General features: G+C 42.7%; 44 protein-coding genes and 1 pseudogene (1 of these 45 running past the window's edge). 26 read left to right on the plus strand and 19 right to left on the minus strand.

The window, feature by feature from the left end; genetic code table 11:
- The 16 genes from DK846_RS17495 to DK846_RS00485 form a co-directional block, all read left to right on the plus strand.
- Positions 1–982: hypothetical protein (locus DK846_RS17495; protein WP_181391553.1), on the plus strand; the 982-nt coding region annotated here is incomplete at its 5' end.
- Positions 979–1,359 carry a hypothetical protein gene (locus DK846_RS00415; RefSeq protein WP_109966952.1) on the plus strand — a complete coding sequence of 127 codons (381 nt, stop codon included), beginning with the start codon at positions 979–981 and terminating at the stop codon, positions 1,357–1,359. The genes DK846_RS17495 and DK846_RS00415, both read left to right, overlap by 4 nt.
- 371 nt (positions 1,360–1,730) lie before the next feature.
- Positions 1,731–2,045 (plus strand): nucleotidyltransferase family protein, encoded by a 315-nt coding sequence (locus DK846_RS00425; RefSeq protein WP_109966953.1) that lies wholly within the window; start codon positions 1,731–1,733, stop codon positions 2,043–2,045.
- Positions 2,042–2,389: a HepT-like ribonuclease domain-containing protein gene (locus DK846_RS18240; protein WP_109966954.1), complete on the plus strand. Its 348-nt coding sequence runs from the start codon at positions 2,042–2,044 to the stop codon at positions 2,387–2,389. The genes DK846_RS00425 and DK846_RS18240 overlap by 4 nt, the downstream gene beginning before the upstream one ends.
- A gap of 330 nt (positions 2,390–2,719) precedes the next feature.
- The gene (locus tag DK846_RS00435; RefSeq protein ID WP_109966955.1) at positions 2,720–5,467 is read left to right on the plus strand and encodes a type I restriction endonuclease subunit R; all 2,748 of its coding nucleotides are present in this window, start codon (positions 2,720–2,722) and stop codon (positions 5,465–5,467) included.
- Positions 5,468–5,545: 78 nt separating this feature from the next.
- Positions 5,546–5,764, plus strand: coding sequence for a type II toxin-antitoxin system HicB family antitoxin (locus DK846_RS00440; protein WP_109966956.1), 219 nt, complete (start codon positions 5,546–5,548; stop codon positions 5,762–5,764).
- Entirely contained in the window at positions 5,748–5,975 is a 228-nt protein-coding gene (locus DK846_RS00445) for a type II toxin-antitoxin system HicA family toxin (RefSeq protein WP_109966957.1), read from the plus strand. Before DK846_RS00440 ends, DK846_RS00445 begins: the two co-directional genes overlap by 17 nt.
- Positions 5,976–6,036: 61 nt before the next feature.
- Entirely contained in the window at positions 6,037–6,369 is a 333-nt protein-coding gene (locus DK846_RS00450; protein ID WP_109966958.1) for a nucleotidyltransferase domain-containing protein, read from the plus strand.
- 64 nt (positions 6,370–6,433) lie between these two features.
- On the plus strand, positions 6,434–6,640 hold the full coding sequence (locus DK846_RS00455; protein WP_109966959.1) for a hypothetical protein: 207 nt from the start codon (positions 6,434–6,436) through the stop codon (positions 6,638–6,640).
- 177 nt (positions 6,641–6,817) lie between these two features.
- Positions 6,818–8,350, plus strand: a complete 1,533-nt coding sequence (locus DK846_RS00460; protein ID WP_109966960.1) for a restriction endonuclease subunit S — start codon at positions 6,818–6,820, stop codon at positions 8,348–8,350.
- Entirely contained in the window at positions 8,337–8,549 is a 213-nt protein-coding gene (locus tag DK846_RS18245) for a HEPN domain-containing protein (RefSeq protein WP_109967754.1), read from the plus strand. Before DK846_RS00460 ends, DK846_RS18245 begins: the two co-directional genes overlap by 14 nt.
- A 40-nt stretch (positions 8,550–8,589) precedes the next feature.
- Entirely contained in the window at positions 8,590–8,712 is a 123-nt protein-coding gene (locus tag DK846_RS18085) for a hypothetical protein (protein WP_281269799.1), read from the plus strand.
- Positions 8,688–9,020: a nucleotidyltransferase domain-containing protein gene (locus DK846_RS00470; protein WP_109966961.1), complete on the plus strand. Its 333-nt coding sequence runs from the start codon at positions 8,688–8,690 to the stop codon at positions 9,018–9,020. The genes DK846_RS18085 and DK846_RS00470 overlap by 25 nt, the downstream gene beginning before the upstream one ends.
- Positions 9,021–9,032: 12 nt before the next feature.
- A complete protein-coding gene (locus tag DK846_RS00475; RefSeq protein ID WP_109966962.1) occupies positions 9,033–9,386 on the plus strand; it encodes a nucleotidyltransferase domain-containing protein in 354 nt (117 codons plus the stop codon).
- Positions 9,379–9,768: a HEPN domain-containing protein gene (locus DK846_RS00480; protein ID WP_181391554.1), complete on the plus strand. Its 390-nt coding sequence runs from the start codon at positions 9,379–9,381 to the stop codon at positions 9,766–9,768. The genes DK846_RS00475 and DK846_RS00480 overlap by 8 nt, the downstream gene beginning before the upstream one ends.
- Positions 9,768–11,228, plus strand: coding sequence for a type I restriction-modification system subunit M (locus DK846_RS00485; protein WP_109966964.1), 1,461 nt, complete (start codon positions 9,768–9,770; stop codon positions 11,226–11,228). Before DK846_RS00480 ends, DK846_RS00485 begins: the two co-directional genes overlap by 1 nt.
- An 83-nt stretch (positions 11,229–11,311) precedes the next feature.
- Here the strand turns inward: DK846_RS00485 and DK846_RS00490 are convergent, their stop codons facing one another.
- The 4 genes and pseudogenes from DK846_RS00490 to DK846_RS18250 all read right to left on the minus strand — a co-directional run.
- The gene (locus DK846_RS00490; RefSeq protein WP_146201082.1) at positions 11,312–11,527 is read right to left on the minus strand and encodes a hypothetical protein; all 216 of its coding nucleotides are present in this window, start codon (positions 11,525–11,527) and stop codon (positions 11,312–11,314) included.
- Between the two features lie 71 nt (positions 11,528–11,598).
- Positions 11,599–13,467, minus strand: coding sequence for a PKD domain-containing protein (locus DK846_RS00495; RefSeq protein WP_181391555.1), 1,869 nt, complete (start codon positions 13,465–13,467; stop codon positions 11,599–11,601).
- Between the two features lie 325 nt (positions 13,468–13,792).
- Complete coding sequence (locus DK846_RS00500) at positions 13,793–14,122, minus strand: HepT-like ribonuclease domain-containing protein (protein ID WP_109966967.1); 330 nt, start codon at positions 14,120–14,122, stop codon at positions 13,793–13,795.
- A 192-nt stretch (positions 14,123–14,314) separates the two neighbouring features.
- Positions 14,315–14,416 (minus strand): annotated as a pseudogene (locus tag DK846_RS18250) (hypothetical protein); the annotation flags it as partial.
- 289 nt (positions 14,417–14,705) lie between these two features.
- Between DK846_RS18250 and DK846_RS00510 the strand changes: the two are divergent.
- A complete protein-coding gene (locus DK846_RS00510; RefSeq protein WP_181391556.1) occupies positions 14,706–18,590 on the plus strand; it encodes an MASE3 domain-containing protein in 3,885 nt (1,294 codons plus the stop codon).
- 468 nt (positions 18,591–19,058) lie between these two features.
- On the opposite strand, the gene DK846_RS00515 is transcribed toward DK846_RS00510, so the two are convergent.
- On the minus strand, positions 19,059–20,090 hold the full coding sequence (locus DK846_RS00515) for a hypothetical protein (RefSeq protein WP_109966970.1): 1,032 nt from the start codon (positions 20,088–20,090) through the stop codon (positions 19,059–19,061).
- 140 nt (positions 20,091–20,230) lie between these two features.
- Here DK846_RS00515 and DK846_RS00520 point away from each other — a divergent pair, with 140 nt between their 5' ends.
- Entirely contained in the window at positions 20,231–21,184 is a 954-nt protein-coding gene (locus DK846_RS00520; protein ID WP_146201083.1) for a PhzF family phenazine biosynthesis protein, read from the plus strand.
- Positions 21,185–21,191: 7 nt separating this feature from the next.
- Here the strand turns inward: DK846_RS00520 and DK846_RS00525 are convergent, their stop codons facing one another.
- The 3 genes from DK846_RS00525 to DK846_RS00535 all read right to left on the minus strand — a co-directional run bounded on the left by DK846_RS00525 (position 21,192) and on the right by DK846_RS00535 (position 23,578).
- A complete protein-coding gene (locus DK846_RS00525) occupies positions 21,192–21,656 on the minus strand; it encodes a GyrI-like domain-containing protein (RefSeq protein WP_109966972.1) in 465 nt (154 codons plus the stop codon).
- Between the two features lie 370 nt (positions 21,657–22,026).
- Positions 22,027–22,950, minus strand: a complete 924-nt coding sequence (locus DK846_RS00530; RefSeq protein WP_109966973.1) for a haloalkane dehalogenase — start codon at positions 22,948–22,950, stop codon at positions 22,027–22,029.
- Between the two features lie 208 nt (positions 22,951–23,158).
- Positions 23,159–23,578, minus strand: coding sequence for a hypothetical protein (locus DK846_RS00535; RefSeq protein ID WP_109966974.1), 420 nt, complete (start codon positions 23,576–23,578; stop codon positions 23,159–23,161).
- A gap of 404 nt (positions 23,579–23,982) precedes the next feature.
- Here DK846_RS00535 and DK846_RS00540 point away from each other — a divergent pair, with 404 nt between their 5' ends.
- Positions 23,983–24,843 (plus strand): UbiA family prenyltransferase, encoded by an 861-nt coding sequence (locus tag DK846_RS00540; protein WP_109966975.1) that lies wholly within the window; start codon positions 23,983–23,985, stop codon positions 24,841–24,843.
- A 345-nt stretch (positions 24,844–25,188) separates the two neighbouring features.
- Here the strand turns inward: DK846_RS00540 and DK846_RS00545 are convergent, their stop codons facing one another.
- The 8 genes from DK846_RS00545 to DK846_RS00580 all read right to left on the minus strand — a co-directional run bounded on the left by DK846_RS00545 (position 25,189) and on the right by DK846_RS00580 (position 34,041).
- The gene (locus DK846_RS00545; RefSeq protein ID WP_181391558.1) at positions 25,189–25,875 is read right to left on the minus strand and encodes a winged helix-turn-helix transcriptional regulator; all 687 of its coding nucleotides are present in this window, start codon (positions 25,873–25,875) and stop codon (positions 25,189–25,191) included.
- Between the two features lie 2 nt (positions 25,876–25,877).
- Positions 25,878–26,483, minus strand: a complete 606-nt coding sequence (locus tag DK846_RS00550) for a hypothetical protein (RefSeq protein ID WP_109966977.1) — start codon at positions 26,481–26,483, stop codon at positions 25,878–25,880.
- A gap of 89 nt (positions 26,484–26,572) precedes the next feature.
- Complete coding sequence (locus DK846_RS00555) at positions 26,573–26,926, minus strand: hypothetical protein (protein ID WP_109966978.1); 354 nt, start codon at positions 26,924–26,926, stop codon at positions 26,573–26,575.
- Positions 26,927–27,278: 352 nt separating this feature from the next.
- Positions 27,279–27,890, minus strand: a complete 612-nt coding sequence (locus DK846_RS00560) for a hypothetical protein (RefSeq protein WP_109966979.1) — start codon at positions 27,888–27,890, stop codon at positions 27,279–27,281.
- 480 nt (positions 27,891–28,370) lie between these two features.
- Positions 28,371–28,895 (minus strand): GyrI-like domain-containing protein, encoded by a 525-nt coding sequence (locus DK846_RS00565; protein ID WP_109966980.1) that lies wholly within the window; start codon positions 28,893–28,895, stop codon positions 28,371–28,373.
- A 207-nt stretch (positions 28,896–29,102) separates the two neighbouring features.
- On the minus strand, positions 29,103–29,606 hold the full coding sequence (locus DK846_RS00570) for a hypothetical protein (RefSeq protein WP_109966981.1): 504 nt from the start codon (positions 29,604–29,606) through the stop codon (positions 29,103–29,105).
- Positions 29,607–29,690: 84 nt separating this feature from the next.
- Positions 29,691–31,670: a transporter substrate-binding domain-containing protein gene (locus DK846_RS00575; protein ID WP_109966982.1), complete on the minus strand. Its 1,980-nt coding sequence runs from the start codon at positions 31,668–31,670 to the stop codon at positions 29,691–29,693.
- A 334-nt stretch (positions 31,671–32,004) separates the two neighbouring features.
- On the minus strand, positions 32,005–34,041 hold the full coding sequence (locus tag DK846_RS00580; protein ID WP_146201084.1) for a HAMP domain-containing methyl-accepting chemotaxis protein: 2,037 nt from the start codon (positions 34,039–34,041) through the stop codon (positions 32,005–32,007).
- 168 nt (positions 34,042–34,209) lie between these two features.
- Between DK846_RS00580 and DK846_RS00585 the strand changes: the two genes are divergently transcribed.
- Positions 34,210–35,508, plus strand: coding sequence for a PAS domain S-box protein (locus DK846_RS00585; RefSeq protein ID WP_109966984.1), 1,299 nt, complete (start codon positions 34,210–34,212; stop codon positions 35,506–35,508).
- 307 nt (positions 35,509–35,815) lie between these two features.
- Here DK846_RS00585 and DK846_RS00590 read toward each other — a convergent pair whose 3' ends face one another.
- Positions 35,816–36,649, minus strand: coding sequence for a phosphoribosylformylglycinamidine synthase subunit PurQ (locus DK846_RS00590; RefSeq protein WP_219970595.1), 834 nt, complete (start codon positions 36,647–36,649; stop codon positions 35,816–35,818).
- A 1-nt stretch (position 36,650) separates the two neighbouring features.
- On the minus strand, positions 36,651–39,599 hold the full coding sequence (locus DK846_RS00595) for a phosphoribosylformylglycinamidine synthase subunit PurL (RefSeq protein WP_109966985.1): 2,949 nt from the start codon (positions 39,597–39,599) through the stop codon (positions 36,651–36,653).
- Positions 39,600–40,524: 925 nt separating this feature from the next.
- Between DK846_RS00595 and DK846_RS00600 the strand changes: the two genes are divergently transcribed.
- The 6 genes from DK846_RS00600 (at position 40,525) to DK846_RS00625 (ending at position 54,688) form a co-directional block, all read left to right on the plus strand.
- Entirely contained in the window at positions 40,525–41,439 is a 915-nt protein-coding gene (locus DK846_RS00600; RefSeq protein WP_109966986.1) for a polyphosphate kinase 2 family protein, read from the plus strand.
- Between the two features lie 191 nt (positions 41,440–41,630).
- Positions 41,631–41,798 (plus strand): hypothetical protein, encoded by a 168-nt coding sequence (locus tag DK846_RS17500; protein WP_181391559.1) that lies wholly within the window; start codon positions 41,631–41,633, stop codon positions 41,796–41,798.
- 258 nt (positions 41,799–42,056) lie between these two features.
- On the plus strand, positions 42,057–43,688 hold the full coding sequence (gene thsA / locus DK846_RS00605; RefSeq protein ID WP_109966987.1) for a thermosome subunit alpha: 1,632 nt from the start codon (positions 42,057–42,059) through the stop codon (positions 43,686–43,688).
- A 193-nt stretch (positions 43,689–43,881) separates the two neighbouring features.
- Positions 43,882–52,668 (plus strand): GH36-type glycosyl hydrolase domain-containing protein, encoded by an 8,787-nt coding sequence (locus tag DK846_RS00610; RefSeq protein ID WP_109966988.1) that lies wholly within the window; start codon positions 43,882–43,884, stop codon positions 52,666–52,668.
- Positions 52,669–53,366: 698 nt separating this feature from the next.
- Complete coding sequence (locus DK846_RS00620) at positions 53,367–53,852, plus strand: phosphate-starvation-inducible PsiE family protein (protein WP_109966990.1); 486 nt, start codon at positions 53,367–53,369, stop codon at positions 53,850–53,852.
- 344 nt (positions 53,853–54,196) lie between these two features.
- Positions 54,197–54,688, plus strand: a complete 492-nt coding sequence (locus DK846_RS00625) for a hypothetical protein (RefSeq protein WP_109966991.1) — start codon at positions 54,197–54,199, stop codon at positions 54,686–54,688.
- A gap of 322 nt (positions 54,689–55,010) precedes the next feature.
- Here DK846_RS00625 and DK846_RS00630 read toward each other — a convergent pair whose 3' ends face one another.
- Positions 55,011–57,671 carry the 3' portion of a chemotaxis protein CheB gene (locus DK846_RS00630; protein WP_109966992.1) on the minus strand. It continues 969 nt past the right edge of the window, so the window shows 2,661 of its 3,630 coding nt (coding positions 970–3,630); the start codon falls outside the window, past its right edge; the stop codon is at positions 55,011–55,013.

Below are 57,671 nucleotides of genomic sequence, written 5' to 3' on the forward strand. Positions count from 1 at the left end.
GCTCCAGGGGTCATCAAGCAGAGGACATCACTATGAGGGTCTTCTCACGAAATGTCCTGCTGTATCGGTCTGTGACCGGACGCTCGTTGTGGATGAGAGCGGAACGACTTCTGCTCACCGGAGAGCTAAAGCCTATTCCTGGGATGATCAGGTGTACCAAGCCTGGAAGTATGGGGGAGGATGCTGGCTTGACAGAGATGACCCGCCTTCTGATGATAAAACCGGTCATGATGGGAATGATCTGAAGATTGTTCATGAAGAATTCGGAACTGCTGATGGTTGCGGGCTGACTGCAGAATGTTCTGCAACGAATTCGGTTTCAGATTGCACATCAGATCAGGAATTAAATAATAATAATAATTTTTTATGTACTTATTACGGAATAAGAGAAGATACAGAGAGCAGGAAAGATGATCATGAATGTGATTGTGTCTCTTCATCTGAAAATTGCAGTTCCGTAATTAGGGATCAGGATCATCATTCTGATGAATTATTAACGCCTGATTGTAAAAATACTGAATATAATAATTGCACTGATTTCAGCAACTCATTTGCAACTCCTCAAAATGAGCCCGGTTTGTCAGAACGTTCGGCAGCGTTCTGCAATGGCTCGTCAGGATCTATGAAGGTGAGAACGAATGAGTTCTGTGAGATTGACCAGGGTTTTGGTCAGGGTCCGTGCGACTGCTGTGGGTCAGATTGGGTTCACTACCAGGAGAGGATGACCCGGGAACGGCTGGCTGCTCCTCCCCGGATGAACAGGAAGATCTGCAGATCATGTTTTGAGAAGGCGAAACGTGATGAGGCAGCATCGTTCAGGGCTCTTCCCGGTGTGATTGATCCTCTTTCACTAATCAGGCTGAATTCTGATATCGGGAGATGCCAGGTCTGTAACACGTTCAAGGCAACATGGCACGATTCAGAGTCCGGGGTTGCTGTGTGTGATTCATGCCGGTCCAGGATTCTCCGGGAGGGGTCATGATTTCGCCGGTGTTTCGGTTTCACCTGCCTCATCTCTTCTGGTTTCTGTTCGGGTGCTCTGTGCTCTGGAAGGTTGGGAGGCTGAAGCCGGATCCTGTTCATGAGCAGATCAGGGTGATAATCGACGGTCCGGGTGAAATCGGGAGGATATCCCGGAATGATGCCCGGGCGGTGATAAACCGGGAAGAGGGGATATCGATAGACCCCGGGGGAACGGTAGAGTTATCGACGTCCGGTCACGGGGTAGTGATCGAGGTTCCGGGAGAAGGTGGAGGTAGGTTTGTGGCTATAACTATGCAGGTCTGGAATATGCTGGAGTACTGGCCGAAGAAGAAGGCAGCGTTGTTTGAGGAAGTAGGGAAAACGGATAGTGGCTGATTGATGAGGTATCTGATAATATTCGTTGGATGGCTTCCATCAACCTCGGGTTTTTCAATAAATAAACCTATGAACAACCTTTTGATAGTCTAAACCAAAACAAAATCATGTGTAACAAATATAAATAATCGCTGAACATCATCCCGATGGATTTTCGCTTATCCCATGGGTCTGAATGACGTTGTCATTGGTGAAGGTAACACATATCAGGAAGCATTAACTGATGTAATATTTACTATTTATTTTCACCTTAAAACTTATGGGAATACGATAGTTCAGGAATATATGGCATTGTTTGCTTTGTAATATAAATAGATACAAAACAAACTTACCACATCTACTCATAGGATACTCATAAAGAGAGGTTCCATATGTCCACCGATAATGAAAAAACACAAACGGTTATGGAAATCCTAAAAACAAAGAGATCAGAACTGATTGCTCTTGCTCAAAAACATGGTGCATCAAATATCAGAGTATTTGGTTCAGTATCCAGAAAAGAAGAGAATAGTAATTCAGATATTGATATCCTGGTAGATATGGCTGAGGGTGCAAGTCTCCTCGATCTAGCCCGTCTGAAAAACGATCTTGAAGACCTGCTTGGAAGACCAATTGATATCACAACGAAACCAGCTCTCCACCCAATGCTCGCCGGTACCATTTTGAAGGAGGCAATTCCACTGTGAAGAATCAGGATATTTTCCTCATAGATATCCTTGATTCATTAGAAAAAATTGAATTCTATGCTGAAAAAGGAAAAGACTCCTTTTTTCAATCCTCTTTGATTCAGGATGGAATTATAAGAAACCTTGAAATTATTGGAGAGGCCACTAACCGACTTGACCCTTCTTTTCATTCCTTATATCCGGAGATTGATTGGAGAGGACTTATTTCACTTCGTAATATTCTCATCCACCAATATCATCGTGTAGATCTCAATCTTATATGGTCATTCGTGTTAAAGGACATTCCCGAATTAAAAGAAAAAATTCAGGTTATTCATGACAAACAAAGGTCATCGATGCACTGAAATATTCCTTTCATATTGTCTTCCTGATGCAAGGAGATAGTCGTCTGGAACCCGGGATATCATGCCTGGGTTACATAATAGAACCGGGCTGGTCACGGAGTTATGATAGAGATTCAATTAGAGGAGAAGGTGATAAAGAGATCCGGAGGGAGGTTATCTTCTCAACCGAATGAATAAGAAATTTAATCGTGTATTTTTTTCATTAATACTTTTGAGGCTCCCTGTTGAGACTTCATGAGTGTTCTCATGGATTAATATGATAAAATCAATACATTTAATGTTTTTTGGTTCAAACAATGTGCGAGATAGAGTCATTATTTCTCAACAATCATGAAACCAGAAGAGAAGGCCCGTCAGCAGATAGATCAGATGCTTGAAGCAGCGGGTTGGAAAGTTCAGGATTATCGTGATATTAATCTGGGCGCCTCTTTTGGGGTTGCAGTTCGTGAGTATCCGGTTGGAGCTGGTTTTGCTGATTACCTCCTATTTGTCGACCGGAAAGCCGTTGGTGTCATAGAAGCCAAGCACGAAGGGGTTACGCTCTCCGGAGTTTCTGAACAGACCCAGGCTTATCTGACCAGTATGCCTGCAGCGGTTCCCACTCTCTTTCGTCCCCTCCCATTTGCATATGAAAGTTCTGGGGTGGAGACCTTTTTCCGGTCTGAACAGGATCCAGAGCCCCGGTCCCGCCGGGTGTTTGGATTTCACCGGCCAGAGACACTCCGTTCCTGGGCAAAGGAAGAATCCCCACTGCGTCGCCGACTCCAGCAGATGCCTCCCCTGATTGTCAAAGGGCTTCGGGACTGCCAGGTGGAAGCGATCACCAATCTTGAGGTCTCATTTGCCAGTGATCACCCTCGATCACTTATCCAGATGGCAACCGGATCAGGCAAGACCTTCACTTCAGTCAGTTTTGCATACCGGTTGATCAAGCATGCTCATGCGAGGCGTGTGCTCTTTCTTGTAGACCGGAGCAATCTCGGTCGTCAGACACTCAAGGAGTTTCAGCAGTATGTTACGCCTGATGATGGACGTAAGTTCACTGATCTTTATAATGTTCAGCATTTGACCAAAAATACAATAGATCCGGTCAGCCGTGTTTGCATCACCACAATTCAGCGACTCTTTTCGATGCTGAAAGGAGATGAGGTATTTGAGGAGGAGAATGAAGAACGGTCACTCTTTGATATGCCTGGTGATCAGCAACCAATTCCGATCTCATACAATCCGAAAATACCTATTGAAATGTTTGATTTCGTGATTACCGATGAGTGTCATCGTTCTATCTATAATCTCTGGCGACAGGTGCTTGAGTACTTTGATGCCTCATTGGTTGGTCTTACAGCCACCCCTTCAAAGCAGACTATTGGGTTTTTCCATAACAATCTGGTGATGGAGTACAGTCATGAGCGGGCAGTGGCTGACGGGGTAAATGTCGGGTATGAGGTGTACCGGATCAAGACAAAGATCACTGATGAAGGCTCGGAGATAGAGAAAGGGTTCTGGGTAGGGAAACGTGACAAGCTCTCCCGCAAGGAGAGATGGGAGATGCTAGATGAGGATTTTACCTACACGCCCACCCAGATAGACCGGGCTGTGGTTGTTCCTGATCAGATAAGGACCGTCATCCGGACTTTGCGGGATGCTCTGTTTACCGAGATATTTCAGGGCAGGACCGAGGTTCCCAAAACGCTTATTTTTGCCAAGGATGATGCCCATGCCGAAGAGATCGTTCATATAATCAGAGAAGAGTTTGGGAAAGGGAATGAGTTCTGTAAGAAGATCACATACCGAACTACAGGGGAGAAGCCGGAGAACCTGATCAAGAGTTTCTGCAACAGTTATCATCCCCGGATAGCGGTAACGGTGGATATGATCGCTACCGGGACTGACATCAAGCCGCTTGAGTGTGTGATGTTTATGCGGGATGTGCGGTCCCGGACGTATTTTGATCAGATGAAAGGCCGGGGTACCCGGACGATTAATGATACTGATCTCCAGAGTGTGACACCTGATGCAGATCATAAGACTCATTTCATCCTGATTGATGCAGTCGGGGTCTGTGAAAGTCCGAAGCTTGAGATCAGGCCTCTTGAGCGAAAGAGGACAGTATCATTTGAGAAATTGCTTCAGCAGGTAGCTACCGGTATCAGAGATGATGATACGCTCACCTCGCTTGCCGGACGGATTGCCAGAATTGACCGGGAGATGACTTCTCCGGACAGGGCTGATCTTGAGAAGGTAACCAAGGTGCCGATCCGGAGGATCATCAACCAATTGATGGATGCAACCGATCCTGATATCCAGGATCAGAAGGCTCGTGAGATCTTTGCGGTTGCTTCTCCCACATCCCAGCAGGTTGTTGAAGCGACAGAAGTTTTAACAACCGAGGCATGCAGGACGTTTGATGATCCTGTTATCCGCCGGATGCTTGAGGATATCAGGCGTAAGAATGAACAGGTTATCGACCGGGTGAGTATCGATGAGGTGGTCTTTTCCGGTTTTGATATTCATGCGAAAGAGAAGGCACAGGCTGTTGTATCTACCTTTACCACCTTCATCGAGACCAATAAAGATGAACTGGAAGCCCTCCGGATTCTGTACAGCCAGCCGTATGGAAGGCGTCATCTGACGTATGAGGCGATCAAAGAACTTGCAAACCGTATTGAGCAGCCTCCCTATCTGCTGAGTACTGATATCCTCTGGAAAGCATATGCCCAGCTTGAGGCATCAAAAGTTCACGGTGCCGGACCACAGAAACTTTTGACCAATATCGTGTCACTTATCAGGTTTGCGATGGGTGAAGAACCGGTTCTGGAGCCGTTCGATACCCATGTTCATGATGAGTTTAGACGATGGATTTCTGAGCAGGAGAAATTAGGAAATACCTTTACGCACGAGCAATGCCGGTGGCTGGTGATGATCAGGGACCATATCGCGGCATCACTCTCGATTGAGATGGATGATCTTGATAATCACCCGTTTTCTGACCGGGGGGGAAGGATGAAGGCATGGGAGGTTTTCGGGGAACGGCTTGAGCCGTTGATGATTGAGTTATCAGAGGTTCTGGCAGGGTAAACGACAATTCACTCCTTATATGGTATGATACAGAAGATGGATAGGAGAGAAACGTGAATACTATTTCTACGAGGAGTTATGCAATTCAATATCATTATTGAAAAGGATGAAGATGGGTGGTTTGTTGCATCCGTACCCGCTCTCCCCGGATGTCATACCCAGGCACAGGGTATGGATGATCTTCTTGAACGGATTCATGAAGCCATAGAGTTGTACATCGATGTGCAGGGCGTCCCCTCTTCAGATATGGTACGATCCTTTGTCGGGGTTCAGATCATTGATGTTGAGACCAGCTGATCCAAGAAAGGTTGTCAGAGTTCTCTCGGATCTAGGATTTAGTTGTACACGCAAGCGGGGAAGTCATCTCATCATGCAGCATCCGGATGGAAGAACCACGGTTATCCCATTCCATAGCGGAGAAGAGATTCAACGGGGTCTTCTTCGATCTATCATCAATGATGTTGGTATCGACAAAGATGTGTTTGTATCACTGTTGCAAGGTGAGTAACTACTAGGCATATCGGGATATTTACCTGATACTGTATACCAACATCGGATGATCTGGTTTTATGGTGCAGGATTCAATCATCAATACGTTTTATCGGGAAATTCTTCCAAAATTGACAGAGTTGTTTACGCCTGATAAGGTTATTCTGTTCGGTTCCCGGATGAGTGGGTCAGCTCATGAGGAGTCGGATCTGGATGTGATCCTGGTTTCAGAGAGGTTCCGGGGTGTTCCTCAACATGAGCGGTTTCCGTTGGTCAGAAAAAGTATCAGGTCAGGGTATTCGATCGATTATCTTTGTTATACGATTGATGAGTTTGAGAGGATGAAGACCCGGTCCAGTGTTCTGGGGAGTGCGTTAATCGGGCCCCATCAGATAGTTTTGGGAACGTTATGAAATATCCTTTCCGTCCGGTTCGCAAAGCCTATTGCTGACTTTGACATATTAAAAGGTAATTTGTATGTCAGTAATTAATCTTCTTTTGGAAGAGATTGATGAACTTGATACTGATGACCAGGAGTATCTGATCGATATTCTCCAAAACCGGTTGAGAGATAAGAGACGATCTGACCTTGCATCCCGGGGAAAAGAGGCCCTGTTACATGCACAGTCCGGGTGTGCAAAAACGGGATCGTTTCACGGTTTATGGGCAGACCTCAATGGTTGAAGTAATTGGGGATGAAAGGTCATTAAAAATATTCAGGATGTGGAGCAAAAAGCATCAGGATCTTCTGGATAGATCATGCACCCGGGTGTTTCTTATTTCTACTGGAACCCATGAAGAAGTGTATTAGTTCTTTTAAAACCTCCTTTCTCCGTAGGTAATGATAAAAATTAGGATATTATGACCGATAAAATAAAAATTGATACCATCCGGGGAGGAAATTTGCTGAGGGAGTTGAGGGCCGATGATGTGGGTATTATCGAAGATTCTAGTCGGATGAATGGAGAGTTGCCGAAAGGGTGGATAGTAACCACAATTGGTGATATTCTCGATATATCAGTAGAAAAAACCAATCCACCTTTTACCAATATTTACACATATATTGGATTAGAACATATTGAGAGAAATTCTGGAAAAATTATTGACATTGGTCGTCCAGAAGAAATTAAAAGTACTAAAACAGTTTTTCATTCTGGAGATTTATTATACGGCAAGTTAAGGCCTAATTTAAACAAAGTATGGGTTGCAGATAGAAATGGTATATGTTCGACTGATATTCTTGTATTTGTGAAAAATAGTAATATTAGCAATAAATTTTTTCTCTATCGCCTATTATCTTACGATTACGTATCTTATGCTTCACATATAACAAGTGGTGTAGAATTACCACGAATTGATCAAAAAAAGATCAATCAATTTTCGATTTTTTTGCCTCCCCTTAACGAGCAGCACCGCATCGTCGCCAAAATCGAAGAGTTATTCACCCAGCTCGACGCCGGCATCGCCAGCCTCCAGGCAGCTCAGGTTAAACTCAACCAATACCGCAAAGCCGTCCTGAAACATGCCTTCGAAGGAAAGCTGACCGAGGCATGGCGAGAGGCTTACAAGGATGAGATCGAGCCGGTATCGGTGTTGCTTGAGCGGATCCGGGAAGAACGGCGGAAGGATAAGAAATACAAGGAACTGCCGCCGGTTGATGCGGAGGGACTGCCAGAACTTCCGGAGGGGTGGGTGTGGACAACTATTGAAACTCTCCATCCAGCACAACGAACGTGTGCATATGGAGTGTTACAACCAGGTGATGAGGTAGAGGGTGGGATTCCTCTTGTTCGTGTAGGAGATATTGGAGAAGGTGGATTTTACAATACAAATCTAAAAAAAATTGATCCAAAAATTTCAGAAAAATATAAGCGAACGATCCTTCAAGGAGGAGAAGTATTAGTCTCATTGGTTGGGGCGATTGGAAGAACAGCAGTTGTACCAGATTGTCTTAAAGGAGCTAATACTGCGAGAGCTGTAGGCGTTATTCCATTAAGCGAACACATTAATTCCCATTATCTAGAGATGTGGATCCGTCATCCAACTAATAATGCAGAATTAGAGAGTAAAGCTCACGAAGTAGCAAGAAAGACTCTAAATTTAGAGGATGTTCGTGTATTCAAAGTTGCTCTAGCTCCAAAAAAGGAACAAGATAAAATTGTATCCGAAATTCGACAAAAAATTTCAATTATTGATTCAATTGATAAAATTGTCTTCCAATCAATCCTTCAATCAGACTTAATCCGTCAATCAATCCTGAAAAAAGCATTCGAAGGTCGCCTCGTCCCCCAGGATCCCAGCGACGAGCCTGCCTCGGTCCTCCTTGAGAAGATCCGTCAGGAGAAGATAACAAGGGAACCGAAGAAACGAGGGAGAAAGAATAAGGGAACCTGAAGTATCTGAATGGGTCCGTCAGGCTGAGTACGATTACGAGGATACCGAATATTTATTCCTGGGAAAAAGATATCCTAAAGCCATTTTCTGTTGTCATCTGGCTCTTGAAAAAGGATTAAAGGCTCATTATATTCAGGTACAACCTCCCGGATACCTCTCTAATATTTCTCATCCAGATAATACCGGGAGGAGTTCCTGAAAGGTTTGAAAACCTGATGGATATTCTGGGAGATATGAGTGTGAAGATCAGATATTCACCGATACTTGATATTCTTCTGATTGATATTACTAAAGAGAAAGACCACACGATCATAGAAGATACCGGAGGATTCCTCACATGGATTCGCAAATTGAAACTTTGATTGCCGACTTCTTACAAGAAATCAAAAACCTTGGTGTCGATATCGCCATGATCGTGCTATTCGGCTCCCAATCTGATGGATCAGCAACGAACGAGAGTGATATTGATCTCGCTCTCATTTCTCCATCATTCGAGGGTATTACCTCACTTGAGCGACGAAAACGGGTAAAGTCTGCATTATTTCACATCATCGACCGGTATCACATCCAGGTAGACCTCATCCTCCTGACCCTGACAGAGTATGAGACTGAACACTCCCTCCGGATGTCTTTCATCAGACAAGGAACAGCCATTTCAATCCCTGCATAAACGGAGTGTACAATGAATCAGACCTTTTCCACTATCCCTCAATCCCTCCCTTCTATCATACAAGAAGCAATCAACAGGTTTACTGAGAAAATCCAGGCCCTATTTCCCGGAAAAATTACTCATATCATCTTATTTGGATCCTATGCCCGGGGAGATTATCATAAAGACTCCGATGTTGATCTTCTTGTTCTGACAAATGATGATTCCTGGGAACTGAAAAAAAGCATAATGGATGCTGGATTTTATTTTTATCCAGAGATTGGAGTGATGATTTCGGCAAAAGTGATGACCGAGGAACAATATCAGAAGCGATCCGGTTTTTTGTTCATTCAAGAAGTTACACGTGAGGGGATACCAGTTGTCTGATTCGAATGAGGGAAAAATTCTCTTTCAAAAAGCGTATGAACGCCTTTCAGTCGCTGAAGAACTTCATCAGAATGGTCATTATGAGGATGCAGTATCCCGGAGTTATTATGCCATGTATTATGCAGCAAAGGCATTGCTTTCAACAAAGGGAATTATTACAAAAACACATCGCGGATTAATCGCACAGATCAGCGATCAATATGTGAAGTCAGGACTTCTGGATTATGAAACCTGGTCTACACTGGCTCACACAGAACCATTACGTGAATCTGCAGATTATGGCAGTGGGGAAGAGATCACCGAAATAATATCTAAAAATGTTCTTATTGATAGCAGACATTTTATTGAGACCTGCGAATCCCTCTTTTCACGGAACCTCTAATGGCAAACGAATCAGCAACTATTGTACAGCGACTCTGGAATTACTGTAATGTCCTCCGGGATGACGGGGTTTCGTATGGTGATTATGTAGAACAACTCACCTACCTTGTCTTCCTGAAGATGGCAGATGAGCAGACACAACCTCCTTTCAACAAACCATCAACCATCCCTGTCGGGCTGGACTGGGAAAGTCTGGTCGAAAAAGATGGAGATGAACTCGAAGTTCACTATCGGCATATCCTCGAATCTCTAGGAAAAATGCAAGGTATGCTCGGGGTCATCTTCCGGAAATCCCAGAATAGGATCAACGATCCTGCAAAACTCAAACGACTCATCTCTCTTATCCATGATGAAAACTGGATCAGCATGGATATCGATATTAAAGGGGATATTTACGAAGGTTTGCTCCAGAAGAATGCAGAAGATACCAAGTCCGGTGCCGGGCAGTACTTCACCCCGAGAGCCCTCATCAGGGCGATGGTTGAGGTCACCAATATCCAGCCAGGAATGACGATCTGCGACCCTGCCTGCGGAACCGGGGGTTTTCTCCTTGCAGCCCAGGAGTATCTCCTAAGGGAATTCAACCTCAACAAAGAGCAGATGAAACAGCTCAAATCAGAAATATTCAGGGGATACGATATTGTAGATAATGTCGCCCGACTCTGTGCCATGAATCTGTTTCTTCACGGGATTGGAGGTGATGAAAGTCCAATCACGGTCGCTGATGCCCTGGCTGCAGACCCGGGAGATCGATATGATATCGTCCTCACCAATCCTCCCTTTGGAAAGAAGAGTAGTATCACCATCGTAAATGATGAAGGGAAGGCTGATAAAGAAGGGCTCACCATTGAACGGGGAGATTTCTGGGCAACCACCTCGAACAAACAGCTCAATTTCCTTCAGCATGTCAGGACGATTCTCACGATTAATGGAAAGTGTGCGATCGTTGTGCCTGATAACGTCCTCTTCGAAGGAGGAGCCGGGGAGATTGTGCGAAAAAAACTTCTCCATGAATGCGACCTTCATACGATTCTCCGGCTCCCTACCGGTATCTTTTATGCTCAAGGGGTTAAGGCAAACGTCCTCTTCTTTGAGAAGAAACAGGCGTCAGAGACTCCCTGGACAGAAAAAGTCTGGTTCTATGACCTCCGGACCAATATGCACTTCACCCTGAAGACGAATCCTCTCAAGTATGCAGATCTTGAGGATTTTATCAGATGTTATCACCCGGAAAAAAGGCATCACCGGGAAGAATCAGAACGGTTTAAATCGGTTACGTATGAGGAAATCCTGGGCCGGGACAAGGTAAGCCTTGACATCTTCTGGCTCCGGGATGAGAGCCTGGAAGATGCGGATAATCTACCGGAGCCGGATATTATCGCAGCGGAGATTGTGGATAACCTTGAAGCAGCATTGGAACAGTTCAGGGAAGTATTGGACGGGCTCGGAGAGAGTCAGTAATCCAAATGTATGTCAATTTCCGAATGCATAAAACCGGCGGCACCTATTCGAGAAACTTGCTGAACTCTCCTCATTTCTTTGTTTTAACCAATCTCCCTTTTCACTCCCTTCCTTAACCCCTCGGTCCTGGGTTTTAGAACATCCCCGGGATTTGAGACCAAGTATACATTCTGCTCATTCTTTGTCCCGTTTTTTCCAAATGTTTCCCAGGGACCGTACTGGGTCACGTCCTCATGAAATAACATGATCTTCCCGGGATCATCCCGTTTTCCATAATTCCAGTAAAAAATACGATCCATGGTGCATAGTTTTGATCTAGAGAGGGTGAGTTCGGCTTGGGAGAATGATAACGGGGAGGTGATTACCGAACTCACTCCCACGATTCAGGAATTTCACCTTCAACCTGATTTTCATCTGTTGACGCAAACATCTTCTGAAGTCTTACTACTCCGAAATATTGATGTTGCGGCCAGGTGAGGGCATACACAACCTTCCATTGCTGATACCCGTTCTTTTTAAGAGTAATGGTATGTCTCCCCGAGGGCACCAGGTATGGTATCGCCGAGGTGATCGTACGCCCTATCTTATCCCGGTCATCGAGCCAGATATCTGCCCCTCCTGGGAGAGAACCGATTGAGATATAACTCTTTTTCCCAATCGTTGGCGGGATGGTGTAGGTATATGTACATGACCTGACCTGCGTACCATCTGATATCGTCAGTGTGATAGGATATGTTCCGGAATTCTGGTAATGATGGGTAATATTCTGTCGGTAATACTCAGGTTTCTGATCCCCGTCTACATCCCAACTCCATGAGATAATTCCCGGACCAGTACTCGTATCTGTGCATACCACGGTCATGTTACTTTCGCTGATATCGGCACTAAAATTCGCAGAGAGAACGAGTGATGATGGTCCAATAAAATAGGATTCGGACACGGCATCCGGATACAACTCATTCATCATATGGGTATGATCTGATGCAGAATACATGGAACCTGGCTGGGTTGTGCTTTTGCCATGATTCTCCCAATTAGCATCAGGAAACATGAAATTTTTTGTCACAAGTTGCTGATTTACATTATTTTCCCCTTTAACCACGTTAAACCAGATAATTCCTTTGACATTCGGATATTTTTTCAGGTTATTCTCATTATACAGGTATTTGACCTGGTTATTTTTCAGAGATAACTCGTCTGCAGGTATTCCATCCCCATCGGCACTCGTCTCCATGAAGATCATCGGGTGTTTGCGGTCTCTGGCATAATAGTTATAGAAATCAGAGAGATCATCCAGGGTTTTTGGTCCATCATTCCAGGGATACCATGTCATTCCAACCCAGTCAACGTAATCCTCACTCAACTGGTTTCCTGAATCATCCGTCCCGGGCCAGTAATAGATTCTATCACCTTTCGTCCTGGCAACATTGCCTGCCCATACCATCTGCACCGATGGATTGGCATTAGCATGCACTATCTGATAAGCATCCCTGAACATCTGTCTCCAGGCCCGTTTGTTTGCGTTGTCAGTAAGGTCATTTTTCCCTGGATTTACAATATCCTGGGTATTATACTCAAGTCCGAAGCATATGAGGACAGTGGCGGGTTTCCCCTGAGAATCTGCGTATTTTTGACTGAGTGCATCACATCTTTGGGCAATCTCTTTTATTATGCTATTACCATCCATATTATGGCTGTTTTTCGCTGAAATATCCAGGACTCCGTTTTTTTGCAGAGCCCAGGGGTAGAGGACAAGTACAGGAATGCCGCCTTGTTGCAGAACTTTTTCAGCCCAGACATCAGGGGGAGGGGACTCGGTATACTTAATTTTGCCATAATCGTTATCAGGGTAATAATACAGGTTAAAATATCGGGAAAAGAGTAACTGCTTCTTTCCTGCTCCATTCTTTATTGATTCAATCCCGGATCTGAAGGAATCGATTCCGGTGTCTATACTTTTCAGCATTTCGGAGTAATTATCAGATTTAATCTCTCCATATTGCTGAGGATGGTCAAGGATTTGGGTTTCATAGGGATTATCGCTTGCACTCTTGTAGTAATTGAGGCACATGTTATTGTTTGCCCCCTGGTTTCCTCCCAGATATGCCCCTATATAACATCCAATCTCATCCAGTAATCCTTCTTTCACTGTCGGTATATGATATCCGGCTCCAGAAACATCCTGAAATAAGATCGCGACGCCAAAGAGAAGTATGATTATCAGAAATTTATGTGACATGACCATCCCGGTTCCCTTTTTTAGAACGGTAATTGAAGATGCGATACTTCTCCATATAAAATGACCGTTTTTTCAGAGACAATAATAATCGCCCTGTTCGGATAATTCGTACAATTTTTCCCTGATAAACAAATATCAGTGGGATATGTCATTAATTCTCTTAATATCTATTTTACGCAGGTCCATGTAATTTTACGGCTTTTTGCAGTGGTCTGGGTTTTGAGATTCAATGACACAGACAATGGTCAGGTATTGGGTTTTTCAACTGTTGTTCGGTGAGATGATTCTCTCCCGAATGCGGTGCCCCAAATAACCGATTTATTATTCAATGAATGAACCCTGTTAACCTATCTTTATACCAGGAAGGTGAATTACCATAAGAATAATTGATATTACCCAACTGGTGTCGATGAATAGGAAAATTCCTAAATGAGATGATTTGAGACGAATTACTAATCTGGGAGCCAAGTTCTGGATCTATTTTGACTTCCTGGTTGAGTATCTCACCGATTATTTTAAATTGCCGTTCAACAGCGGATTGTAACAGGACATCACTTGTATACTGATCAAACGCTTTTCCTGATATAAACGAAAAGATCCTCTCACCTGCTTCAATACTATCAAAGATCAAATTCTGGGTGTTATGCCCGGGCATAGATCAACTCCTTAAATGCCTGCATTGACCTCCGAAAGTATGGATTTCTGATTGCCGATGGTTCAATGACATCAACCGGTATATGGAGCAGTTTTTCCATATCTTCAATAAAGCTGAAGAACTGTTTTGCATGATCACCTTCATCTTATCGAATTCTACCAGGAAATCAAGGTCGCTTTTTGTAGGGTTGAACAGGTCTCCTGTTACAGAGCCAAACAGGGTAAGTGAGATGATATTACGTTTTAAACAAATATCATCAATTTTATCACGATTGTTTAAGATGAGGGTTTTCATTGGTATTCCTCGTGATTTTTATGTTTATGTTCGCTGGCATATTCAGTAGTATGGGAATTTAGATCCTGATAACAGGTATATGGAATGAAGCAATTTAATAACCGGTATATCCGGAAACAGTTTCAGTCATACCCATTCTAATGTCGGCAGATACTCAACTTGATCTTTCCTCGTTCAATTGATGATCCACACAGTATTCCTTTGTGTAAAAAAGTATAATCACATATAAGTTCATTTGAAACATAACGGGAACAGACCGGTGTCATCAATGGGTTATCAAACTTCCATCATGCAGAAGATTCTCCCACTCCCTATTCACCTGGCAAATCTTATTGAGATTTTATTCATCTTTATCATGCTTGGTGCCCTTTATCTCATCAGCACCATTAATTATCTTCTCTTCCACACAATCGTAGAAGGTGCGGGTCTCGCCGTTGTTTTATCAATCTTTATCATCGTCTGGAATACCAGAAGACAGATATCAGGGGCTTTTTTCTTAATTATTGGTATATCATTCATTTTCTTCGGTAGTTTCGATCTCCTCCATACAATAGCATACAAAGGGATGAATATCATCCCAGGGAATGGTGCTGATATACCCACACAACTCTGGATCGCAGCACGTTACTTTCAGAGTATCACCTTCCTTGTCGCAACTCTGTTTATCGGGAGATCTATTACTAGGGATCGAAAATATGATGCTAGTATAATTATTGCGGTATGTGCCATTGCATCTGCCTTCCTCTATGCCAGTATTTTTTCCTGGCATACATTTCCATCCTGTTACATTGATGGTATTGGGCTGACACCGTTCAAAATTGTAAGCGAGTTCATCATCTCGTTTATCCTTATTCTTACGATTATTATTCTGTTCCTGAGACGGGAGCACTTCGATCCAGTCGTCTTGAAACTTCTCATTTTAGCGCAGACATTTCTCATTCTCGGAGAACTGGCTTTCACCTCTTATGTGAGTGTGTACGGGTTCATGAACCTGCTTGGTCACTTCTTTCGATTCATCTCTGTCTATCTGTTTTGCCGGGTATTTATTGTCATCAGCCTGACCCGGCCATATAACCTGATATTTCATGAATTGAAAGAAAAAGAGAATGCCTTGCAGGAGAGTATAGAAGAATTCAGGGCCGTTTTTGACCAGACGTATCATCTGATGGGAGTACTTGATTCTCAGGGAATCCTCAGGGAAATGAACGCGATAGCGGTAAAATACCTCCTTGATGAAAACCTCGACCCGGGATCTGTTCTGGGGAAACCTTTCTGGAACACCCCATGGTGGGTCCACGATCCTGTTCAACAGGATCAATTAAAATGTGCAATCAGACGTGTAGCATCTGGGGAAGTAGTGCGTTTCGAAGCGACCCATCCCTCAGGTAAGGATTTTATAAATATTGATTTCTCGTTAAAACCAGTGAGAGATAGGAATGACACCGTATTTCTTCTCATCGCAGAAGGTTGGGATATTACTGAACGTAAACAGGCTGAGAAATCGTTAAAGGAACTTGACTTTGTCATCAGGCACAGTCCTGCCATTGTCTTTGTCTGGAAAGCAGAAGAGGGATGGCCGGTGCAATATGTATCTGAAAACATCGGTCAGCTTGGGTATACTGTAGAAAATTTCCTTTCTGGCAATATTGTTTTTTCAAATATTATTCACCCTGATGACATTGGCCGCGTTTTTGCTGAAGTAACTCGATATAGTTCAGAAGAGGGACGGGAAGAATTCAACCAGGAATATCGTATCATAAAATCTGACCAGACAATATGTTGGATTGATGATAGAACCTGGATAAGGCGAGATAATGCCGGTCAGATCACACACTACCAGGGGATTATTTTTGACATCACTGAACGAAAGCAGGCTGATGAGGCTGTTCAGGTTGCAGTACAATTAAACCAGTTGATTGATACCATGTCTGCAAGCGAGAGCATGAGTTACACGCTCGATGAAGCAGAACGGCTTACAAACAGTACAATCGGGTTCTTTCATCTAATAAATCCTGATGAACAAACGATCCAGTTGGTTACATGGTCGACAAAAACCCGTAAACATTGTTTTATTCCCAAGGAACCCATTCGGCACTATCCAGTGGAGAAAGCAGGTGTCTGGGTAGACTGTCTCCGTGAACGAAAACCTATCATTCACAATGATTACGCAAACATGCCACATAAAAAAGGGCTGCCTGAAGGTCATGCTCCAGTCCTTCGTGAACTCGTCGTCCCCATACTCGACGCAGACAAGATTGTTGCAATAATGGGTGTGGGAAATAAAGCAACGGATTATCATGAGAAAGATATCGCCGTGCTCACCCTGCTTGCTAAAAACGCGTGGATCCTTATCCAGCGTAAGCATGTGGAAGAAGCTCTCAAAGAAAGCGAAGAGCGGTTTCGAACAATGAGTGAGAGCTCATTGACCGGGGTATATATTTTCATGGATGGTCTCGTGAAATATGCGAATCCTACCTTTGCAAAGATTCTGGGGTATACTCCTGAAGAACTGATCGGAATGGATCCCCTGGATTCCGTCCACCCTGATGATCGTGATATGGTTCGGGGTAGGATGATGGCCCGAGTTGACCATAAGGAAACGATCAGTGTCTATGAATGCCGTCTGATCACCAAAGACCAAAGGACTATCCTCGTCAGTATCATGGGGACATTGATACCGTACCAGGGTCAACAGGCTCTTTCTGGAAACCTGATGGATATCACAGAACGTAAATCAGCCGAGGAAGCCCTGCGGGAGAGTGAAATCAGGTTTAGGGAACTTTTCAACTCCATGAGCAGTGGTGTTGTGGTCTACCGGGCAGTGGATGACGGTGCAAATTTTGTAATTGTTGACGCAAATCCCGCTGCTGAAGCAATTGAAAAAATTTCAAAGCAGGATATGATAGGGAAAAATGTCAGCGAGGTATTTCCTGGTATCTTTGAGTTTGGAATTATGGAAGTGTTCCACAGAGTCTGGCACACAGGAATACCCGAACACCATCCCCTCTCCTTTTATCAGGATAATCGTGTTTCCAGTTGGCGGGAGAATTATATTTACATGCTTCCTTCAGGGGAAGTCGTTGCCATATATGATGATGTAACCGCCCGCAAGCGGGCAGAAGATGCACTTATTGAGAGCGAGCAGAAGTTCCGTGATATCTTCAACAATACTTCAGATGCGATACATATTCATGAAATCAAGGAAGATGGGACACTAGGACGATTCACTGAGATTAACGACGTCACCTCAAGGATATTAGGATATACCAGGGATGAATTGCTCGCAATGGCACCGTCTGATATCACAACAGATTACCATTCTCCACCCCTTGAAAAAATCAATGAAACACAACAAACCACCGGAACTGCAAGGTTTGAGACTGAATACCGGAGAAAAGATGGTTCAATCGTACCGGTTGAAGTCAACACCCATGTTGTTACCATTCAGGGAACCAAAGTCATGCTCGGAGTTGTCCGGGACATCACAGAGCGGAAATTTGCAGAAAAGGCCTTACAACAGGCTAATAAAAAACTAAATCTGCTCTCCAGTATCACCAGACATGACATCAATAACCAGATTCAGGTCCTGCTATTTCTTTTGGAGTTCGCTAAAGATGCTATTAATGATTCAACCAAACAATTGGAAGTAATTGAGAAAGAGAAAGGTATCGTTGATAATATCTATAATCAGATCAGTTTTACAAAAGATTATGAAGATTTAGGTGTAGTGGCTCCAAACTGGCAAAAGGTCGCTCCTATCATAAAAAATTGTTCCATACTGCTTCACCATGAAACTGTTCAGATATTTTTCGAAGAATCACATCTGGAGATATTCGCAGATCCACTGCTCCAGAAGGTGTTTTATAATCTTTTTGATAATGCAATGCGATACGGAGGTGAAAAAATGACATCAATCCGTGTTTCAAGCCATGAAGAGAATGATTCCCTGATCATTGTGGTAGAAGATGATGGGGAGGGGGTCAGTATAGAGGATAAGGAAAAATTATTCTCAAAAGGATTTGGAAAACATACTGGTCTCGGTCTTTTTCTCTCCCGCGAAATTCTCTCTATTACCGGAATTACTATCATTGAAAATGGGGTGCCAGGAGTAGGAGCACGGTTTGATATCCTTGTACCTCATGGAGAATACCGCTATTGTAGCAACGATGGATGAAAATTTTCAAGGTTAGGCTATTACAGTCATATGATCGTAACAGGATCACATGTAATACGAATATCAAGGTCTCGTTTGATTGACATTATTTCGTTTACACTCATCTATCAATTCTTTATCTCCGAGGAATGGGCTAAATCCCTTATAGTCATCCCCCGGTTCATCGTTGTCTTCAGTCTGGTATACGGCATATCTCCTGCTTTGAAATGACCCTTCTTTCTGGTATCGTCACAAATCCAGAGATCATGGATTTGCTCATCCTGTAGGGTACGTGTTCTTTCACCTCCACGTGTATTCAGCAGGTTAACCGGATACCGGGAAAGATAAGAGGGATAGTGATATCAAAAGGGCATTATGAATCAGAGTCTTCCTGCTGAATATTTCCAGTTATTCAGAAATGATTTCCTCCTGCTCTCTCGCGATTCTGATGATGGTATCATTGTGGTCGCATTCGCGACCAGATACCCTTTACTCACCCCTGCATCCTCTGACCGAGGTTCCACTGTAGGGCTCCTGACAACACCCGTTAATATCAATAAATTTCTCACGTGACATAGACAGCTCTCCTCTCTTTTCAAAATACCCGCCTTCCATCAATTCATTGATACTACCGTCCAGGAGATACTCTGAACAATAGAGGGTATTACCCGTCTTTTTCTCTCCCGCTCCTTCTGTCTTGATGATCAGGGGAACATCCCGTTCTTCACCGACATTAATGGTCGGAATATGGGCCGTTCCTCCTTTGTAAGAATACTTGCCATCCTTACTGATGAACCTGATCGTTACATACCCGTCTTCAAGTGCCCGCTCACCGGTATTTTTTACCCTGATCATCACATATGCCGGGTCTCCCCCATGAATCGAACTGCTTAGTGGTCTGAATGCGACCTGCTCAATGACTGGGACTGTTTCGGTGGTATTTGCTCCCCCTTTGAGTGTAGCGGGATCCAGATCACCAGCTGTAATCGTGATTCCTCCTACCATCTCTTCAGGGATGGTAGGGATTGGGGTAATTGTTTCCTGAGATTCCAGAGAAACATTGCCTGATTCGTTCAGACACGCTACCGGTTCGAATGCGACTGTCACGATCCCCCGGTTGTCAGATCCGTCATTATAAGCCCAGGTAGTGGGATTTGAATCAGCTACCGAATAAGTTCCGGGTTTCAGTTCATCCCCGGGATTTGAGACCCAGTATACATTCTGTTCGTTCTTTGTCCCGTTTTTTCCAAATGTCCCCCAGGGGCCATACTGGGTTCCGTCCTCATGGAATAAACTTATCTTCCCTGGATTATCCCCTTTCCCGTAATTCCAGTGATTTGTGGTGATCGAGAGGATCTTCACACACGAGTTAAAAGTTACCAGGGTCGGTTTATCAGGGGTGTTAAACAGTTTATCTGTGTTTTCGTTGGTCCAGATCTGCTCCTGGCTGCTCACTGCACCAACCCCCAGAGGGATCATGAGCATCATCAGGAGGAGACATGTCTGATATGAAATATGCATAGCCACTCAGGGTTGTGAAAGTATTTAGTACTATTATCTGACTTCTCCACCTTCTCCCGGGTATCTGATTGAAGTATGTGGTCAAGGTTGAAATTTCCTGAATCACACTGGGGTTGATTACCGGATGATTCCCCTGACCGGTGAATGACGATCGATCTCAATACCTATCTCTCATCGGGTCAAACGGGTGTACAGAGTCTGTCACCATGAAGATCCCATATTATATTGTCGATGTCTTTGCAAAGAAACGGTTTACCGGCAATCAACTGGCTGTCGTTCTTGCTCCTTCTCAGGTAACATCAGAACAAATGCAGGAGATAGCCAGGGAGATGCATTTTTCAGAGACTACATTCGTTGGTCCTGCAGCTGCATTGGATAACACCTATCCGGTACGGATCTTCACCCCTGAGCATGAGGTCCCGTTTGCCGGACACCCGGTTCTGGGAACCGCGTTTGTTATCAGGGAGATGATCATGAAACACCCGGAGAACGAGATTATCCTTGATCTACAGGTTGGACTGGTTCCGGTCTCCTACTGCCTGGAGATTGGAAAACCTTCTGTTTTCTGGATGAGACAGCCAGAGCCGACCTTTGGAAAAACATTTGAACCTGCTGAGGTGGCACAGGCCCTTTCACTGCCTGAATCAACACTAGATACCAGGTTTCCAATTCAGGAGGTCTCCATCGGACTGCCGTTTATCTTAATTCCGGTGAAGTCACGAGAAGCAGTGAAAGCTGCACGGATCAATATGGATATTTATGAGAACCTTATCTCCAGGTCAGAAGCAAAAGCACTGTATTTCTTCTGCAATGAGCCATACGATCCCGAAAATACTCTGAATGCACGGATGTTCGGACCATATTACGGGCTTGCCGAAGATCCGGCAACCGGCAGTGCAGGAGGATGCCTGATGGCGTATCTGCATAGATACCGGTATATTTCTGAACTCCCCCCGGTTGTTATGATTGAACAGGGCCATGAGATCAACCGTCCATCCCTGATTTATGGAAAAGTGGAAGAGAATGAGGGAAAGATCACCGTTGAGATCGGAGGTTCGGTCTTCCTGGTTGCAAAAGGAGAACTGGTGGTGTAATCTGGTATCAGGCAATGCCGATACAGATCTCAACCTCCCCGTCTTCCTGGTTGGCTGCCTTCTCGCCGTATATCTCAAAATCAGTATGATATGCCCGTCTTGCATCAACTTCAGGTGTCCAGATCTCCTCCCATGTCTGGGCCACTGCATCAGGTAATCTTCCTCTCGCGGTAAATACCTCGTATGAGGCCGGAGCGATGGTAATTCCTGTCAGTCCCGGAGGAATTTCTGTGAGGTCACGTACCTGGTATCCCAGGATATAGGTGTATGGCTTTGTATGATCTCCCTCGTATGTGGTGTAGATCGCATAGATGTCCGAACTGATTTTGTTCGGTACCTGTGCAATCAGGTTCTCCTGAAACAGGCGTTGCCACATCCGGGGTAGTGTGATCAGTACTTCCTGATTTGATGTCCGGGTCTCTATGCCGATGATATACATGGGGTCGGTAATAATTCGGTGACTGGTCATCATTGCATTAACCGGTGAACTGGATGAGCATATATGAATAGTGATCAGTGACTCGATGGATACGGTTTTTTGAGATCAGTCCCTGTGAGACTTATTCGGATAAATACTCGGATACTGGGTATTTTTATATCTCAATTTATATCTCAATATATTTCGAGTATAGGTATGAGTCCGATTCGATATTAATAGCACGAAGCAGATCAGCTGAACATCATTCATTAAGCGGTCTTTGATGTATTACAGTTGTCAACCAGTCAAAACAAGTGTAATCAAAATCAGGATTCGTACCTGCATTGATATGGTTTCAATCCTGGAATAATCCATTAGTGCCAGACAAAGAGGGTTTTGGGAATTAATGTATCTTCATACGCGGTTATGTATCAGGAAGACCGAGGTAAAACTCAGCGATCGCCTTTCCGAGAGCATCTGGCTCATCTTCAGGTAAAAAATGCTTGCCCTTGCCAATGAACCGCGTCACGAGGTTTGGAATAGATGTTCTGGCTGATTCGGCTGTCTTCTTTGATACAACCATCCCAGGCTCTCCATAGATGAGTAACTTTGGGATTTTACTTTTTGACAGTTTTTCAGAATACCGGTTTATGAGATCGACAAGATCACCCGGATGATCGCTGGTTTGTTTAATTGCTCTAGGCCCGACTCCTTCAAACCAAACCTTTCTCCTGACTTCTCCATCCCTGAATGGTTCCTGATAGATTGATATCTCGTCTTGTGTGAGTTTTCTCAAGGTTGCGGTATTCATCATCTGTTCAACCATATGCAAGCCATCATCAAGGATCATATGTCTTGATATTCTCTGGTTTTTCATAAGCCATAACGAAAACCGGTTGAACAGTGGCAGGTTTTTGTATGCAATATTCATCGGCTGGAAAAAACCTTCGAAGATTACCAGACTCCGTATCTTTTCTTTATGATTCATGGCATAGTTCAAACCAACTATCAGACCCAGATCCATCCCTACGATGGTGAGATTATCAAGGTCCAATGCTGCGATGAACTCCTCAAGAAACCGGGTATATGTAGGAAGGTCATAGGTGATGTCCAGGGGTTTGTCTGATCTACCAAAACCAATCATATCAACAGCAATAGTTCTGGCATGAGGAGAAAGATGAGGAATGACTTTTCTCCAGATATACGAGTGTGTTGGAATTCCATGTAACAGAAGGATGGGTGGATCATGTGTTCCAGATTCTATATAGTGAATCATTGCTCCACCTACAGAAATATACCTGGATTTAAACTGACCATCCGGGAAATTATTTTCTGAATCCCTCATCATCACTCACATAATGTCATATAAATCTGGTATGTATTGATACTTTGTTAATGTAGCAATAAACCTGCATTCTTGATTTGTTAGTTGCAATTCAGATGGTATCAGCGTTGATCCGTACATCAAAATTATAAACCCGGAAATTTCATATCTCATCGAAAAATCAATTATAATTGAAATACTTTTTATTGGATGAGAATATTTTATCGGAGGATTAACTACCCTCTTTCGTCAGATTGCAGAGCACGGAGAAGTTATCGGTCTCATCTACAAGAAGGACTAGTTCCATTTGATCGGGTGAGAGAAGATATCCGTAGTCCTGTCCGGTTCCATATTCGGCAATATGAAGTGTCTTCATATCATGGGCTACAACACCAGAAAATGGATATTCTCTGGTCGGGTCTAACCCTGATACGATGAGGGTTCCGTTAAAGATCCTGCCTTCCTGCTGTCCGATGTTGAGGATATACTGATAATCGCCGGCATGGAAATAACCGGGTTCTGAATGAAATCCTTCTGAAGTGCAGGTCCAGTTCCCAACCAGGTTGGGAATTAAAGATTCATCAGCCATTACCCCCATGATTCCGACTCCGATTACAATCAGAAGAACCAGTATACCACTGTTTTGCATCATAGAAGATAATAGACGATCTCTGACATAATAATGTCGAAATTCACTCATCATCCAAGAGTCAGGTCATCCGTACTGTCCGTACATCTGGTCCAAATTGATCAGGAAACGTGAATGCAGCCCTGTATCATTCACATATTCCCGGAATAATACATGTTCAAAGATTCAGATGGTTCTGTTTGGACTCATAAAAAATGCGGTATAGATCCTGTATGAGCATGTGTATTTGAAAATGCCAAGCGAAAAGAAAATACTGATACATCATTCAAAATCAACGATATCGTGGCCTCACTATTTCTGTCGAATCCAATCTGTTTTTCAGGTATGAATTAATCCATTATCCCTGGGCTTCACTCCGTTGCATGTCGGATCGTGTTTTCTCATGAGAGAGCAATACATCAGGGTATATGAGTTCATCTCCGGGTGTGAAGATTCGTGCCTGTTTGGATCTGATCAGGATGGACCTTGCAGTAGGGGCAGGACTGTTTCTCATATCCGGTGAGATCATTGCTACCGGAGAACTGCTTCCTATTCCCGGGATGATACTCGGTTTCCTGACCTTATTTTTTATATCAGGATCTGCCAATATATCGAATGATTACTTTGATCGAGAGGTAGATCAAATCAATCTCTCAACCCGTCCGCTTCCTTCCGGTCGGATATCAATCAGAGAACTATGGGCCTTATTCTCTCTGTTTACAATTCTCGGATTTATTACGGCTGCGTTGTTAGGCACATTGGTTTTGTTGATTGTATTCGTGCTCTGGGGTGTAGCACTCCTCTACAATGTTAAACTTAAGGAGTCAGGGTTTTTTGGCAATCTGTCTGTGGCATTTTGCCTTGGAATGATCTTTATTCTTGGAGGAATTCTCGCTGACACCCTGAATGGGGCCCTGATTGCCTTTGCACTCCTGGCTTTTTTCTTTGATCTGGGTGAGGAGATCGCCTGTGATGCCCTGGACATGGCCGGTGATGAGGTGAGATCCACGAGGAGTATTGCCAAACAGATGGGAACAGACCGGGCAATGATGGTGTCAGGGGGAATGTTTGGGATTTTTATTCTGATTTCGTTCGTGCCGTTTCTGATGAGTTGGTTTACGTTCGATTATCTGTTGTTTGCATTGGTGTTAGATCTCTGGGTTATCCGGTGTGTCCAGAAACTTATGGGAAGTCAGAGTATTGCAGATAGCCGGGAACAGGTCCGGTCTTTGTATCTCAGTTGGGGATTATTTGTGTTCGTGTTTGCATTCAGCAGATTGGTAATCTGAAGGATGTATAGAATGACCGGGGAATCTGTTATCTTTTATTTAGGGGTGTATTGAAGACCTGGGCGTGTTCTTATTAAGCGATGATTGTAAACTTAATTTGAACTGATAGAAGAAATATACAATGCGGATCTCTTACTGGAGGGACCTTCACAAGAGGTGGTCTTCCTGATTGGCGTGATGTGGTTCATATCACCAGCAAACGCTGCACATGTCGTATTATACATGTTTTGGAATCATCCAGGACATGTGTTTCATTCAATGAACCGAATATACAGACATTTTATGAGAAAGAGAGTGGAGATTTATTTTTTTATATTGTACTGTGCTCATTGTTCGTCCCTTCCTTTACCGGGATCCCTGGAGGGATGCTGCATCGTTCAGGTGATACCGAAGTGTTTTTCCGGTCCGCTCAACCGTGATAACTCCTCCCCTGAGAAGACGTGAGAGATGCCACCCTGCTGCCTGTGCTGAAATTTCAAGCCTGCATCCGATCTCAAGACGGGTAAGACCCTGTTTTTTACAGAGCATAGCAACAATCTCCTTGCAGGCAGGAGATGCAGCCGCATTCATCATCTGTTTTTCTTCGTGAGAATAACCCAACTGATAATACCTGCAAAACCCATCATCCTGTTCTTTTGATATCTTCCCGTATCTGGTAAGCTGATCCAGGTGATGCCTGACGGTTCCGAGTTCCATCCCGAGACCTGATGCAATTCCCCGAAGATGAATTCCCGGATGGGTTTTAATAAAGTCATAGATCTCTTTGCGTGGGGGAGAGTCAAAGAGGGTGTTCTGGTCAATCCGTCGGTATCCGAGGGCAAGGATCGCCTTGAGGAGGAGAAAAAATGGATTGAAAATCACTATCTGCGATAATAACAGCCATAATGGAAGTTCAATCAGATCGACCCGCGAAGGATAGGTTGACTGACCGTCAGGGAGATCATCATACGCACTGCTAACCTGATATCTGGTTGCCATAACCTGGGCCGGAAGACAGATCAAAAAAAGAAGCAGTATCAATACAATTCTCATTCTCATTTCCTCCATGTTTCAATCTGAAATGGAATCGGATTCTGCAGTTGATCGCCATGAACCCGGTAATACCATCTTCCGGGATCAAGACCTTCAGGAGAATCGATCTTCAGGAAAATGGTTTGATCTTCCTTCCCGTCAGTATCATCATGGTACGGACCATACTCTCCGTCAGGTGTATAAATTGACAGGTTCAGGGCAGAGGGCTGATTCCAGGATACTCGCACATACTGCTCTGTCTGACCTTTTGTAATCTGATCAGAAAAATACCGTTCTTCACCAGGATTCAGTACCTGCAGAACACCGGGTTTATTTGGATCTGCCATCTCCGAATTGTTGTATATCTTTACGATCACAATACTTTCCGTACCCTTTCCTATCGCTTCGGCAATACCGTATGTGATAACCTCACCAGATGTAGTGATATCAGAAGAACCGGTTTTCGTAACCGATATATACGATCCTGGTGTTTCGTCCTGTGGAGACCAGCTTTTTGGCCCATCTGTGGTTGTTACCGTCACCGTCATCGGTTCTGCAAGAGCAAGGGGAATGACGAGCAGGATGAGGATAAATACAAGAACTGCCTTTATTACATCACTGCGTGTCATACAATACGGGTTATCCGGGATACTATTGAAGGGTTGTGGCACAATTCTTTTCTTAATTATTCCGGGGTTATACAAAGTGGTAATCACGTTCAGGATGAATTCTTTTTGATTCCGGTTCCAACAACCTTTCCTGATTCGTTGTCATAGATCGTCATCATGCCTGATTCATTCATTTCTACGCGAAATTTTAAATTAGACTCAGTTTTTTTCTTTTCAAATTCGGCTGGACTAAGTGTTTCAAGAATTTCGTCAGTATCAACATTTTTAATGATATAATTGGTTCCATCAAACTCGGTTGATATTGTTGCAGAATATGCCTGTTCAGTCTTGTTGAGGTCAGATTCCCCGGAAACTACAATTCCAGATACCGGGAAAATACTGAGTGAAATACAGATTAAAACAGCAAATATTGCTGTAATTCCAATACTGATGTTAGTTTTCATAATAATCAGGGGGTGAATAGTTTGAGTTTCATCCCCATGAATAAGGTCTGTATGATATAGTATCCTGATTCCGGCACATCTCTTTTCTGGAGAATGGGGTTGCCTTACGATGAGAATGAATGAGATGGAATTGTTCGCATTTCAGGAAAAAAGTCAAAATACACGCAGATATAACTAAAAACCTGGGGAGGGAAATTCAATATTATATCTTCAGAAGGAGAGAATCAGGCCCGGTGGGATAGATTTCTGGGAGAAAGGATAGGAACTTGTTGCAGAGGAATATGCCTGAACCTGGCATATGTCATCCTGCAGACGTTCCCATCCCTCGTGGGGTTGTAAGAACGGAGATAGACTAGTAGTATGTTTTGTATTCGGTTCCGAAATTTCCACGGTTTACCGAATCAGAAATTGTGATTGTATCAACCATTCCTGATTTGTAACCAGTGTTCAGGGGCTGGTCATAAAATGACATCATCTCCGAGGCTCCAGGGCTGACAACCACACTGGTGACAGGATCATAATACGTTACTCTGCCAGATGAGTCTGGTCCGGTAATCCGGTACTTTGCTTCTAGGGCTGGTCTTCTCATCTGAAATTCGCGTTCCGGCATGGTTAATATTACTTTCCCGGTAACATCGTTTTTAACTCTGTAAAACGAACCATCAAAGGTGGTTGTTGTGGTTATTGGATCAGAATAACTTGTCCCGGTAATTGTGGTGACCCCGTTTATCGTATTTCCGACAACAGGGAAGATACAGAGACAGAAACTGATCATAACGATGCAGATTGTTATTATTCCAAATCGTTTGTATGTTTTCATAATAATCAGGGGTAGAACGGGTTTTCCGGATTCATCCCCAATATCAAAGTCTACATGGAATAGTATCCTGATTCCGGCACATCTCTTTTCGTATGATCTCTTTTGATTAGGAGAAGAAAATCCGGTTATAACCTGGTTTTTCATGTTTAGAGTGAGATGTTATTGGGCACCGATCTCAAGTCTGGCCAGATTGAAGCATTTTAGTTTTCATGACGATGATTTGTATTCCATATAAAAGCCAGTTGAGGATATATCAGAGCATTATCATGCAGTATGATAGCATATTCTTCACTTCAAGTCAGGAAATATGTATACGGCATTATTAACCCGGTCGGTCTTTGAAGAGTATCGATGAATGAGGTTTTTTTAGAAAAATGGCGTTCTCTGGCTAATATTCTTATTCCGGCTGATAGCCTGTTTCTGTTATCTGTACCTATTGTTCACAAGATACCAAATATTGTCAAATCCTGAGATGAAACAAGAGTGCTGATGATAATCCTCCGGTCCTTAAAAGAGAGAACGTACCTTTTCATGATATTGACTATCTCACCACATCAAACCAGATAGCCGGACACCGGAATGATCCTCTAACCGATATAGAAAAGGGGTAATGGAAAACCGTCTTCAGGATCTTTTTATACACGGGATGTAGTAATCAAGAATGATCTCCCCGTTTTCGTCCGGTTGTGTAAATCTTGGGCAATTATATACTTCCATACACCATGTGGCATGTTCACAGGAGTATCCAATCTCATCAACTGCCTTTTCTACAAGACTGTGTGCAGCAAAACTGATCTCTGGAACTGTAGATCCCTGTACCCACCCGATAGCAACAGTTGTTGGTTCAATATTCCTTGATACAAACCTGTCATCCATGACTGATATGTCTGAATTCATCAGCATCCCGCATATATAGGTAAATGTCCCGTTTTCGAAAGAAAAATCTGACATCCATCCCACATAGGCATCGTCGAACAGGGCATCTCTGTAATCCATGAGATGATCAAATGTATTATCAGAAAAACATGTCTCCCAGAGGTTAGGTATAGGGTTTATTTCTGGGCTATTTGGCATTTTAACGGTAATCTTTTTGCCAACAATAAATACTTCCGGAAGTTGACAGACCTCAGTTTTTACAATTTTTGCCATTTTGATATCCTGAAAATAAATAATTATTTCCTGTTTTTGTCAATCTGTCTGCATATCACCATAGATCTGTGATATGCATTTCGAGAGGTTTGGTAAGTAGTTCTCCTCATTATCAATGCTTAATGACTATAAAATCATCCTTTTTTCCAGGTAAAGAATAATTTTTGAAAAGATCTGAATAATTGTCAGGTATTGTGATCAGTGCAATCAAGGCTTCTGTAGATTAGTATGGTCCTGAACATCAAATTTCCGGGTACAGGCAATATACTCTGCAACCAGGTAAAAATTGTTTATATCATCGTTATCCAGGCCGCGAAATGCGAATAGTTCATCCCAAAGGAGACTGCTCCCTTCGACCAGATAGTAAGCTGTTACAAGATCGATACCAACGATGATGTTATTTCCAGCAAACACATCATCCTGGTTTTCATAAAGGTAGGTTCCAAGTCCTGTATTTTCAATCAAAAAGACCCTTGGAGTAGGCATCTTACCGTCAGGTAATTTTGCGGCATGACATTCATTTTGGATTATATTGTCTATAACAACCTGTTTTTTTGCATCTTCTCTAAGTTCAGTTATTGGATATTTTTGGACTAGATACGTGAGTATTTCTTGCCCTGTTTTTTTGTTTGGAACCAGCGTGGCCCGGTGTTTATTGAACGTGTCCTTCCATTCATTTATCATTTCGGGTGACGGCTCTTGCATCAGCATACGTACTTCGTATATCACACGGTATGAATAAAATAATCTTTCATTTATTGATGGATTCAATACGAATGAAAATGAGAAAATCCGTTATTTAGTGTCGGTAGAGGTATTAAACCGGTAATTTCCAGAGGGAACGAAAATGGTAAACTGTGCTCCTTCTCCATATGTTCCGGTTTCACGAATGGTAATATTTGTTATTGCAAGGATCTCTCGTACCAGGAATAATCCGAGTTGATATCTGTCTTTACCCATGTAGTTGAAAAGATAGGGACGGATTTCATCTGAAATCCCGATTCCATTATCCTCAAATATAATCTCAACTCCTTTGTCGTTCTTAGTATATCTACATGAAAACCGCGTTGCTTTTTTGCTATGACGCAGGATATTATCACCGAGAGTAAAAAACACCTTCTCAAGGAGAGGATCTGCAAATATCTCCAGATTATCCAGATGTGTATCTCTCTCAAATGAAGTGAGACTTGTGTGTGAGATCCCAAATAACAATGATTGCATCACATTTTGCCATAATGGAGGTTTTTGTCCGAGATTTTGATAGTCTTTGGAATTTGTCAGGAGATATTTTATATCAGTCACTAATCGCTCCTGTGTCCGAATCATGGAGTTATTATCAGGAACCTTGATAAAATCCGTCATTAATTCGATACAACCATATAGTGAAAAGAGTTTATTTTGAATTTCTGAAAAAATGATAGAATTTAAGAAATCTAATTTATTTCTTGCAAGTTTTAAAGCATCATCAGTACATTTCCGATCTGTGATGTCTTCCGAAATTCCAAGAAGAAATACAGGATTATTCTCTTCATCAAAGATAGGTATCTTCTTGGTTGAAAGAAAAAGTTCAGTTCCATCTTTTGTATGAACTATTTCTTCAGGTATCACATGAATTAACCCTGATTGAATTACTTCCTTATCTTTTCCGGAAAAAAAATCAGCCTCCTCTTTCTTGAAATAATCTCTATCATTATGACCATATAACTCAGATTGAGAAAACCCCAGGACCTTTTCAAAGGCTTTATTTATTCGAAAATATGTACCGTTTTTTACATCTTTGACAAATACCAGATCCGGTATATTATCGATGAGTGTTGTTAGAAATTTTTCATTTTCTGCAAGAGCGTTAGCCCTATTATTACTGATTTCAACTTCATTTTGGAGTTCGCTGGTCTTCTGGGATACCTTACGCTGAAGAAGATAATTCCATCCCATCAGTGCCATTATAAGAAGGATTGCGATGCCTAAAAATGTAAAAAATTGAGAGATGTTTTCTTGCGAGATAGATGTAGTTCCATACCATTTCTTTTCAATCTCCTTAATTTCGGCTTGAGATATTTTGCTAAACCCATCATCTATCGTGTGTAATAATACAGTATTTCCCTTTTTCACCGCCCGATGAAATTCACCTGTATAAATCGGGTCTGTCTGTTTGTATTTATCAATCAGGCCATATTTATATAAGAAATATACTGAAGGAGGCTTGTCGACGCAAAAAACCATGAGTTTACCATCAGCAGCTGCTTTTATGATGTCTTCATAATTTGGATACTCCTCAATTTGATCAATTCCTGCCTCTTGGAATACTGAAATGACATTATCCCCTGATTTCACTCCGATAACGTATCCCCTTGCAGTAGAAAGTCCGGAAAGACCAGAAATATTTCTATTATAAAAGATAGGCACATCGATCTCGGCATACGGGGACGAAAAATCGTAATATTTCGCTCTTTCGTTGCTAAAAAATAATGTGTCGATTACATCAAACTCACCATTCAGCATCCTGGTTTGAGCATCTGCCCAGTTTAATCCGGTAATATTAACCTTGATCCCGGTTTTTTCTTCCCATAATTTCCATTCGTCTATTGATATTCCCTGGAGTATTTCCTTTGGGCCCAGAAAAGAGTAGGGAGGATAATTATTGTCAATTACGACTGTCAGGGTTTTATTGATACCTTGCTGTTGTGGGATATAGGTCGCACAGCTGATACCTGTACATAAAATGAGCGTCGCTATTGCCAGAAGCAGGATGGTCGTGAGGCTTTTTCTGTTCATAACTGTTGAATGGTATTGTTCAGAGCATTGGTTTGAATTGATAAGATAGATTAGTTGGCAGGAACTGAATCGAATTTCATTGAATAAAACATGATCAAAATGGACAATCGGTATTTGTTATATAAATATCTTTTAGATATCGATATATGAGGATCAATATTAAATTAAAGTTTCTATCAGACCAAAAAATCAATTTATTTATTGGTCCATTAAAATAAAAAATTAATTTTGAAGATATCCTATTTAAATCTTAATTACGCCTATCTTGTTATAGATTGGGTAAATGTGTCAAAAAAAAGATTAGATATTATCAAAAAATTGTCTTTGAATTATCTTATACTTTAAAGAAATTAATCTGGATCTGAACATTTTCAACAATGGTGTTCAGATTTCCTATGACCTGGGAGATCTGATTTACTGCAACGGCAACCTCGTTGGTTGAATGAGCTGATAATTCAGCTTGTTTAGAGGTATTTGATACCAGGCCACCAATTTCTGTGATACTTGCGGTTATTTCCTCAACAGATGCTGCCTGTTCTTCTGTTGTAGCAGCAACATCTGTAACACTTACGTTGATCTCCTCAATTAACTCAGCAATCCGGGTAAATGACTGGAAAGTGTCTTGAAGTGCTTTTCCCCCGCTTTCAACATCTTTGACAGTTTTTTCCATTGCGGTGGATGCCTGGATAGATCGTTTCTGAAGATTTTCAATAATAGATGCAATATTTTCTGCAGAAACCTGAGTCTCCTGGGCTAATGCTTTTACTTCATCAGCAACAACAGCAAAACCCAACCCAGCTTCTCCTGCTCTGGCTGCTTCAATTGCTGCATTGAGGGCGAGTAGACTGGTTTGATCAGATATGTCTCTAATAAGACCAACAATTTTCCCGATCTCTTCCATCTGGTGAGTGATGTCCACCATATTATCCTTGCTTTCGATGGTAGATTGGGTAATTCCTTCCATCCCTTTTTCTGCAATGTCAGCGAGTGTTATTCCTTCCCGAGAGTACCTGTCAGCATCAGTTGTGAGTTTACTCACGTGTTCGCTCTTGATTGCAACCTGATTTACCGTTGTATTGAGCTCTTCCATCGCTTTTAGAACCTGGTCAACCCCATGTTTGCATTTTTCTGCATTTTCACTGACATGAAAGGATGAATCAGCAACATCTTTGACACTTGCAGCAACCTCTTCAGTACTTGCATTTACTTCCTCTGCATTGGCTGTAAGTTCCCCCATCTGTTGCTGAATTGAGATAATTGAATTGGATACGGATTTTCCACTATTGTTCAATGCATCTTTGAATTGCTTGAAATCTCCCCTGACATCTGCATTTTCATCATATCGTACTGAGAAATTTCCTATGGAAAATTCATTTGCAATTCGCATGGCTTCCATATTTGGCCGGAGAAATGCTTCAACCAAAGCATGAGTAGCCTCAACCAGTTTTTTGAACTCGCCTGTATATTTGGAAGAATCGATTTGGATGTTGAGATCTCCACTTCGTATCTTTTCAGCAATACCCATGATTGAAGTATTGGCAAATATTGATTTTTTCAGGTTTTCTTCAATCTCCTGTTTTTGTTTCTCAAGATTTATTGACATTGAATCAAAGGAAGAGCTGATCAAACTTATTTCATCACTTCCTTTCATTTCAATGCGATATGCAAGATTTCCAGCTCCTACCTCTTCCATACCCTTTATCAGATTGCCAAACCTCCGGTTTATGTTCTGGGCTATGAGCCACGCAATAAACAGAAGAATTATAGTACAGAAAATAATAACAACGACTATGATTAGTATTCCCTGTGAATACAACTGGTTTGCATCGATATAACACTGGTTTGATGTCTGATTATTATCATCCATCAGTTTCTGTAGATCAGTAAGAATTAGATTTCGTTTAGGAATTGCACTTTGAATCCTGAGTTGAGTCGCTTCTTCATCTTTTCCTTGAAGTGTTAGAGAATTAACCTGTTTTGTTGTTTCAAGGTATTCAGCCGACGATTTTTTAATCTCCTCAATAAGACCTTTTTCATTATCATTCATCTCAATTGAAGAGTAATCATCAAGTCGTTTCAGAAGTGAGACCCCGAATGGATCCATTTTTGTCTGAAATATTTGTTGTTTTTCAGAAACGGTTGATGCAAGAGTGAAGGTATACCCACCTATTGCATAATTGAGCATATCTGAATATGCTCCATATGCAAGCATGGAATGAGTATATTTATTCTTATAAATTTGGTTTACTTCAGAATTAATTTCCCCGGCAGTGAATAAACCACATACTCCGGTAAACATAATAGCGAAAACCCCGATTATAATCAAAATTAGCAATTTTTTGCTCATTGATATAGTATCTAATTGTATCATGACATCCTCCCAAGAGATCACAAAAACAGCCTGTACACATTTCTGTTCAATATCCGATCTTTTCAATCAGATATTTCGGAGTATGAATAGCCTTCAAGGGTATTAAAATCGGTGATATGGTGAATCAATACCGAAATATTAATTAACCCATTAATGTATTTATTGTAAATGGATGGGGATGTTTCTGAAATAATACGAGAAGTTTTAAAAAAATTCAGGAAACCAATATCTATTACACAGATTGCATATGAAGCTTCTATTTCACGGACAACCGCTGCACGATACCTCGATAATTTGCATTATTCTGGTCAGGTAAAGTTATTCGAGATTGGCAAGGCAAAAAAGTACTTATTAACTTCAGAGCAACCTTCTCATTCTATCTGTGACTTATCATCAGATCTTATTATCCTTTTAAGTTCATCATTCAAAATTTTGTTTGTAAACAAGGCATATCTTGAGTATTCTCACCTTTCTCTTGAAGACCTTCTTGGAAAACGGGTCGATGCCTTAAATTTAGATCTTTTTTCATCTATTAACATCCTAAAGATACTAAATGAGTATCCAGGTGATGATCTTTCGTCTCATATCATTGAGGTATACAGGGGTAACCAACTATATATCTATGAAATGTTTTTTCTAAAAGGGCGGGTAGTATCTCATCATGCCGCAATTTCCATTGTTATTAAAGATATTACTGCAAAGAAACGGATAGAAGATGAAAATCGGTTTCTGGCTTCAATTATTGCCTGCTCTGAAGATGCTATTATTGCAGTCGATAACACAATTACCATTAATACCTGGAATAATGCTGCAGAACGATTATTTGGATATAATTCTGATGAAGTAATTGGTCAATCGATATCAGTGATTCATCCTTGGTGGTATAAAGATGTGTATCCTATCCATAATCGGTTACTCATGGGTGAAACAATAAAGCAATACAAGTGTACCAGAAGACGGAAAGATGGTTCTCTCGTTTATGTTTCTATCACTGCATCATTAGTATACGATCATTCTGGGGAGATTATTGGTTCTTCTGCAATATTTCGTGATATTACTGCAGATAATCAGATAAAAAGTTATATTTCTGATTTAAATCAGCAGTTACATGCAGTACTGGATAATATCCATGAAGTTTTAGCGATTGTTGACCCTGGCACTCATAGGGTCCTTTTGCTAAATGAGTACGGGAAAAAACGTTTTGATAGCCAGAATTCGAGATGTTGGTTTCATACAAGCCAGTATAACTTTCCACAAGCATGTGAAATTTGTTCTCATATGAACCTTAACTACATGGAGAAATCCGGGCCAGTATCATTTGAATTTAAAACTGACAGAATAAAATTACTCTCTAAATTCCAGTTGATACCATGGGGTACTAAAAAACATGCAATGATGGTAACCATGTTTGATCAATCTGAGGATCTTAATAAGGATGGCCTAGTCTTCCCTGATAATAAAACGTAATAATTTTAAATAAATTGCCTTTTCGGTAAGATCCGCTAAGCCACTATTGACTCAACAGCAATTACATTACCAGATGAGATAACTAAAGACTCAACTGGAAATTATTTGATTTCAACTGATAGTATGAGGTTCTCTGTGGATTTACCTGGAAATATAATTCAGAACAGAATGAATTAATATTAGTAAATCCTGGTACAAATAATTAATATTCTCAATTAATTTGTTTTTTTGAAACAAGTACATGAATCTGGAAATAAAAATAAATACTGGAGTAGATATATTCTGTGCTTTGATCCTTGAAAAAAGGTTAACTAAAATAATTAACTATATTTCTGAATAGTTTCATATTCAACGACTCTGTGGGAACTTTGATTCCCTGTCGTTTCATCTTCTCTTTCTGCAGTGTCCAGTCATACAGGTTGACAAAATCCATTGCACGTTCCGGATGAGGCATCATCGCCAGAACTTTCCCGTTTTCTGAAGTAATCCCTGCAATATCAGCAGTTGAGCCGTTTGGATTAAACGGGTATTCACCGTTTGCAGATTTCATGTCGTCTTTACAGTAGGTAAATGCGATCATCTTCTTGCTCTGAAGTTTGGCAAGTGTCTCTTTAGAGCAGGAAAAATTACCTTCTCCATGAGATACCGGACAGACAATTTTATCGATGCCTTTTGTCCAGATATTGTCAGCAGTAGGTTTCAATGTAACATACCGGCATTCAAGCACCCCTTTGTGGTTGGGCATCAGGGCAATATCGCGTTTGAACTGCTTGTTAAACGCAGGTACGAGTCCAAGGTTTGCAAGGATTTGGAACCCGTTACAGATCCCGAGAACAAGATTGTCGCCATTCAGAAATTCAGTGAGATCATCCCAGAGATTATTTCTGACCCTGTTAGCGAATGCATTTCCCGCACCGGTATCATCACCGTACGAAAAGCCACCTGGAAATACAAGCAGACGATAATCAGATAGTCTCTGTTTTTTGTCAATGAGATCGTTGATGTGAACGATATCAGAATCCATTCCTGCACGGGCTAATACTTCTTGTGTCTCCATCTCTGAATTGATTCCGTATCCGCTCATGATGAGGGCTTTATCAGGAATCATATCCGGAGATTCGTTAAAAAATGAAGACGTCATATTAGTACCCTCCAAATGGTTTTTTATACGCAGCCTCAAGTTCGCTTACCGGTACAGATAGGATCTGCTTCTTTCCTGAAATCTGGAGGTTCTTCCCGCTTACCCGTCCGATAAGGACGGCATCAGGACCCATCGTCCGTTCAAATGGACGTTTATTATCAGGTGCTATTGTGACGACAAACCGTCCAAGCGTCTCTGAAAAGAGAAGGAGATCTGATCTTCCATCACCGGGGATGGTAATATCCATTCCAAGCCGACCTGCGATTGCCACCTTTGCAAGTGCAACTGCCAGACCTCCATGAGTGACAGGGAAAGCCGAAGCAACCAGATCATGCAGAATTGCGTGTGTCAGTTTTTCATATCGTGCTTTCACTGCCGGAATTTCAATATGGGGCACCGTTCCGGCAGCACTATTTGCACCACATATCTGGACAAAGTACTCTGATCCGCCGAGTTCTTCCCTTGTTTCTCCAATGAGATAGACCAGGTCACCTTCAATCTTGGCATCCAGTGAGACTGCCTTTGTTACATCAGGATGAACACCGATCGAAGAGATCAGCAGGGTTGGAGGGACTGAAACTCTGACCCTGTTGTTATCTGCGTCAAATCCGGAGAAATCATTGAACATGCTGTCCTTTCCTGAGATGAACGGGGTCATAAACCCGGTTGCTCCATCATAGCATCCCCGTACAGCTGCTTTGAGCTGGTCCAGGCGTTCAGGCTCATCTGACGAGCACCAGCAGAAGTTGTCAAGAATAGCGATTGATTCAAGGGGGACACCGATTGCAATAAGACCACGAATGGCTGTATCAATGCAGGCTATTGCCATTCGATAGGAATCGATCTCTGAGTACGAAGGGAAGAGACTCTGGGATAATCCAACTCCTTTTTTAGAGGAAGCAACAACTTTTGTCAGCGTAGCCACTCCCTGTACTCTGCCAATTCCCTGAACTGGTCCTAGTACATGTCCGCCCTGCACAGTGTGATCATACTGAATAGATATGAACTCCTTTGAGCAGATGTTCTTTCGATGAAGCATCGTTTTCAGTGTATCACCAAGATTTTCAGGGCATCCGGGAACAGGTTCGCTTGCTTCAGGAGATGAGGATGATGTTTTAAGATGCTTTACAGGGAGCCCGTCATGAAGGAACGAGAGTTCGATATCCATGACCGTGGTTCCGTTGAACTCAACCACACAGCGTCCAGTATCTGTAAATGTCCCGATTACCGTGCCTTCAACCTCTCTGCGACCAAGAAGATCCATGAGTTCATCGATTTTTTCAGGAGGTACTGCAAGGGTCATCCGCTCCTGTGATTCAGAGATCCAGATCTCCCATGGTGCCATTCCCGGGTATTTCAAAGGAACTTTATCAAGCACAACGTGACAACCATTGCACTCCTTTGCCATCTCTGCAACCGAACATGAGATCCCTCCTGCTCCATTGTCGGTAATACTGGTATAGAGGCCCTTATCCCTGGCTTCTTTTACGATAACGTCTGATACCTTTTTTTGGGTGATTGGATCTCCTATCTGGACGGCAGTTACCGGACTTGCCGGATCCAATGCTTCAGATGAGAAGGTGGCCCCGTGGATTCCGTCTTTTCCAACTCTGCCCCCGATCACAACGATACGATCACCGGGTCTGGCCTGTTTCTCATACAGATTCCTGTCTGCGTTTTTACGGGGCATGACTCCGACGGTTCCGGCAAAAACCAGGGGTTTTCCACAGTACCGGTCATCAAACCAGACAAATCCCTGTGGAGTTGGAATTCCAGAACAGTTCCCTCCAACTCCAACTCCGGCTACGACTCCATCAAGGATACGTCGAGGCGTGAGAATCGGATTTGACTGGTCTTTTCCACGAAAGAGAACGGGGTTCGTATCAGGATCACCGACACAAAATCCGTAGATGTTGATACAGGGTTTTGCTCCAAGTCCAAAACCGATAGTGTCCCGGTTTACTCCAACGATACCGGTGAGGGCACCACCGAACGGATCAAGAGCTGATGGTGAGTTGTGTGTCTCAACCTTATGGGTAACGAGATACTCATCGTCAAAGATGATACCTCCTGAATTGTCTGAAAATACGCTCAGGCAGATATCTTTATCCCCTTTTTCTGCCCGGATTTTATTGGTCGCTGCCTGGATGAATGTTTTATAGAGACCTTTCGGGACATCCTCGTCCATTGCTGAAGCAAAGATTGTGTGTTTGCAATGTTCGCTCCAGGTCTGGGCAAGTGATTCAATCTCAACATCAGTTGGGATTCTCCCGATTGCCTTGAAATAGTCTCTGATTGCATGAAGCTGTGCAAGGTCAAGGGCGAGCGGGCCTCTTCTCTGGCCTGTGACTGGATCTAAAATTCCTTCTTTTCCAATCTGTATGAGTTCCTGCTCCTCAAGACTGAGATCAACAGGTTCAGCAGTTGGAAGTTCATGTAGTTCAACAAACGGTACTACACGATCCATACCGCTGGTTCCATATTCCTGTCGTGTTTTTACGTGAACCCGGTTGACGAGCGGGTTTGCAAGGGTTGAGGTTAGCGTATTTAACACATCGGGAGTGAGTTTCCCACAGACAAAGTACAGATGCGATGTATAGACTGCTTCTCCAGGCTCAAATTTTCGATTGGTAAAATCTTCTATGGTCTGTCTGGCAGTTGTTCCAACATTATCTGTTACACCAGGAAGGAATCCTACCTCAATGGCTGTATCAAAATATGCCTGAGTGGCCTCGTCCACCGTGAACTTCTGTACCACCGGGTTACTCAGTTGCAGACCAATCTCTCTGAGTTCATCCTGAGTGAAATCTTTGGAGACAGTGGAGATGGTATAAATATCAACGAGATGGAGTTCTTCGATTGGGATTCCAAGCGAACGAATCCGGTCTGTTCTGACTTTAAGGCGGGGATCAGCCTTATAGCGGATCTCAATCCGGTGGACATATGCCATGTGTACTTATTGTATGATCGTTTAGGGGCAAAATATGTATCAAGCCGGGGAACTCCTGATGGAAATAAAAGGGTATGATAATGTTCTGGATACCCTAGGTAATTTTGTTCCGGTTTGAGCGCAGATATTGAAGATTTTTAAATTTTCTTTAGATTTTTTTACTGTGACGAATGCGCTAAAATGAGCGCTTTATTATTTATATATTTATATTTCCAAGGTTTGTTTTTTTCTGGAATGACCAACTAATCGGTTGTTAGCAACAACCTTTATCATTGTCTATAATGATTAGGAATTATGGGAACGAAAATTTTTGTTCTAGGAGTACTTGTTTTAGTTGCACTTGCTGGTGTATCTATTAGTACTCCGGTTGTTGCGGATGATGGGTATTGTTACTATTATTGCTATGATAATGGTTATTGGTGGAATTATTACTGGGATTATCTCAATTATTACTGGAACAATTACTGGTATAACTACTGGTACTATTATTGGTATGGTTGGTAACAATATCCATCACATTTTTTTTTATTAATACATTCTCGAATCCATGATGTTTCTATTCTGAATAAAGAATAATTATCATTCGTTCTCGAACTAGTCAATCTGTATAACATCAACACATCTATGGTAGTTGAGTAAAACCGTAAGCATCCTTCTCATTGTGATAACACAATTCCTGTAGATGATAATGTAATCCTCTCTCTGGATCACCATCTATTCCTTATAATTAACAGAATCGCAGCGATGAACCAATATTACGCATTTTTGGTGAAGTAAACAGCAATACCGGGAAAATTCTGGATAATATCATTACACTAAACAACGAGTCGGCAGATGTTACATAGCCCCTCTTTTATCATTATCGCGGTTGAAGAGATTATTACTCGCAGATAATTTTCCAGACAAAGCCGGGAGAGAGATTATTATGGAATTGAAAGGACCAAAAGTCAAGGATTACATAGCGAAATTTATTGTTGAACCTGGGAAACAGGTACGTCTTAAAGATTTTAAGACCGGATGGGCTGAAAACGAACAAATGAAGAAACTTGGAGAGGATAAGTCCAAGGATCTCCTCGTGGAAATGCTTGAAAAGGACCGGAGTGCTCTGGCAGCAGTTCAGGATCTTCTCTGGTCATCCCGAACTCATGCAGTCCTGATAATTCTTCAGGGAATGGATACAGCAGGAAAAGATGGAACAATCAGACATGTTATGTCAGGTGTAAACCCACAAGGGTGTTCAGTTCATGGGTTTAAGGTTCCAAGTACACAGGAGCATAATCATAATTTTCTCTGGCGGTATTCGAATGTTCTCCCGGAACGTGGAGAGATCGGTATCTTTAACCGGTCGTATTATGAGGATGTCCTGGTAACCAGAGTTCATCCTAATATTATCTCCGGTTTTCCAAAAGATATCGGACCTGATGCTGATGGATTCTGGAAAGGAAGATATTATGATATCAACGCGTTTGAGGAGCATCTTATCAGAAACGGAACACTCATTCTAAAATTCTTCCTCCATATCTCAAAAGATGAACAGAAACGCAGGCTTCTTGACCGGCTTGAGCATAAAGAAAAGTACTGGAAGTTTTCGGTAGCAGATCTTACTGAGCGACAGTTCTGGGATAATTACATAAAAGTATACGAGAAAATGCTTGAAGCTACTTCTACCGATATAGCTCCATGGTTTGTCATTCCCGGAGACTATAAATGGGTTGCGCGGACTGCAGTTGCCGAAGCAGTTGTTACAGCAATTAAAGGGTTAAATCTGTCATATCCGTCGGTATCAGACGATGAGATCAAACGTCTTATGGAGGCAAAGAAGAAACTCCAGGCAGAATAATCCCTTATATCAATATCACAACCCTGATTTGCCTGAAATGGGGGTGAACCCTTGAAAATTCAGCAAAATGGCTTCTATCAGAAAGGATGTATACTTGAATCACTAATGCAAGGTACTCTGATCTGCTTTTACAAAATTTATTTTACCATAATTTTTTATAAACCCAGATATCAGGGCGAATAGGTGAAACTATGAGTCATGATAAAAAGAAAGCCAAGAAAGTAGTTGGTCAGGTTCAGGCGGTCGTAGAGTCAGTAAATCCTGGAAAAGTTTCTGGAGAAAGTAAATCAGAAGGAAAAAATTCAGTTCCAGATAATAAAAGTAGTTCAAGTGGACAGTCAAAATCTAAAAAACGTTAAAAGGTCTGATAACCTAATCAGCCAATTTTTCAATATTTTTCTATATCTGTTCCATCTTTTATTCTAATTATCACGGAGAGTAATTGCAATTTGTCTCCAGTACATCATGGTATTCCAGGGGACAATCAATGTCTCCTCAATACTGATTCAAGAATTATTTGTATTAGCTTAAAGAATTCGTTCTTTTTTTTATAAATCATCCACATCTATTTATAGAACTATAAGTCAATGCTAACACATTATCGAGAGGGTTCAATAATGTCAACACAACTTGGGGGACAACCGGTTTACATCCTTAGGGAAGGCAGTTCCAGAAATCATGGTCGTGATGCTCAAAGTATGAATATCACTGCCGCAAAAGCGGTAGCCAATGCTGTCCGTACTACTCTTGGCCCGAAAGGGATGGACAAAATGCTTGTTGATTCCATGGGAGATGTGGTCATCACTAATGACGGGTTTACGATTCTCAGTGAGATGGACATTGAACACCCGGCAGCAAAGATGATGGTTGAAATTGCTAAGACTCAGGATACCGAGGTTGGTGACGGGACCACTACTGCAGTAGTTATCGCAGGTGAATTACTCAAGCGTTCTGAAGAACTCATTGAACTAGGAATTCATCCGACAATCATCGTTCAGGGGTACAGGATGGCATCTGAAAAAGCCCAGGAGATACTCAAAGGGTTGGCAATCTCAATGAAACCGTCTGATATTGAGATCCTTAAAAAGATAGCAGAGACTGCGATGGCTGGAAAAGGGGTGGAGTCAGCAAAACTCATGCTCTGTGATCTTGTATCAAAGGCTGTTACCAGTGTTTCAGAGCCTGATGGAACAGTGGATATTGATAATATCAAGGTTGAAAAGAGAGTAGGCGGGTCAATTGAAGATTCTGATATTGTCATGGGTATTGTCCTTGAAAAAGAGAGAGTACACCCTGGCATGCCTACGAAAGTTACCGAGGCAAAAATTCTGCTTTTGAATGTAGGTGTTGAGTACAAAAAAACAGAAGTCGATGCAGAGATCACAATAACCAGTCCAGGTCAGATGCAGGCTTTCATTAACGAAGAAGAGCAGATGGTCAAAAAGATTGCTGATTCAATAATCAAAACCGGAGCTAATGTAGTTATCAGTCAGAAAGCTATCGATGACAATGCACAACATTATCTTTCAAAAGCAGGAATTTTGGCAATCCGCAGGGTGAAAGGAAGTGACATGGATAAACTTGCCCTGGCTACCGGTGCGACTGTCATATCCAGTATTGATGCAATATCTGCTAAAGAACTCGGATATGCAGGTATTGTTCAGGAGAGAAAGGTTTTAGGCGATGATTTGATCTTTATTGAAAAATGCAAAAACCCTAAAGCCGTCTCTATTATTATCCGCGGGGGAACTGAACACGTCATTGCAGAATATGGACGGGCTATTGAAGATGGCATCAGGGTCGTTTCCACTGTTTTAAAAGATAAAAAATTTGTTGCCGGTGGTGGCTCTCCTGAAATTGAATTGTCTCTTCGTCTCAGGCAATATGGGGCTTCGGTTGGAGGTCGGGCTCAACTCGCAATTGATGCTTTTGCTGCTTCTCTTGAAATTATTCCCAGGACAATTGCAGAAAATGCAGGTCTTGACCCTATTGATATGATTGTTGCATTACGTGCTGCTCATGAAAAAGGTGAAAAGACCGCAGGTTTGGATGTATTTCAAGGAAAACCCCTGGATATGCTTAAAGAAGGTGTCATAGAACCACTCCGGGTAAAAACCCAGGCCATTGTGAGTGCAACAGAAGCAGCGGGAATGATCCTGAGAATTGATGATGTTATTAAATCAGCAAAGTCAGCAGCCCCGGCAATGCCTCCCGGAGGTATGGGTGAGATGGGCGGAATGGGGATGTGAATAGTCCCCCAATCAAGATTTAGCGATTCTTTTGGTTTATTCCTGAATAAACAGACGTTTCATTATTTATTTTTGATCAGAAGGTATAATGCGGAGTAGATCCGTCTCTCATCCGCTAGAGAGTATTTTTAAAATTTCAAATTTTGGTCTTGTATTTTAGAATTTGGAAAAATTATCGGAGAATTAAAAGGCATTGAGGAATCTATTTACATTCAGGAAAGAGTGGACTGAAAAAAAACCATCTGGTGAACATGTTGACAGAGGCCCGCTTCGGGATGAACTCTTCAGTGGGGATCAACTGGAGCAGCATGCAAGAGATATTGCAGGATGCTTTCGGATTGATACCAGAAAAGGAGAGGATCGCCTTCTTCCACGTCTTGCTGATAACGAGCAGGTTCTGTTAAAGACGCACAAACTGCTCAATACAGTTCTGGAAGAGAATTCACCTGTTTCTCCTGCAGGTGAATGGCTCCTTGATAACTTCTACCTTGTTGAGGAACAGATCAGAACCGCTCGTCTGCATCTTCCTGAAGAATATAGTATAGAACTTCCTCATCTTGCAAACGGACCACTGGAAGGATATCCCAGGGTCTATCATATTGCACGAGAACTCATAGCCCATAGTGACGGGCGGATAGATACTGAAAACCTGTTTGCTTTTATTAACGCGTATCAGAAGATTACTCCTCTCAAACTCGGTGAGTTATGGGCAATTCCTATCATGTTCAGACTCGCATTGATCGAGAATCTGCGCAGAGTTGCTGATATAATCTCTGAAAACAGGTCTGATCGGGATTCAGCCAACTACTGGGTGGATCGTATGACCAGAATGGCACGAAAGGATCCAAAAAGCCTCATTCTTGTCATTGCAGATATGGCCCGGTCGGATCCACCCCTGACAAGTGCTTTTGTTGCCGAAATGTCACGTCACCTGCAGGGAAGTTCAGGTCCTCTCTTATTTGCTCTTTCCTGGATAGAACAGCGGTTATCTGAAAAAAACCAGACTTTGGAGCAGATGATTACTGCAGAGATCCAGGCTCAGGCAGCTGATCAGGTCTCTTTTGGTAACAGTATAAGCAGCCTTCGCCTTCTTGATACCAGTGACTGGCGTTCTTTTGTAGAACGGCTGAGTATTGTTGAACGTACTCTACGCAGTGATCCTGCAGATGAATATCCAGAAATGGACTTTGAGACCCGGGACCGGTATCGCCATGTTATTGAGGAGATTGCGAGAAATGACAGGGTATCAGAGGATCTGGTAGCACAAATTGCGGTAGAACTTGCATATCAGGCCAGAACGATACAGGGCAAAAAAGAACGGGAGTCCCATCTGGGATATTATCTGATAGATGATGGGAGGGAAAGACTGGAAGAATCACTCCTGTATCTGCCTTCTGGTATAGACCAGATCAAAAGAGCTGTTTTTGTCCACGCTTTTCCCCTCTATATCAGTGGGATTGTAACCATCACCCTTCTGGTTCTTTATTTCGCGTTTACCCAATTCAACTCAGTTACCTGGTTTATCACGCTTCTCATTCTGATACTGCTTTTATTTCCGATCAGTCAGAGCGTCATGAGAGTGATGAACTGGTTCTGTACCCTGGTCTTTGTGCCGGTCTCTCTTCCTAAAATGGACTATTCAGAGGCAATCCCGAACGATAGAAGAACAGTTGTTGTTATTCCAACAGTCCTTTCAGGATTTTCAGATATCTCCAAGCTTCTTGATTCACTTGAGATCAGATTTCTCGCGAATAAGGAGAAAAATATCTACTTTGCTCTGCTCACTGATCTCAGAAATGCTCCTGCAGCACAGATGCCTGAAGATGAAGAGCTTGTGTCCCTGCTTGGTTGTGGAATAAAAAATCTGAATGAGAAATACCACAAAGAAAACCCGGACACGTTTTTTCTCATGCACCGGAGCCGTACCTGGAATCCGAGTGAAAGGATATTCATGGGGTACGAACGGAAACGAGGAATACTCGAAGCCTTCAGTATCCTTCTGTCTGATCCCGGCAAAAGACCGTTCTCAAATGTTGTTGGCAATCTGGAAGCACTTACTCATATCACCTATGTGATAACGTTAGATACCGATACAGATCTTCCAAGAAATAGTGCACGAACGCTTATTGGCACAATTGCACATCCCCTGAACAGAGCACAGATTGATCAAAATACCCGGGTGATCAAAAAAGGGTATGGAATTCTTCAGCCACGTGTTGCAATCTCACTCACGAAATCAGGGATTTCCCGGTTTGTATCGCTCTTCGGAGGAGAACTTGGGATAGATCCCTATACCCGTGTCGTTTCGGATGTGTACCAGGATGCATTCCATGAAGGATCATTTATTGGAAAAGGGATCTATGATCTTGAAACATTCTCTCTGACAGTGAAGGGTCGGTTTCCTGAAAACCTCATCTTAAGCCATGATCTTCTGGAAGGCTGCTATGCCCGGACTGGTCTTGTCAGTGATGTTGAAATCTTTGAAGAATACCCCTTAAGGTATCTGGTAGATATCATCCGTCGACACCGGTGGATCAGAGGTGACTGGCAGATTCTCCCCTGGATCTTTTCATCTGTTCCTGATAGTTCATCTAAAAAACAGAAGAACCCCCTTTCTCTTCTCTCGCGATGGAAGATCTTTGATAATCTGATACGGAGTCTTACAACTCCGGTTACCTTTCTCCTGTTTCTTCTATCATGGATAATTCTTTTAGATCCACTCTTCTGGACTGGTTTTATCATCTCGCTTCTCTTGATTCCCCCAATCATCATTATATTGTATAAAATCGTTAGAAAGCCGGGAGAGCATACCTGGAGGATGCACCTCTATGATATGGGTCACGATATCCGGAGTATGATAGCAGTCCCGCTGCTCATCCTCGTTTTTCTCCCCTTTGAAGCATACATCTCTCTTGACGCTATTATCCGCTCATGCTGGAGGATGAAGTTCTCACATCGTAACCTGCTTGAATGGACCACTCACCAGGAAGCAGGACGAATGGGTGTCTCTGATGTTTCAGGTTCGTACCGTATCATGTGGCCTGCACCGGTTATCGGTGCCGGATTGCTCATACTTACCGTGATACTTCCCGCATCTGTCTCAGTGTTATGTATTCCCTTTGCCTGTGCATGGATGCTCTCCCCTGCTATCGCCTGGTGGATAAGTCAACCGTTCATGTCTCAAACTCCCACTCTTTCTCCAGAACAGAACAGGTATCTGAGAAGGGTTGCACGCAAAACATGGCGGTTTTTTGAGACCTTTGTCACCGCTGAAGACCATCATCTCCCCCCTGATAATTATCAGGAACAACCGGTTGAGGCTGTAGCTCACCGGACCTCTCCAACAGATATCGGCCTCTCCCTTCTCGCAAATCTTACTGCCTACGACTTTGGCTACATATCCGCTGATGAGTATGTGAATCGTACTCATGGCACCCTGACAACAATGGGGAGACTGAAGAGATTCAGGGGTCATTTCTACAACTGGTATGACACGATAACGTTAGAGCCCCTGCTTCCCAGGTACATCTCCACGGTTGATAGCGGCAACCTTGTTGGAGATCTGCTGGTGTTACGGCAGGGACTCTTTGAACTCTCTCATGAACCGGTCATTTCAATGAAATTTGGTGACGGACTATCTGATGTACTTCATCTCCTCACCGAAGCTCTGAAAGAAGCTGAAGAGAGTATGGGAGTAGTTCCGGTCCCTGTTCTATCAAAAATTGCGGATCTGAAGGAGTCTGTATCCGCTATTCAGGAAACGGTTCCCTGGATCATCAGTTCCCTCTCTGATTTGAATGAGATAGGATCAGATCTTCTGGCTGAACTCAGTTCACATCCTGATGAAGAAGTCAGGTGGTGGGCTGATGCAACCTGGCGCCAGATAAAGAGTCATGAAACTGCTGTACTATCTCATATCTCATGGGCGTTCACCGGAGAACATCCTGATACGCTCTGGGATGAGATTCCTGTAGAGGTTTTGCCCGCTCTCTCCCTCTTCCTAAAAAAATATGAGTCACTAAATGACCACATTCCAACATTCAGGGAAATCGCTGAGATCAGAGAGGTTTTCCTGAGTGATCTTGCTCCATTATTGGAGTGGCTTGCAGCATCTAAAGATCATGCCAGTACGCCAGGTGCCGGGTACCAATGGCTTTCCCGCACTCTGGAAGAGATGCAAATCTCAAGTAAACGAGCCGATGATCTCCTTTTGATGGTATCGTGTCTTGCAGATGATTGTGAAACATACTCACATATTGAGTATGGATTTTTGTACGATAACACCAGTAAACTTCTTGCCATCGGGTATAATGCGACAGATCTCAGACGCGACGCCAGTTTTTATGATCTCCTGGCATCTGAAGCACGACTTGCCAGTTTTATCGGAATAGCCAGAGGAGACCTTCCCCAGGAGCACTGGTTTGCGTTGGGTCGTCTCCTGACAACCACCGGAAATGGGAGATCTACGCTCATCTCCTGGAGTGGTTCGATGTTTGAATACCTGATGCCACTGCTTCTGATGCCGAATTATGAGAATACTCTCCTGGATCTGACCTATCGCACGGTGGTTACCAGGCAGATAGAATATGGCAGGCAGAGAAATGTTCCCTGGGGGATATCAGAATCAGGTTATAATATCATTGATACAAGCCAGAACTACCAGTACCGTGCATTCGGAGTCCCGGGGCTTGGGTTCAAGCGTGGTCTTTCTGAAGATCTGGTTATCGCTCCCTATGCGAGTGTAATGGGTCTGATGGTTCATCCGTCTTTAACTTACATGAATCTGAAGGAGATGGATTCACTTGGATATTCAGGGGCATATGGTTTTTATGAGGCCGTTGATTTTACCCCTTCCCGGATTCCTCCAGGCCAGAATCATGCTATTGTGCGATCGTTCATGGTACATCACCAGGGAATGGCTCTGCTCTCACTTGCCTATGTCCTTCTCAATCGCCCGATGCAGAGGCGATTTGAGTCTGACCCATCCCTTCAGGCAACACTGATGCTCCTTCAGGAAAAGATGCCACGGGTTACTCCCTTCTATCCCCACACCGGTGATGTGCAGGGAGTTCATAAAAAGAATGGTGACGCCGAATCATTGGTGCGTACCTTCCATACCGCACATACACCACGGCCTGAAGTGCACCTTCTTTCAAATGGACATTACCATGTGATGGTAAATAATAGCGGATCAGGATATAGCAGGTGGAATGATCTTGCAGTAACCAGATGGCGGGAAGATCCAACCGCAGACACCTCGGGAACTTTCTGTTATATCAGGGATCTTGAGAGTGGTGATTTCTGGTCAAATGGCTATCAGCCCACAAAAAAGAATCCTGAAACCTTTCAAACAACGTTTAAACAGGCTCGTGCTGAATTCAGGAGACGTGACCAGGAATTTGATACCCGTACAGAAATCATCGTTTCTCCTGAAGATGATGTAGAACTTAGAAGAATACGGGTAACAAACCGGTCCTGGAAACGAAAGACCCTGGAGTTTACCAGTTATGCTGAGGTAGTCCTGGCTCCCCAGACCTCTGACGAATCACATCCGGCCTTCAGTAATCTTTTTGTTCAGACCGAACTTCTTGCGGAGAAGAATGCAATCATAGCCACGAGAAGGCCACGTTCAGAGGATGAAAAGCCGCCATGGATGCTCCATCTCATGACTGTTCATGGCACGGTGATGAGAAAGATCTCATTTGAGACAGTAAGGACCAATTTCATCGGAAGAACAAATTCTCTCTCAAATCCTGCCGCTATGACTGACTCATCAGCCCTTTCAAACTCAGCAGGTTCTGTGCTTGACCCGGTGGTTGCGATCAGATGTACCATCATACTGGATCCACAGGAGACTGCGGGGGTGAATATCTTCACCGGAGTCAGTGAGAGCAGGGACAAATCGGTTGCCCTTGTTGACAAGTATTATGACAGTTATATCGCTGATCGGGTCTCCGAGCTTGCCTGGACACATGCACAGGTTGTACTCAAACAACTCAATGCTACAGAACGTGATGCCCGGCTGTTTGGGAGTCTTGCGTCATCGGTTATCTATGCACATCCCTCGCGTAGGGCGAGCCAGAAGATTCTGGAAAAGAACTCCCGTGGCCAGTCTGGTCTGTGGGGATATGGAATCTCCGGAGATATTCCCATAGTTCTGGTGAGAATTCAACACATGAGTGGGATTGGTCTGATCAAAGAGATGGTTCAGGCCCATGAATACTGGCGAATAAAAGGCCTGATGGTTGATCTGGTGATCTGGAACGAGGAACAGTCAGGATACAGGCAGGAACTGCATGATGAGATCATGCGTCAGATTCCCCAGGGTTCTGATCATCCTCTGGTAAATCAGAAAGGAGGCATCTTTATCAGACATATGGAGCAGATGTCAGATGAGGATCGTATCCTGATTCAGACCGTGGCACGGGCGATAGTATCTGACCGGAGAGGAAATCTCGCAATGCAACTCGAACGGCCGGGCTGGAATGAGACTCCTATGCCCAAATTAATCCCTGCCAGGAGTTCGATTTATGAAAATGATCCGGGAATCAACATTTCTTCTGAAGACCTCCTCTATTTTAACGGTACTGGAGGGTTTTCGCCTGATGGAAAAGAGTACATCATCTTCACCGGAAAAGGAAGGGTAACTCCGGCTCCCTGGGTAAACATACTGGCAAATGAGAATTTTGGGACCGTGATATCAGAGAGTGGGAGTGCCTTTACCTGGAGTGAGAATGCCCATGAGTTCAGACTTACTCCCTGGACAAACGATCCGGTCTCTGATCTCTCTGGCGAGGCCCTGTACATCAGGGATGAAGAGACTGGCATATTCTGGTCTCCCACTCCCTTACCGGTCAGAGGATCTAACAATTACAAAACCCGGCATGGATTTGGCTATTCAGTCTTTGAATACTTAGGAAACGGAATTCAGACCACACTGACGGTCTTTGTGTCACCTGATAGTCCTGTTAAAATCCTCTCTCTTCGGGTAAAGAATCAGTCAGGACAATCCCGTGTCCTCTCAGTAACCTGCTATGTCGAATGGGTTTTAGGAGAACTCAGATCTCGATCTCTGCCATATGTGATATCAGAGATTGATCCGGTTACTGGAGCGATCTTTGCTAAGAATCCATATAATTCTGAATTTCCCGGACGTGTTGCCTTTCTTGACTCAAATATTCCGAGCAGAACTATTACCGGCGATCGGTATGAGTTCATCGGGCGAAACCGCTCTATGGAAAAACCTGCAGCAATGGAGCAGGAACACCTCTCCAACAAAGTTGGAGCAGGTCTTGATCCGTGTGCAGCTCTCCAGGTCTTATGTGAACTGGTTGATGGTGAGGAACGTGAGATCATCTTTACCCTTGGTGTCGGTTGTGATGGAGAAGAAGCACGAAATCTTGTTCTCCGCAGTCGCGGAGTTGGAGCAGCACGTGCATCACTAAAAGCGGTACATGAGTACTGGGCATCGACACTCGGAGTGGTGAATATTGCAACACCTGATCCATCCGTGGACCTGCTTTTCAACGGCTGGCTCCTCTATCAGACGATTGTCTCACGTCTCTGGGCACGTTCCGGGTTTTATCAGTCAGGAGGAGCGTTTGGATTTCGGGATCAACTGCAGGACGTGATGGCCCTCATCAACACAAAACCAGACCTTGCAAGAAAACAGATTCTCCTCTGTGCCGGGCATCAGTTTACTGAAGGTGATGTGCAGCATTGGTGGCATCCCCCTGTTGGTCGCGGAGTGAGGACTCATTGTTCTGATGATTATCTATGGCTCCCGTATGTAACCTGCAGGTATGTAACCGGTACCCGTGATTTTGGGATTCTTGATGAGGTGGCTCCTTTTCTTGAAGGGAGAAAGGTGCTCCCTGACGAGGACTCATATTATGATCTCCCTGAAATCTCCGGATCAGCAGATACGCTTTATGAGCATTGTGTCCGTGCCATCAGGTCAGGCCTGATGGTTGGTGTTCATGGCCTACCATTGATGGGAACCGGGGACTGGAACGATGGCATGAATCTTGTCGGGGCAGGAGGGCAGGGAGAGAGTGTATGGCTCGGATTTTTCCTTTACGATCTGCTTACGCGGTTTGGCAGAATATCCACGCTTCACAACGATCCTGCATTTGCAGAGTATTGCCTGGTACATGCTAATCTTTTGAGGGAGAACCTTGAAAAAAACGGGTGGGACGGGGAATGGTACCGCCGTGCCTATTTCGATTCAGGGCAGCCACTCGGATCTTCCCTCAACCAGGAATGCAGAATAGATTCTATTGCCCAGAGTTGGGCTGTTCTATCCGGTGCTGGATCAAAGGAGAGAACCGTGGCTGCCATGAAAGCAGTAGGCACCCATCTCATCAATAACGATGATGGGCTCGTTTCTCTCTTCACTCCTCCGTTTGATTCATCGCTCATGAATCCCGGGTACATTAAAGGATATGTGCCGGGCGTTAGAGAAAACGGCGGGCATTATTCACATGCAGCCATCTGGGTAGCAATGGCCTTTGCTACACTCAAAGATCACGAACAGGCCTGGAAACTGGTATCGTTTATCAGCCCGGTACATCATTGCAAAACTCATGATGATGTTCAAAAATACCGGGTTGAACCGTATGTTATTACATCAGATATCTATACTGCCCCTCCCTACTCGGGCCGTGGAGGCTGGACATGGTATTCGGGATCTGCTGGCTGGATGTACACACTGATTCTTGAATCTCTGCTCGGAGTTGAGGTACAAGGCGATCAAATGAGATTCAATCCATGTATTCCTGAAATCTGGAGATCATACCGGATTTATTTGAGATACCAGTCTTCCAGGTATCATATCTCTGTCATAAAGCCCGGTCCGGGATCAGCAGTACTATCGGTGAGTGTTGAAGGGAAAAATCAGTCTGATAAAACGGTGCATCTCGTTGATGATGGAGGGGATCGTCAGGTTGTGATAGAACTAGGGGAGACATCCCTGTTGTGAATGAGATACGCGGGTAATGTTTGAGTTTTATGAATCAGGTATAAGGATCCCTCTTAAGTTGATCTGGATCCAAATCGATATTTTATTGACAGCGTCATACAAATAGCGAAGGATCTAGTTATATCAAATTATTCTGACGAAAACTGGTTGTAGGTATCAATACCCCTGCATTGATTCTGAATATTCTTTTTGATTGAGATGGTAGATGCAAGGTTGCTTTTTGGATTGTTCTTCTGTTAAGTTGTATCTTTGAGTTTTGATCTCCCAAAAATCGGGCATCTTCTCATCGCCGAGTATGTTTGCATACCCCGGCTCTCCTACCATACTAAAGTTACAATGGACGATTCCATCTTCTTCTACAAGACAATGAACACATCTCCGTGTAACATCTGCACTATAGCATGGTCTGTTTGACCTTTCTTCTATTGGAGGTATCATACTTCCAATCAGTCTTACATCTCCTTAATTGTTCCTGCAGTATTGTACAATGTCTCATCAGTCACCTTTGTGATATAAAAAAGAAAAAATTCGTGTGACTCATACCGGAGGGTGCCGGTCATCAATTTTGTGCACTCTTTCCCCTGGCAGGAAAAAGATGGCAGAATGTATGAACTATTTTTGATTCATTTCTGATTCTAAAAACTGATTTTCAATGCTCAAACTATAAACCTTCATTGCTATTCAGTAGATGAGGTAAAATGAAAACGCTTGATCGTATCAGTTCGTACAAACCTGAAGAGATTGGTTGGGTTGATTTTATTATGGTATTATTAATCTTCTTCTCTATGACGTCTTTTATCTTTATTGGAATCATAAACCTGTTTTCTGTTTACTTGTCTATCTATGTATTTTTTAGTGGACTTGATGGACCTATAACTGATACGCGAATATTAGGCATTATTAGTACAACCCTTTTGACTATCATAATCGTAGAACTTTATATCACGGTAAAAGAACTCAAAAGTGGAAATATCGATATTAAACTGATTCTAGTTATTGGTTTGACTGCAATAATTCGGCATTTTATTCTATTGATATCGCAGGATTTTAGTGAAAAAGATGTATTTGCGATGATCGGACTCGCAATTGTAATGATGTTCTTTATCCTTGGATTATGGATTGTCAAGAGCAGGAATATCGACAGTATTGCTAATATCTGGTCCACTCATCCTAAAAAGGGATAATCTATCGGATTCGTATTTAAATATATTAAAACATTGAGAAAATCGAGAACGGTATGTTTTAGGGGTTAACTTCTTACTCATACCTGATAATCAATATAAAAATTTTACTTTGGGAATATATATTATCGATGTTATTATTTTATTCCTTAATAATGGGCAAATCAAGAATAATACCTTCATTCTCTAGCAGTTTATCTGGAAGATTCAAATTCATGGTGCCTGATTTTGGTAATATTAAGTAATTTGTTACAGAGTAATCAGTAATTTCCATGGATGATTGAATTGTACTCTTTGTCTAAATCCCATTAGAAAAATAGATATTCAAGAAAAGGAGTTTAATTGCAATGGATGAAGGTTCATTAGATAAATTAACTGGTGTTCTTGAAAAAGTTAACACCGAATTTGAACGTGAAAAACTCAACTATGATCTGGCTTTTACAAAAAGATTAGCCGACGAGACAAAAGAAGATGAAGCGAGAACAGGGTGTCAGAAACTATTTGTGTCAATAATTTATCCTACAATGAAAGAATTTGGCTTAAAAATAAAAGAATATGGCCATAATTACAGAATAGAAGAGAGTGACAATTATGATAAGAATTCCCGGAAAAATCTGTTAAAATTAAAATTTACTTTAATCCCTACAAATCCATCACAAGAGGTACATGGAATGTACACAAACCCAGAGGTATCCTTTACATGTTTACCCAATGATAACTCAATGCGTATAACATGCAACTTAACTGAGATGATAAAGAAATTAAAATCTCATGGGGATGTGATACATTTGTCAAATCTGGGAACATTAAAAGTGAATGAAATATTGACCAATTTTTAGTAATTGTCTTTCATTAACTGTAGGAAAATCCTGGATTATTATCCTTTAATTTCCAATCAATTAGCAAGTAGCTGGGTGTTGCCATACTGATATCCCCACGCATATTCTATTGTAAATTAGGTTATAAATCCTAAAATTTATAAAATGGTAATTTACATCGGTTGTTCGGAGCTCAATCTTTTTGATACAATTGGATATGTTAAGGTTTTGAATATGAGGCCTCATATCCCGAATTTGCCCCTAATTCTTACAAAAAATGTTCCTGCAACAGCCCCAAGGGGTTTGATAAGTAAGAACATAAAACATTGAGAAAACGTTTCTTTTATGTCTCATGATTTCTGAATTTACCTGAAGGAATTGTGATCTCAAATCTCGCCCCTGTTCCTTGCACTCCGCATTCTGTTATGGAAAGCCCGGTAATTGATAAAATCTCCCTGCCTAGAAAAAGACCTATTCCTGTATGAGTCCCATATCCATGGTTAAATATGAAGGCTTTCTGATCTTCAGGGATTCCTCCCCCGTCATCCTCACAGATGATGAGGTATCTCCCTTCCTGTTCCATGGCAGAAAATTGTATCCTCGTAAGATTCTTCCCATGGCGGACTGCATTCTCCATGAGGGTGGAGAATACTTTGCGTAGAATTGGTTCGGCATATATCTCAATATTCTTTGGAATCTGGTTCTCAATGGAGACACCTTCAGGGTTGATCTCTGATACTGCCGAATCTATTAATGGAGAAACTGACTGCCATCCACTAGAGATAGTGCCAAAACTTTCATACTCTTTGGTAAAACCAATGCTAGCCTCCATTTTTTGACATGCATCGATAGAGATCTGTACCCATTTTTTAAAGCTTTCAGGTATGGATTCCGCATCTATCAGATCAAAAGTTGAGAGTATTACAGAGATCTGATTGATGATATCATGCCTGGTAAGGCTGGAAAGAAGCTTAAGTTTATTATTAGCCTCATGAAAGGCTTCCTTTGTTCTTTTTAACTCAGAAACATCTTCCATTGCAAGAAGGATAAGATTCTGACCACCTTTTTTGTTCCAAATGCATCTGGCGTTTAGAATGAGGGTTTTCTCTCCAATACCCGGAATATTTACATTTACCGTAACATCTTCAAATGAGGTTTTTTCAGGGACAATTGTGTGCAGAAGGGCAATGAGGTGAGGAATACTCCACTGACTGTTCCCTATCTCGATGAGATTTTTCCCCTCTGTTTCCACTGGTGATGTCAGAAACATCTGGTAGTATGATTGACTTACTGATATCACGGTTAAATCATTATCTAGTACCAGAAGAGGTTCACGTATGGTATCTATAATATTTTCAGCATATTCCCGGGACCTGACTGCCTCTTCTTCTGCTCTCTTTCTGTTATTTATATCGATAAAGGAGAGAACGACTCCGTCGATAACATTTTTGAGTGTCCGGTATGGGAGTATCCTGACCAGGAACCATCGGTTATCTGTTGTCTGTATCTCTTTTTCCTTTGGTACGAGCGAATCAAGAACCACCGCTGCTTCTTCAAGCAGATTATCGTTTAGAATGAGAGATTTGATGTCTGAAAGCGGTCTTCCAACATCAGAACTGACGAGTCTGTAGAGAATGGCGGTTTCCGGGGTAAACCACCGTATTGCCAGGTTGACATCCAGAAAGATTGTGCCGATACCAGTACTGCTCAGGAGATTCTTCATGTCGCTCTGAATTCCATCGAGTTGTATGATCTTCTCCTGCAACTCGGCATTCACGGACATTATCTCTTCATTAACCGACTGTATCTCTTCTTTTGATGTTTCTAACTCTTCATTGGTGGACTGAAGTTCTTCATTCGTTGATTGCAGTTCCTCGTTGGTTGATTTGAGTTCTTCGTTCGCGGCCTGCATCTCCTCTATTGTAGCCTGTAGATTCTCTTTTGTATACAGCAACTCCTGTTCAAGTTCAGTTACCCGTTCAGGGTTTATCTGATTGGCATCTGATTTTTGTTTCTGAATGAGGTCTTCCTGTGACACCTCTGCCAGATGGAAACTGATGATTAGATTACCATGCAAGGCACCTGAACGGGTGATCGGTCTGACTTCAAGATTGACTGCTTCATACCCATCATTGGTCCGGACCTGCAGATTTTTATACGTGACGATTGTCTGCTGCGCTTTTGCGGTAAATATTGCAGTTCTGAGATCCAGTTGCAATCCTTCACGTGCCATCTCAATAACAGAGAGTGTCGCCTGACCCTGGGCAGGGCGAAGAAATTTACCGGTATCTCCGTGGACGTACAGAATTGTGCCAATATCATCGGTAACTACGGATGGAGGGGCATATGCAAGGAGTAATTCTCTCTTTGTCTGTTCAATCATCGACGCATCAGGACGTCCGGAATGGATCTCATAATGTGGTATGGGAGGATGTTCGTCTCTTGAGGCGAAAGGAGTTTCCATTAATATCTGGCCTGCGTTTTTTATTCCTGAAGCCTCATAGATTCTCCATTTTCGATTAATTTGTTTGAAAAGGTCTGGAAATCCTCCGATACTTTCAGATGATGAAAGAAAAAGAATTCCCCCGGGTTTTAGTGCATAATGAAATGCGGGGATGAGCCTGGACTGGAGTTCTGATTCAAGGTAAATGAGAAGATTACGGCAACTGAGAAGATCAAGTTTTGTGAATGGTGGGTCTTTGATAAGATCCTGAGTGGCATAAATCACCATCTCCCTGATCTCCTTGTTTACCTGAAATCCGGTTTCCTGTCTGATAAAATACTTCTTCAGGCGTTCAGGTGAAATATCTGCGGTAATATTTGGGGGATAGAACCCTTTTCGTGCGACGGCTATTACATCTTCAGCAATATCTGTGCTATAGATCTGAACTTTACAATCTTTCTCCAGATCCTCGAGTACTTCCCTGATGATGATAGCAAGTGAGTAGGCTTCTTCACCGGTTGCACAACCGGGAACCCAGACCCTTAATGACTCATATTCATT

Origin of the sequence: Methanospirillum lacunae (genome assembly GCF_003173355.1) — an archaeon.
Classification (GTDB): domain Archaea; phylum Halobacteriota; class Methanomicrobia; order Methanomicrobiales; family Methanospirillaceae; genus Methanospirillum; species Methanospirillum lacunae.

Bases quoted from the DNA above. Each gene is read 5' to 3' on its own strand.
- DK846_RS00545 (WP_181391558.1), bottom strand. From the start codon at position 25,875: ATGAGAATTGTATTGATACTGCTTCTTTTTTTGATCTGTCTTCCGGCC.
- DK846_RS00455 (WP_109966959.1), top strand. From the start codon at position 6,434: ATGTCAGTAATTAATCTTCTTTTGGAAGAGATTGATGAACTTGATACT.
- DK846_RS00470 (WP_109966961.1), top strand. From the start codon at position 8,688: ATGGATTCGCAAATTGAAACTTTGATTGCCGACTTCTTACAAGAAATC.
- DK846_RS00595 (WP_109966985.1), bottom strand. From the start codon at position 39,599: ATGGCATATGTCCACCGGATTGAGATCCGCTATAAGGCTGATCCCCGC.
- DK846_RS00600 (WP_109966986.1), top strand. From the start codon at position 40,525: ATGGAATTGAAAGGACCAAAAGTCAAGGATTACATAGCGAAATTTATT.
- DK846_RS00450 (WP_109966958.1), top strand. From the start codon at position 6,037: ATGGTGCAGGATTCAATCATCAATACGTTTTATCGGGAAATTCTTCCA.
- DK846_RS00525 (WP_109966972.1), bottom strand. From the start codon at position 21,656: ATGATGACCAGTCACCGAATTATTACCGACCCCATGTATATCATCGGC.
- DK846_RS00570 (WP_109966981.1), bottom strand. From the start codon at position 29,606: ATGCTGATGCAAGAGCCGTCACCCGAAATGATAAATGAATGGAAGGAC.
- DK846_RS00460 (WP_109966960.1), top strand. From the start codon at position 6,818: ATGACCGATAAAATAAAAATTGATACCATCCGGGGAGGAAATTTGCTG.
- thsA (WP_109966987.1), top strand. From the start codon at position 42,057: ATGTCAACACAACTTGGGGGACAACCGGTTTACATCCTTAGGGAAGGC.
- DK846_RS00620 (WP_109966990.1), top strand. From the start codon at position 53,367: ATGAAAACGCTTGATCGTATCAGTTCGTACAAACCTGAAGAGATTGGT.
- DK846_RS00550 (WP_109966977.1), bottom strand. From the start codon at position 26,483: ATGACACGCAGTGATGTAATAAAGGCAGTTCTTGTATTTATCCTCATC.
- DK846_RS00565 (WP_109966980.1), bottom strand. From the start codon at position 28,895: ATGGCAAAAATTGTAAAAACTGAGGTCTGTCAACTTCCGGAAGTATTT.
- DK846_RS00535 (WP_109966974.1), bottom strand. From the start codon at position 23,578: ATGATGCAAAACAGTGGTATACTGGTTCTTCTGATTGTAATCGGAGTC.
- DK846_RS00485 (WP_109966964.1), top strand. From the start codon at position 9,768: ATGGCAAACGAATCAGCAACTATTGTACAGCGACTCTGGAATTACTGT.
- DK846_RS17500 (WP_181391559.1), top strand. From the start codon at position 41,631: ATGAGTCATGATAAAAAGAAAGCCAAGAAAGTAGTTGGTCAGGTTCAG.
- DK846_RS00515 (WP_109966970.1), bottom strand. From the start codon at position 20,090: ATGCATATTTCATATCAGACATGTCTCCTCCTGATGATGCTCATGATC.
- DK846_RS00440 (WP_109966956.1), top strand. From the start codon at position 5,546: ATGCAATTCAATATCATTATTGAAAAGGATGAAGATGGGTGGTTTGTT.
- DK846_RS00585 (WP_109966984.1), top strand. From the start codon at position 34,210: ATGGATGGGGATGTTTCTGAAATAATACGAGAAGTTTTAAAAAAATTC.
- DK846_RS00530 (WP_109966973.1), bottom strand. From the start codon at position 22,950: ATGATGAGGGATTCAGAAAATAATTTCCCGGATGGTCAGTTTAAATCC.
- DK846_RS00590 (WP_219970595.1), bottom strand. From the start codon at position 36,649: ATGACGTCTTCATTTTTTAACGAATCTCCGGATATGATTCCTGATAAA.
- DK846_RS00495 (WP_181391555.1), bottom strand. From the start codon at position 13,467: ATGTCACATAAATTTCTGATAATCATACTTCTCTTTGGCGTCGCGATC.
- DK846_RS00510 (WP_181391556.1), top strand. From the start codon at position 14,706: ATGCAGAAGATTCTCCCACTCCCTATTCACCTGGCAAATCTTATTGAG.
- DK846_RS00490 (WP_146201082.1), bottom strand. From the start codon at position 11,527: ATGGATCGTATTTTTTACTGGAATTATGGAAAACGGGATGATCCCGGG.
- DK846_RS00415 (WP_109966952.1), top strand. From the start codon at position 979: ATGATTTCGCCGGTGTTTCGGTTTCACCTGCCTCATCTCTTCTGGTTT.
- DK846_RS00560 (WP_109966979.1), bottom strand. From the start codon at position 27,890: ATGAAAAACCAGGTTATAACCGGATTTTCTTCTCCTAATCAAAAGAGA.
- DK846_RS00435 (WP_109966955.1), top strand. From the start codon at position 2,720: ATGAAACCAGAAGAGAAGGCCCGTCAGCAGATAGATCAGATGCTTGAA.
- DK846_RS00580 (WP_146201084.1), bottom strand. From the start codon at position 34,041: ATGATACAATTAGATACTATATCAATGAGCAAAAAATTGCTAATTTTG.
- DK846_RS00475 (WP_109966962.1), top strand. From the start codon at position 9,033: ATGAATCAGACCTTTTCCACTATCCCTCAATCCCTCCCTTCTATCATA.
- DK846_RS00555 (WP_109966978.1), bottom strand. From the start codon at position 26,926: ATGAAAACTAACATCAGTATTGGAATTACAGCAATATTTGCTGTTTTA.
- DK846_RS00445 (WP_109966957.1), top strand. From the start codon at position 5,748: ATGTTGAGACCAGCTGATCCAAGAAAGGTTGTCAGAGTTCTCTCGGAT.
- DK846_RS00425 (WP_109966953.1), top strand. From the start codon at position 1,731: ATGTCCACCGATAATGAAAAAACACAAACGGTTATGGAAATCCTAAAA.
- DK846_RS00500 (WP_109966967.1), bottom strand. From the start codon at position 14,122: ATGCCCGGGCATAACACCCAGAATTTGATCTTTGATAGTATTGAAGCA.
- DK846_RS00575 (WP_109966982.1), bottom strand. From the start codon at position 31,670: ATGAACAGAAAAAGCCTCACGACCATCCTGCTTCTGGCAATAGCGACG.
- DK846_RS00540 (WP_109966975.1), top strand. From the start codon at position 23,983: ATGAGTTCATCTCCGGGTGTGAAGATTCGTGCCTGTTTGGATCTGATC.
- DK846_RS00625 (WP_109966991.1), top strand. From the start codon at position 54,197: ATGGATGAAGGTTCATTAGATAAATTAACTGGTGTTCTTGAAAAAGTT.